Source organism: Ruegeria sp. HKCCD7221, assembly GCF_013031225.1.
In the GTDB taxonomy this organism is placed as follows: domain Bacteria; phylum Pseudomonadota; class Alphaproteobacteria; order Rhodobacterales; family Rhodobacteraceae; genus Ruegeria.
Window position 1 is genome coordinate 284,874 of sequence record NZ_WPZE01000004.1, and the last position, 56,813, is coordinate 341,686.

Genomic DNA, 56,813 nt, shown 5'->3' on the forward strand with positions numbered 1-56,813 from the left:
GGTTAACGAAGGTCTGGCGAAGAACGAAATAGCTGTTCTGGTACGTGATCATTCTTTGTCTGAGCGAGCCGCCGCAGTGACAGCTGACCTTGCCGGCGTCGATTGGTACATCATGCACGAAGCTAAGGGGCGAGAATTTCGTGCAGTAGCAATTATCGGCTGTGAAGCTGATGTTATTCCCTCCGAAAGTAGGCTTGCATTGGCCTCAGACGAAAGAGCCCTTGAGGAAATCTATGATACTGAGCGGCATCTCTTGTATGTGGCTGCTACGCGCGCAAGGGATCATTTATGGATATCTGGCGTCGGCGAAGTTTCAGAGTTTCTGGAAGATCTGATTTCCTGAAATCGAATAAATTAATGCGGTTGCAGACGAAGACTTCTTAAGTGTTGATGTCAAAGTTGCCGCCCAAATTACCCTGATGTTGCCCTTAGCATCAGTCGGGTTGATCAAAAGTGAACAATTTTTGCGAAATTAATCGGGTATATCGTGGAAAAAATCTGCAAGATGCAGGAATAATGTATATTTATCAATACTATAGAGGCATATCCTACAGATTTGTAATCAGTAGGTCCGCGGTTCGAGTCCGTGTGGGGGCACCACTATCCCCTGTATACAAAAGACTTGCCCGGTTTATGCGGCTGGAATTCCGTGTCAGAAGCGTTGTGACTAACGGTTGTGGGCAGAATGTCGCAAGCGGGGCCCTTGAATTCCGTCGATGTGTATACCATTGTATGCCAAATCGAGTCTTCCCTTAATTTAGCTGCCCTCCAGCCCCTTGCCCGATGTGGAAATGATCATGAGCCTATACGACGAATACCTCGCTGAAATCGAAAACCGGAAAGAACAGGGCCTTAACCCTAAACCGATTGACGATGGTGCGCTTCTCAATGAGGTGATCGCCCATATCCAGGATTCGGCCAGCGGGCATCGCGCGGATTGCCTGCAGTTCTTTATCTACAACACACTTCCCGGAACCACCAGCGCGGCAGGTGAGAAAGCCCGTTTTCTGAAGGCGATCATCTTGGGTGAAGCGACCGTGGACGAAATCACGCCCGCCTTTGCCTTTGAGCTTCTGAGCCATATGAAAGGCGGGCCGTCGGTTGAGGTGCTGCTTGATCTGGCGCTGGGCGCTGACGAGGGCATTGCACGCCAAGCGGCTGACGTTCTGAAAACCCAAGTCTTCCTCTACGAGGCCGATACGGACCGTATCAAAGCAGCTTACGAGGCAGGCAACGCAGTCGCTGCGGACTTGTTGGATAGCTATGTCAAGGCTGAGTTTTTCACGACTCTGCCTGACATCGACGAAGAGATCGAGGTTGTTACTTATGTTGCAGCCGAAGGCGATATCTCGACTGACCTTCTGAGCCCCGGCAATCAGGCGCATTCTCGGGCTGACCGCGAATTGCACGGCAAATGCCTAATCTCGGAAGAGGCGCAGAAAGAGATCGAAGCACTCAAACTGAAGCATCCGAATGCACGTGTGATGCTTGTTGCCGAGAAGGGCACGATGGGTGTTGGCTCGTCGCGTATGTCTGGCGTCAACAACGTGGCGCTTTGGACTGGCAAGCAGGCTTCGCCTTATGTTCCGTTCATAAACGTGGCGCCCGTTGTGGCGGGCACAAATGGGATTTCCCCGATCTTCTTGACAACCGTTGGCGTGACCGGCGGTATTGGTGTCGACCTCAAGAACTGGGGCAGGAAAATCGGTGAAGACGGTCAACCGATCCTGAACAACGACGGCAATCCTGTTCTTGAGCAGAAATATTCGGTCGAGACTGGCACCGTACTCAAGATCGACACGAAAAAGAAAAAACTCTTCAGTGTTGAAGGCGAAGAGCTGGTCGATATGGAGGGGTCGTTCACACCGCAGAAGATGGAGTTCATGAAGGCAGGCGGCTCTTACGCTATCGTCTTCGGAAAGAAGCTGCAGACATTTGCCGCAGAAACCCTGGGGATCGAAGCCCCGCGGGTCTTTGCCCCATCGAAGGAAATCAGCAACGACGATCAAGGGCTGACAGCGGTTGAGAAGATCTTTAACGCCAACGCGCTGGGCGTCGCACCGGACAAGGTGCTGCATGCAGGGTCCGACGTGCGCGTGCGGGTCAACATCGTTGGATCGCAGGACACCACCGGCCCGATGACGGCACAGGAGCTAGAGGCAATGGCGGCAACCGTGCTGTCGCCGTCCGTTGACGGTGCGTATCAGTCTGGGTGTCACACAGCGTCTGTCTGGGATGCCAAGGCGCAGGCCAACACACCAAAATTGATGGCGTTCATGAACAAGTTTGGTCTTGTGACCGGTCGCGACCCCAAGGGTGTTTATCACGCAATGACCGATGTGATTCACAAGGTCCTGAATGACATTACCGTCGACGATTGGGCGATCATCATTGGCGGGGACAGCCACACGCGTATGTCCAAGGGCGTGGCGTTTGGTGCAGACTCAGGCACTGTGGCGCTGGCGCTTGCGACCGGTGAAGCCTCGATGCCGATCCCGGAATCGGTGAAGGTAACCTTCAAGGGCAAGATGGCCGATCACATGGATTTCCGCGACGTGGTCCATGCAACGCAGGCACAGATGCTGGCGCAGCATGGTGACAACGTGTTCCAGGGGCGCATCATCGAGGTCCATATCGGAACGCTTTTGGCAGACCAAGCGTTCACATTCACGGACTGGACGGCCGAGATGAAGGCAAAGGCGTCGATCTGCATTTCGAACGATGACACGCTGATCCAATCGCTTGAACTGGCAAAGCACCGTATTCAGATCATGATCGACAAGGGAATGGAGCATGAGAACGGAATGCTTCAGAAATTGATCGACATTGCCGAGGCGCGGATCGCCCAGATCAAGTCGGGCGAGAAGCCTGCGTTGACGCCGGACGATAACGCCAAGTACTTCGCCGAAGTTGTCGTGGATCTGGACGAAATCGTCGAGCCGATGATCGCCGACCCAGATGTCAATAATATCGACGTATCAAAGCGTTATACCCATGATACGATCCGGCCGATCTCTTACTACGGGGCGGAAAAGAAGGTCGATCTGGGTTTTGTCGGATCGTGCATGGTCCACAAGGGCGACATTAAGATCGTCGCGCAGATGCTCCGCAACCTTGAGGCGGCCCATGGTGAGGTTGCGTTCAAGGCACCGTTGGTTGTTGCTGCCCCGACCTACAACATCATTGATGAGTTGAAAGAGGAAGGGGATTGGGAAATCCTGCAGAAATACTGCGGATTTGAGTTTGACGACGCTGCCCCCAAGGTCACGGCAAGAACGGAATACGAGAATATTCTCTATCTCGAACGTCCGGGTTGTAACCTGTGCATGGGGAACCAGGAAAAGGCCGCAAAAGGGGATACGGTTCTGGCGACCTCGACACGCTTGTTCCAAGGCCGGGTTGTCGCCGATTCTGAGACCAAGAAGGGTGAATCGCTTTTGGGTTCAACACCGGTTGTTGTTCTGTCCGCAATTTTGGGACGCACGCCGACGCTTGAAGAATACAAGCTGGCGGTAGAAGGGATTGACCTGACAAAATTTGCGCCGCCGGTTCAGAAACCACTCGGCGGCTTGTCGGTACATTTCTAACGATAACGGCAGCGGCGCGAAGGGCATGGGCAAGCTATCAGCTTGTCTCAGGCCGTCGCGCCGCTGCCGACACTTTGCGGCACCTGGTATCGCCACAGGTCATGCAAGGGCGAAATGTGGACCTAGCGAATAAGGTAGGTCGACAGAATCGGTGCATAACTCAGCAGGACAAGGACAACCGTTATCGCCATTAGAAATGGCCAGAGCGATCTTAGGATCGAACCGGGTGAGGCGCCGCTCATTGAAGAAGCGATATATAGGCCAATTCCGACCGGCGGTGTCAGCAGGCCAAGAACAAGGTTCAGGCAAACGACTACGCCGAACTGGTAGGGGCTGATGTCGTATGAGCCCGTGGCAATTGGCAGCAAGATCGGAGTGATTAGGATAATCGCGGCGATGCCGTCGATGATCATGCCCACCAACAGAAGCGCCGCGTTGACTATCAGCAGGAATAGAAACGGATCAGAGGTTATGGTCGTGATCAAACCAGCCAGCTTTTGTGGAAGCTCTTCGTAAATGATCACCCAGCCGAAAACACTGGCTGCCGCGATCATGAACAGGATCATCGAGGCGTTCTTGGCCGTTCTCAGGAACATTTCGCCAAGATGTCTTGGGTCAAGCTCACCATAGATCAGCCAGCCGACGACAAACGCTACAAATGATGCGACAGCGGCGGACTCTGTCGGCGTGGCAATGCCGAACAGGATGCCGCCAATGATGGCGACAGGGATCAACAGGGCCGGTGCTGCGGCAGCTAGGGCGCGTGCGGATTCCTTGGCGCTCATCCAACTGCCTTTGGGAAATTGCCTCCGCCATCCGATCAACGCGATCACCAACGCAAAGCTGGCCGCCAAGATCAGGCCGGGCAGGATTCCGGCGATGAACATCTCACCAATCGGAATTTGCGCCAGAACCCCAAAAATCACGAACATCATCGACGGCGGGATCACCGGGGCCAACAACCCGCCCGCTGCGGTGGTGGCCGTCGCAAAGCCCTTGTCATATCCCTCCTCCTCCATGGCGGGGACCATGGCGCGCGACATGACGGCGATCTGGGCTGTGGCCGATCCGATAATCGCAGCCATGAACATGTTCGCCAAAAGGTTGATATAGGCCAGACCACCCCGGAAACCGCCCACGAAAATGCGGGCCAGAGCAATCAGGCGGCGAGTCATGCCTCCTTCGTTCATAAGCTCGCCGGTCAGCATGAACAGCGGGATGGCCAACAGGCCATAGTTTTCCAGGCCGCCGAACATCTTCTGGGCAAAGCTGTCATAGAGGATCGTGTTCCCACTTTCCCAGATGTACCAGATCGCGGTCACACTCAGAACGATTGCCACGGGCACCGAGATAAACAGGGCCGCAAGAAAGACAATAGGGCTCATGAAACAGGCCTCGTTCCAAAGAGGTGCATTGCGGAATGCAATGTGGCCCCAAGCGCAAAGAGCCACATGACCAGCCAAAACAGGAATTTCGGCAGGCCCAGCGTCAGTGTGGGTTCGGCGTAAATGAAGTTGAAGGTCTGGCCCTGGAACGCGGTTGTATCGAATCCGGCTTGGACAATGTCCAAGGGCAGAAACCATCGCCAGCAGAACCACAACATCGCCAGCGCGAAAGCAAAGACAATCACGTCAACGCATTTGTCGATAAGATGTTTAACGCGGATCGACACGGCATCCGTGACGATGGTGATGGATACGGCATCCCGGTGGTGCAAAGCGGCGGATGCCCCCAGAAAAGTCATCCAAACCATCGAATAAATCGCAAGTTCGTCGACCCAGAACAGCGCGTTTCCCATGCTGCGCGTGACCACGTTCAGCAGGATCAGCACCGTTACGACAAGCGCCAAAAGCGCCGCCGACCAGAGCTCTACTCGGGCCCAGAATGCCGATAACCGGTACAACATGACCTATCCCCAAGACAAATGGCGCGAGCACAGGCTCGCGCCATGTCTGTCTGCGACCAAACTTTACTTGGTTTCTGCCGCAGTAGCGCGCAGGGCGTCAAGCGACGAGGTCTTTTCTGACCAGATCGTATTCCATTCGTCGATGGCATCGCCAAAGAACGAGGCATCCACCTTTACATAGGACTTTCCGGTGCCTTCGATCTGCTCCAGCCAACCGGCCTCGTTCGAGACATAGCTGTCGATGGTGCTGTCCACATGCTTGGCCATCAACTCACCAATCAGTGCCCGGTCTTCCTCGGACAACCCCGCCCAGACTTTGGCCGAGACAAGCCCCACCATTGGGAACATCATGTGGTCGGACTGAACAATCGTATCTGCATGGTCATAGTATTTCAGAACCCAGATAAGTTCGGCATCCATGTCGATGGCGTCGACCTGACCATTTGCCAACGCGTCGTAAACCGCGGGCAAGGGCATCGGGGTCGGGGCCGCGCCAACGGCGTTGTAGAAATCAAGGATCGGAGTGAACGGAGTGATCCGCAGTTTAAGACCGGCAAGGTCATCCGCTGACGAAACTTCGCCCCGGCTTACGATCTGGCGCAGTCCGGCCATACCGTAGCCGACCCCGACGACGCCGACCTGACCGGGCAGTGGCTCCAGCATTGTCTTTGCGGTGTCTGACCTCAGGATACGACCGGCATGGCCGATGTCGTCAGCAAGGTATGGGGCGTAGAAAGCACCCAGTTCCGGCGCGCGGTTTGACACTTCGGCCACTGTCATAAAGGCCATGTCCAGCGCGCCTGTCTGCAACTGCTGCAACATCTCAGCCTCGTTACCCAGTTGTCGCGCCGGGAAAACGGATACGCTGTGCGCGCCATCGCTGGCTTCGGACAGCTCGGCCCCAAACGCTTCGGCGGCCTTGGTCCAAATGTGGGGCGGTGGCGTGATCAGGCCCAGACGGAATTCCTCGGCCTGTGCCGCAACAGCAGAGACCGTCGCCAAAGCAGTGGCCGCAATGATTTTTCCAAAGTGTTTCATGTTCTTCCCCGTTACTTTTTTGTTTCTACAACTGCACCCAGCCCTCGGGCGGTTCTTTTCCCGGATGTATGGCATTACAATTCGGGCAAGTGCGGTCTTTTTCCGATGCATAGAATTTTTCGTACACCGGAGGCAGGTCGTCAACGATGGACTTTAGCTGCATTTCAGCCCGGTACACGCGTGTCCCGCATTCAAAACAATACCATTCGATTGCGTCCAGTTCGCCTTCCTGCCGCTTGGGTTCGATGACCAAGCCGACCGAGCCTTCTTGCGGACGCTGAGGAGAGTGGCGGACATGCGCCGGAAGAAGAAACACCTCGCCTTCACGGATGGGGACGTCATAGAATTCCTCGCCATCAAACAGCTTGAGAAGCATGTCCCCTTCAAGCTGGTAAAAGAACTCTTCGACCGGGTCGTCGTGGTAATCGGTGCGTTTGTTTGGGCCGCCGACAACGGTGACCATCAGGTCGGCATCTTCGAATACCATTTTGTTGCCGACCGGTGGCTTCAGAAGATGACGATGTTCGTCAATCCAAGCCTTGAAGTTGAACGCTCTTAGCTTTGACATTGTTTTCTCCCGTCTGGCAAAAAACTTCGGCGACATTCCTCATAACCACAAAGAAATTGTCCGCATGTAGGTATCGGATTAAGTTATATCGCTAGTTTCACAGTTTCAGCCCGCATTCGTCAAACCCCTTGCGAATAATATCTTTTTCCGCCTGGCTGAGCTCTAGCATCGGCGGGCGTACATGGCCCCCGGTTTGGCCCAGCAGGTACTGCCAGTACTTGCCGAAGGCAGTTGGTTTATCTGCGGGTTTGGTCCGCTTGATCGCGTCCCGTACCGGGTTCAGGCTGTCGAACACGCGCCGTGCCTGATCCGCTTTCCCTGCGAAGGCCAGTTGCGTGTATTCATTCATCCGTTGGTCATTGGCGGTCTGCAACTGGTAGGGTGGGGATGAGCACAGGTACAGCTTCCAGTCCAGTTCAAGAATGTTGTCCAACCATTCATGTTCGGCAGAGGTCGAGACATGAATTTTGTCTCCGACCATATGGGTCAGCCTGACATACATGTCGCGCGGAACCGAGTATTTGATCGCAACGATATTGGGCAGATCGGCAATACGCGCGCATTCTTCGGGTTGCATCAGATAACCGCTGTCGGGGTGGCTCCACATGGCAATGCCGATATCAAGCTCATCGCAGAAGCGTTTGTAGTATTGATTCAGCAACTCGCCCCGGTCCTGACAGAAACTGAGCATTGGCGCATGTACGACGACATAATCGGCGCCGCAGTCCTGCGCGTGACGGCCAAGTTCAAGCGCGGTTTCCATGTTCTGATCCGAGATCGACATGATTGTTCCGGCCTTCCCTGCGCATTCTTCGACCGCGATCGACATGTTCCGTTTGCGCTCTTCCAACGTCATGGCCCAGAATTCGCCCTGCTTTCCGGCGATGAACAGCCCCTGAATCCCAAGGTCGTCGATCCAATGACGGATATTCGACCGCAGCCCGGCCTCGTCAAGCGACAGATCCTCGTGGAACGGGTTGAGAGCGGCCGCCCAGATGCCCGTCATGTTTTCGCGCGCATAAGCTTTGGCGTCTTGTTTTGTGTATTTCATGGGGCAGGGCCTTTCACTCTGGTTCGGGTTAGAAAACCGTATTGAGTATTGGCATTCCAAGTCGAACTCGGGCAACTGGATATCAGAAAAACGAATATCTGTGGGTTTCCAATTCAGTTTTGCTCTGATCTGTCCTAGCGTTCGAGACATGAAAATCGGAATGATCGGGAATGGCGCCATTGCGCAATACGTATCGTCGGGCCTTGCTGCGCGCGAGCATCACCTTGGCGCGGTTCTGATGCGGCCAGATCGGGTTAGGCAAGGCGCCGGGTTGGAAATCGGCTCGGTCAACGACCTGCCATCCGGCATTGATCTGGTGATTGATTGCGCAGGTCACGAGGCGTTGGCATGTTTAGGGCCTCAAATACTGGCCCGTGGGGTCAACATGATCACGGTCTCTTTGGGTGCGCTTGCCGACCCGAAAGTATCTGAGGCTTTGAGCCTTTCCGCGAAAGAGGGGAACGCGAAGCTGCATCTGGCAAGTGGCGCAATCGGAGCGTTGGATTGTCTTGCCGCAGCGAGGGCGGGAAAATTGTCGACGGTCACTTATGTCGGACGCAAGCCGCCGGGTGGGTGGAAGGGCTCTGCTGCTGAGGCGAAGTTGGATCTGGATGACATCGTCGATTGCGCCGTTACCCATTTCGAAGGGACCGCGCGCGTGGCGGCCTTGTCTTATCCGAAAAATGCCAATGTCGCTGCGGCGGTGGCTCTGGCTGGTCTTGGGTTTGATCACACCCGCGTTCAATTGATTGCCGACCCATCAATCACGCAAAACGTCCACGAGATCAGGGCCGAGGGTGACTTCGGCAATTTCCATTTTCAGATCAACGGCAATGCTTTGCCCGATAATCCGCGTTCGTCGGCGCTGGCGGCGATGAGCATTCTTGCCAAGCTGGATCAGATAACCCAGCGGATCACGCTATGACGGGGCGGCATTCACGCATTGTCGACCGTGCGCTAACGCGCTTGAAACTGCGTCAACTCCGCCTGCTGGTGGCGGTGGGCGCGCATGGGAACATTCAAAATGCAGCCCGCGAGCTTGGAATTTCGCAACCTGCTGCCACGAAAATGATTCAGGATCTCGAGCTGGATTTTGAGGTCAAGCTGTTCAACCGGACCAATCGCGGGGTAGTGCCGACCGTGTTCGGCGAAACCTTGATACGCCATGGCAAGCTGATCTTCACGCAGGTTTCAAATGCCGCTCAGGAATTGGATGACCTGAACGAAGGCAATTCTGGACGTGTTGTCGTGGGTACGCTGCTGGCGGCGTCCACAAGCCTGTTGCCCGCCGCTATTGAAATCCTGCTGACCGACAGGCCAAACGTGGCCGTCAAGATCAGTGAAGGCACCAATGAGGTGCTGATGCCCGGGTTGTTGTCCGGTGAGATTGATATGGTGGTGGGGCGTCTGCCGTCGCATCGGCACCGTGACAAGATCCGTCAGGAAAAGCTGTTGCAGGATCATATTCTGGCAGTGGTCGGCCCTCAGCACCCATTGGCGGGCAAGTCAGATGTTTCCTTCGCGCAAACCAAACCGTTTGGCTGGATTTTGCCGCCGTTGGAGACCACCTTGCGCCGACAGGTTGATCATTTCTTTATCGGTCAACAGCAATATGTCCCGCCTGTTACAGTCGAAAGCGTGTCTTACCTGGCCAATCGCGCACTGTTGCAATCGCGTAATCTGATCGGGCTTATGCCTGCTGCGGTGGTAACGCAGGATTTCTCGAACGGGCATTTGTCACAGTTGGACTGGACCGTACCCTTTGGCCATGGGCCAATTGGAATATCCCTGCGGGCAGATGACGATCTGTCACCTGCCGGTCGTGCGTTCAAGGCAGCGTTGCATCAGGCAGCGCAGGACAATCGGTTCAGGTATTCGTCAAAATGATATCAGTATTCCCCCAATTAACTTGAAGCGATCACCCGGGATGCCTGATCTGAACGGGCAGAACAATCGGAGGCCTCTGCGTCATGTATCCAGATTTGAAGCTCTTTATCGGGGGGAAGTGGCGTAGCACCGAAACCGATATGCCGGTCGTGAACCCCGCGACAGAAGAAGAGATCGCCCGCCTGCCACGCGCCTCTGTCAGCGATCTGGATGATGCACTGGATGCGGCGGTCAAAGGCTTTCGGGTTTGGAGCCACACGTCACCACGAGAGCGCGCAGACACGATCCTGCGGGCAGCGGCGCTCATCCGGGATCGGCAGGAAGACATTGCGCAGTCGATAACACTGGAACATGGCAAACCGTTGGCTCAGGCTCGGCTGGAAGTCATACGCGGGGCGGAATTCTTCGAATGGGATGCGGGGGAGGCCATGCGGTCCTATGGGCGCATCATTCCAGCGGCCCCCGGCCACAAGTTCGCAGTTCATCATCAGCCGGTTGGAGTTGTCGCCGCGTTTTCGCCGTGGAACTTCCCAATGAGCCAGCCCGCCCGAAAGATCGCAGGCGCGTTGGCTTCTGGGTGCTCGGTCATTCTAAAGGCTGCCGAAGAAACTCCGGCGGGGGCTTTGCATATCGTTCGTGCGTTCGAGGATGCGGGCCTTCCTGCCGGTGTGCTGAACCTTGTTTTTGGAACGCCTGCCGAGATTTCAGGGCACCTTATTCCGCAGGACCCGGTGCGTCTGGTGGCTTTTACAGGATCAACAACGGTCGGACGACATCTGACGACTTTGGCGGCACAGAACGACACGCGGGTTCTGATGGAATTGGGCGGGCACGCCCCGGTTATTGTTTGCGAAGATACAGATGTTCACACCGCCGCCGTTTCCAGTGCCGTTCGGAAAATGCGTAACGCAGGGCAGGTCTGTACGTCGCCGACGCGCTTCTTCGCGCATGAAAGTATTTTTGAAGACTACGCCGCTGCATTTGCAACGCGAGCCAAGGCCACAGTTGTGGGTGATGGCCGCCAGGATGGGGTTGAAATGGGACCGACCGCCAATGCCCGGCGTATCCCCGCACTTGCGGAATTGGTCGATGATGCGGTGGTCAAAGGCGGGACTTTGGTTACAGGGGGCGCCAGGCTTGGTAACACCGGGTATTTCTTTGAACCCACTGTTCTTATGAACGTACCCGACACCGCCCGGATCATGCAGGAGGAACCGTTTGGTCCGGTCGCGGTGATAAACCCGGTCGCTTCGCTGGACGAAGCTATCGAGCAAGCGAACGCTGTGCCTTATGGGTTGGCCGGTTATGCATTTACCAATCGCGCTGACTATATTGATCGGCTGGTGGATGAGGTAGAGGTCGGCAACTTGTCCATTAATACGCTGGAAGCATCCATGCCCGAAACACCCTTTGGCGGCGTCAAGTCCAGCGGCTATGGCCGAGAAGGGGGGACAGAAGGATTGGAGAATTACATGACAGTCAAAAACGTCTGGCACTCGGCCCGAATTGTTTGAATGACCGATTAATCACCACTTAGCATCCGATCGCTATGGCGGTTGCGTTGCCATCCGGCCCGGCAACGGAGGTGGAACACTCTCGCCGAGTTTCAGAACGGTTGCTGCGTGCGCTTCAAGAAAAAACGAGCGTCTTGACGGGCAACAGTATCGCCTGTGCACGCAGGACAATGGCATTCGCTATGCCCATCCCGTCCACAATTCTGGCAAAAAAGGCGGACAGCCCCGTGATCTCCCCCGCATCTATTTCCTTCGCGCGACTTGTATAAGCGACGCCAATGCAGGCGCTTCCGGGGGGGATGCCTTCCAAATGCTTGGGAAAAACCGGAGCCAGAAAAGCGGTGACCGTTCCCGGACGAGCGCGATCCTGGGAATCAAGCAGCGCGTCCCCCGGCCGAAACTGGCCTGCGGCTATGGTATCTTGCACCCCGTCCACAATCATGGGGACAATGGTCAGCGGTTTGGATGCGCAGGTGATTTCAACAAGCATACCGGGTTTCAGAACGCTCGCGGATATCTGTCCAAAAGCCGCGACAAAGCGGCCTTGCCCCGATATCTCGGGAACCAAAATGCCAGCGGGACGCAGGATCGGATTCACTATGTCGCCCGGTTTCAGCAAAAACTGGGTCACCGTGCCATCCACTTCGGCGAATACCGTGGACTTTGCGATTTCATTCTCGGCTTCTTGTAGGACTGCGCGCGCACTTTCCTTTTGCGCTGGTAAAACTGCTGTCTGACGCAACTTGGCACCGTCGCGCGCAGAAATAGCGGCTGCGCGTTGGCTAGTTGCGCCGGACACGGCGGTTTGCAGGCGTTCCAGCTCTTGTTCGCTGACAACGGTGTCGTTTCGTTCCGCCAGTGACAGACGCCGCTGTAGGTCGTTTTCAGCCTGACTAAGCTCAACCTCTGCGGCTTTGACGCGGGCTTCGGCTGTGGCGACTTCTGTCGCGATCAATCCCAATGTGGCGTCAATCTCTTCAATCCGACGCTGCGCGGTCTCTGCCGCCGCTTCCTGCCGGGTGGTATCCAGCGTGAAAATCGCGTCGCCTGCCTTCACCCTTGCATTGTTGGTGACATAGACCTCGGCAACGCGGCCCCCGCGGTCAGAAAGGATGGTCACAGTACGAAAAACCGCGGTCACTTTGCGCGTTGAAGGGTGGAAATAGAAAATGATGGTGATCAGCGTCACGGCCAATATTGCGCATGCGGTCAATCCCCAACGCAGTTCATACCAGACGTTGAACAGGGTGATTTCGTGGCCCCACCGTTTGCCCTGCTTGTACCGGCGGTATAGATAGTCGGGAACAATCGTGATCAGCGCCGAGAAAATAAGCTCAAGCATCAGTGTGCTCCGGCAAATCCGTCTTGGTTTCCAGTGGAAGGATTTCGTGCAGGGGCACTGCTGCAATCAGGATGGCTGCAATCCAAAACGCATTGTTCAAGGTGAACAGCGAAATCAGGCCAAGCACGCCGACAAGTTGCATTTGCACCTTATGAGCACCGGCCGCCATTCGATCTGGAATAGCCTGCACCGTGAAATAGAGCGCACCAAAGCCCAGCAAGACGACAATAAGCGAAATGCCCACAACGATCAGAAAGCCATCCGTTTCGCCCGGGGCGGTTACCCAAAACGGTAGCCGGGCCAAAGCCTCATCAGAAATAGAGCTGTTCACGGGAACCTCCGGTTTCATAATGATACTGTGCAAGGATAAACGATTGAATTCAAAAAGATCAAACTGGGGTGGTTTTCGGCTCCGATCTATGGCGCGTTTCAGCGCGGGGTTGCCGCAAGTGGCGTCCTGTCCGGTTTTGGCCGCACCATTTTTGCGATCGTCAACTTAGCGACTTTTCAATCAGTTTGGTTCGCATTAAGAGTTCCGATAGTCGCCGCGCCTGATGGATCGGTGACCTGCGGATGTGGCGAAACTGGTAAACGCAAGGGACTTAAAATCCCTCGCCCTAGGGCTTGCGGGTTCGATCCCCGCCATCCGCACCACTCAAACCTTCAAACTGGAAAGCCCAACTGGCTGATCAGCCGCCAGATATCGCGGTTCAACTCGGAAAGTTGATCAACAATGTCTTCAATCTCTTTCATGGCCGAGGCGTCGACTGTGTCTTCACGCCCCAGTTTGATGTCTGTTTTTCTATCGGAAATCCTCATCAGGATTGTCTTTGGATTGCCGCTGTCCGGGTCAAAGGAATAAATGCAGTGATTGTATTTGTTTCGAATTCCCGACAGTTTGGCTAATCGCTGTGTGTGAACAAGGATTGGGTCGCGAATTTCCGGTGGGCGGCCCTCCATCTTGGCAAGCCGTTCCACAAGATCAAGGCGCGCCCGTGTGGTGTTCAGCGTCAGAAAGATAATCACCGCGACATCTTTCTTGGTTTCGCTCAGGCCTGCGATCAAGTGGATCAACAGGCTTTCGGTGTTGGTCCACATGTAATTCAGCCGACCCACCAACAGGATCAGGCGATCAAATCGGGTTTCAAAGTCGTCAGTCAACGGCCATTTCATGCGCCTCGTTGGGCGCGACCTCAAAGAAGAATTGTGCAGCGGCAGTCCTGTTGCTGACACCAATTTTGCCTACGACATTGTGTATATGCAGCTTAACAGTGTGCTCGGTAATTCCCAGATTGGAAGCAATGATCTTGTTGCTCTGGCCTTTTGATACCAATTGCAGCACCTGTTTCTCTCTCGGTGTCAGCTTGGAATAGATCGGATGAGGATCTGCTGCCGCCGAAATTGCGGGATGGTCATGCTTGGGTTGGCCGTTATTGGCTGCAACGCTGTCAGCAAGAAAACAGGGCATATAAAATTCTTCATGCAACAACAGACGTAGGATAGACCTCCAAACATCTGGCGAGACGTTCATCGGCAGGTATCCAATTTCGCCATATGTATTGCGATCCCAATTTTCGAACAAAAACCGGGCCGCCTCATCTTTGCGATATGCAAATGCAACGCTGCCTGAGCCGACACAATCCTTATAGGCTTTGGGCCGCGCGATCAGATCATCAAGTGACATTTGGTCGACGATGATGACCCGGCCGGAACCGGATGAAGGACAGACCGGAAGTGATTGGATGCTGTCAATCCGGTGTGTGGCGACACCGAATTCGTTTTGAACCTCGCGCAAGGTTTGACGCGAATAAAACAGTTCCTTGCCAACAAAGTTGATCGAGAATTCTTCGGCGGTAAAATTACCTTGGATAGAACTATCCTGAAACGGGATACTCATTATTCCCCCCTACATAACCCAAACCGCGGAAATGCGGCAAAACAGTAAACAGAACTTGAAGCGTATAATTAACGCAATATTAACGCGCATGATCTCAAGACTACAGTGAATAGTGCAAGTTTCTTCAATAAAACGTGATTCCAAGGGCTTAGGTTCTAGTACTTTCGATTAGGTGGAAGCTGGCCTTTCTCGTTTAAGTAGAGGGAATCGCACGGTTTCCCACCTAAAGGGATTCCGCCCCGTCTTTTGCGGTGCCAATTCGGACAAACAGGCCGAATCGGTTTTTTAATTCAATGAAATCATAATTCTAAGCGATCTAGTGCTTACGGTTAGCTATTCAGGCTGTGCTGCTCCTGCAACGATGTGAGTGCCTCAATTGAAGAGGTGCTTGTTCCTAATGTGCCCGCGATTCGCGCATTTTCGCGATTTTTTGCGCAAGGGCTATTTCGGCTAAGCCGAGAAAGGAGGGTGGGAGACCAAGTCACTGACGATACCGCACGAAAGCGCGTTTCGCGTTTCTCTTTGTGCGCAACTCTTGTTTCAACCGCGCCCGTAACCGTTTTGTAGATGAATGACGGTCAGTGCGCTTAATAAGTGGAAATTGATATGTCTAGAAACCGTAATGGTAATCACGGCGCCGACGTCGAAGAAATTAATGTTGGCCCAGTCATTGCTCCGGTAGATGAAATTAACATCGACGACGTCGAAATCAGCGCGGACCAGACTGAGCAGAAAACCAAAGTTGATAATGATCAGGATCAAGATCAACTGCAGGCGCAAGCCCAGAAAACCGATGTGGATACTGATGTAGATAACGAGAACGATCAGGATCAGGATCAACATCAGGGTCAGGGCCAAGCGCAAGCTCAGAAGCAGAAGAACGGCGATAACGACAACGACAACTCGAACTCTGTCCATATCGACTTTGGCGAAGCCGAGCCGTTGGGCAGCGACGATGATCTGGTAGATGTTGATGTCTCTGGCGGTTCAAGCATCGACAAAGTCATTACCGTTGGAAACGACCTGGATTATGATCCCGGCGATGACCTGAACCTGAACATCAGTCTGGATGGCGCGGGCAACGACATGTCCGCCATCAACAAGCAGTACCTAAACCTGAGCGACGACGACACCCTGGGTGCGGCGGAAGTTAAGAATAACGGTAGCTTTGACCAGGACGGCAACGCGCGTGGCGGTACGGCCAATGCTGATGAAGGCATCGGCTCGCAGTCGGACGGAGGAAACTCCGGAAGCGGCGGCACTGCGCACGGCGGTTATGCAGACGGGGACACCGATGGTGGTACTGCATTGGCGTTCGGCGGTCACACCGGTGACGCAGATGGTGCCGGCACTGGCGGAGCAGGCGGTTCCTCGGGAAGCGCAACCAATTTCGGTCTGGGTGTTGGACATTCCAATGCTGACTCGAACGGAAGCAGCACCGCGGGTTCCGGCGGAAATGCCAACAGTGACGCCGATGCCGACAACACCGGCAGCGCCGACTCTGATGGTGACAGCACAGCCGGAGAAGGCGGAAACGCAGGCTCGATCGGTCTGGGTTTGGGCCTGGGCCTGTCCGAAGCCGACAACGATGGCGCGTCGCTTGGCGGCAACAATGCTACTGGTGCCTCGGCACTGGGTGCCGGTCTGGCCGGGAATGACTCGGACGCCAATGGCGCCAATGGTGGTGACGGCGATGCTGACACCGATGGCGTTGCGGTAAACGCTGGCAGCAGCGACACCGAAGCCAACGACGCAGCGGCTGGTAACCTGGGGCTTGGCCTGGCTGGAAGCCTTGCCGATAGCGACGCTGACGCTGATGGCGGCAATGGCACCGGTTCTGGCGGAACGGGTGGAACTGGCACTGGAGCGACGGGCACTGGCGGCAACGGCAATGGTGCGACCGGCACTGGCGGTGCGGGCACCGGCGGCGCTGGCACTGGCGGAACATCCGGCCAGGTCGACGCGGCGCTTGCTGCGCTGAACCAGCAGAACGGGCTGATTGGCCTGAACGCGGGTGAAGCCGAAGCTGACACCGGCAGCGGTGACGTCAATGGCGGCAACCCCGGCACTGGCGGTGAAGGAGACGGCGGATTTGGTTCCGGCGGCAACGGTAGTGGAGCTCAAGGTGTTGGCGGTGCTGGTACCGGCGGTACTGGCGGTGGCGGAGACGGCACCGGTGGTGCAGGTCTTGGCGGTACTGCGGCTGCTATGTCCGGTGCTCAGGGTGTCGGTGATCAGGCCACGACTGGCCCGAATATCACGCAGACCCCGGGTGACGTGAATGGCACAGCCAGCATGCCACAGAACACCAGCGGCGACGGTGGTGCAGGTGGCGGCAACAGCACAAGCGGCTCGGCCACGGGCACTGGTACCGGTACTGCAACTGCCGACGGCTTTGGCGGTGGCGGCGGCGCGATCCAGCAGGACGCAATGTCCAACGGATCCGGCACAGGTTCAGCAGACGCTGTAAACACCGCTGGTGCGGGCGGCGACTCTGGTCTGTGGTCGGTCGCAGACACCGATGGCAGCGCTGACAGCCTGGCGAGTGCGATTGCAGGATATGGCGGCGACGCGATGTCCGACAATGACGCCACTTCGACAGGCGCAGGCAGCGCGACCGGCTCGGCGAATTCGGGCTTTGGCGGCGGCGGCGGTGCCGGTGCCGGCTACGGCGGAACCAGCGGCGACGCGATGGGTTCGGCAACAAATGGTGCGATCACCGGCGCAACGGTTAACGGTGGCGACGCATCGGGTGCCAACTCGGGCGCGGGTGGTAATGGCGGCAACGCCGGGTCCTGGGGTTCCAACAATTCTGGTGACGGAATTGTCCACGGTGAATCCTACGCATCGGCGGCTGCTGTTGTAGATACATCGGCCTTCAACCAGACGATCGTTATGGGTGCCAACGTTCTCGGCAACTCGGTCGACACGACAATGGTTGGTGGCTCGATGAACTCGACCTACACCAGCGACGATACCGACGTATAACCCGTCTCTGGGTTTGGGGCAGAGGGCGACGGTTCGTTCTCCGACCCGGTCAAGCTAACTGCCGAGGCCGCTTCTGCGGCGGCCTCGGCCCAACTTAACCCAGACCGGAAATTTTGCGCCGGGACGGGGAAAGGACAGTGTTATGTCGCTCGACAGTATCAGTGAAACGATTGCCCACTTTATTGGAACCTTTGAGCTTACGACTGAGCAGGCCAGACTGCGCGAACAGTATGAGGAATTTACCGCCCTCAGACGCAAGATTGAATTAGAGGATCTGGCAGAGGCCACAGCCATTAATGTGCGGGCCGACCTGAAACTTGATCCGGGTAAATACGGTCCTCTTCCCTATAAATTCATGGCCCCGGACAATGATGGTCCGTTCCCCCCGGCCTCTGGTGGTCCAATCCCTGAACCGGCTCTTTTCCTTGATCCGGTATCCGGTCCGGACGAGATTATCCCCGAAGGGCAACTATTTACGGCGGAATTTCAGCAGACTATCGTGGTTCCAGAACTGGTGCCTGAACTTATCGGGTCAGCCGTCGCATACACATTCCAGACCCTTAACCTGAGCGACAACGACACAATCGGTCAGGGTGATTTCCGCGACGCCGAAGTTTTGATGCAAGAGGGTTACGAGGCGCTGGACGTCGCGCTGTCGCTGCATGTGATCTCATCCCCGTCTTTTGACATTGCGGACTACCAATCGGTCGAGAAACTGGAACAGTTGGCCGAACAGATGAAGGCGACCGTGACCGTTCAGGTCGATGGTGCCACAGTCCATCAATTCCACGGCGAAGAAGCGGTGGGTATCATCGTCAACGGCGAACGGGTAGAGGAACTGCCCGATTGGATGGAGCTTTTGCCACAGCATCATCAGTCCGAGGACGACGAAGAGAGCGGGCAGCCGAACCCCTATCCGAAAGAATGGGATCAGTCCGAAGATGACGTATTTGGTGAAGGCCACACGGTGATTGCGGGCGGCAATCTGGCAATCAACGAAGTGTCCATCACGGTTGGTTGGGTCGACGCACCGATAATAGCTGTGGGCGGGGCGTCCTACGATCTGACCGTGGTCAGCCAGGTGGCAATTGTCTCAGACATCGACGAAGGAGAGCCGGGCGCGCAGAGCGAAACCAAGGTTATCCAGTCGTCCCAGATTGCAGTCGAAGCCAACGAGGCGTCTTGGATTGAAGATAACGTAGCACCACCCGGACAGGATCCGCTTGTCGTTATCAGTTGGATAAGCGGAGACCTGTACGTCACCAATTTTGTCAAACAAGTGATTGACGCCACCGACATTGATCACATCCAGACCGAAGTTTCGGCTTCGAACAGTATGTATGTTCTGGGTGACAACGACATGTTCAACGCCAACAACATTGTTCAGTTGGGCAGCTTCTATGACGTAGTCATGGTTGGCGGGAATATGGTTTCCGTCGACATCGTTCAGCAAACGATCGTCTTGATTGACGACGATGTCGTAACGGGTCCCGTTCAGAATGAGGTCGAAGAGAACCTTGTCATGAACCAGGTGTCTCTGACCAGTACGGGTGAAGATACGCATGAAGACATCACTCCGAACTTGGCCAGCGTTTTGCCGATAGAGGAAGTGAACACAGACGCCCTTGAAGACGCGCTGTTGAACGATCCAGCCTTTGCCGGGATGGAGCAGCTTCGCGTTCTGAAGATTGAAGGGGACCTGATCCAGGCGAACGTAATCGAACAGGTCACCTTGCTGCAGGATCAGGACGACGTCCATCTGACAGCGGGCCAAGGTGCTGAAGCATCGGCGTTGGGTGCCGGGAACGCGCTGTTGAACGCAGCCAGCGTTTCCAAGATTGGCGTCGACTCTGTCGTTATGGCGGCGGAGGGCGAGTACTCGGATATGTTGCTGCATCAGGCCAGCCTGATCGACTCACCTGATGAAGAGTTGGGCGAAGAGATCGCCAATGAAGCCATCGCGTTTTTGATGGAGGAAACAAACGGACCCGGCAAGTCAGATCTTGCACCGGGCCACAACAAACTAACACCCTCCGAGGCGGCCAGTTTGGATGACGGTATGCAGTCCATGCTAGCCTAATCTCTTTATTAGTTACGAGTGACCCGAAAGTTTTAGTATGTCGATTTTGTTTTCGTCGCGCCGCACACCGTTTGCCAGTCCGCTGGACAGTCGAAACGGTCCGGACCGAGTTAGACCCCTTGTTGACGAACCCGCGCACAGGCCAGCGAAGATGGTCGGTTTGCGCCTAACCGAGGAGATGCGGTTAAAATCTCCTAAGACCAATCCGGCCAAGGCCGTTGAATCGCAGGCGACCCGAACCGCACGGGCATCTGCAGAACCGAATAAGAACACGGAACCTCCAGAGCGCGCTGTACCTTCCCCCCGGCGCGCTCAGCCACAGCCCGATGAAGACAATTACCAAGAGGGCCGTGGTGCTGGGGTGGCCGATGCCAAAGGCCCCGATCCTGAGACCGCTAAGGATTCGACCGCACGAAAACCCCCCTCGTCGCGCTCGCACAGCGGTGAAGCCATAGGTACCACTATCGAGGCCAAGGCAAACGAGCCGCTACCGCTGCGCAAAGAGGGCGGCGGCGACGGTAAAGGGCCACCCCAGACTTTTCACAAGCGCACCCCACCTGAAGATTTCCAGAACACCCTGCGCACGTCCCTGCGTGCGATATGGCGGAATTTGGCTTTTGTTCTGGTGCTGACCTGCGCAACGAATATCCTGATCCTGGCGATTCCGATCTATCTGTTCCAGATCAGTGACCGGGTGTTGACCAGCCGTTCTTTAGATACGTTGATCATGCTGACGGCGATTGTCGCCGGGGCGGTGATCTTTCAATCCGCCTTTGATGCTGTGCGTCGGTTCATGCTGATGCGCACGGCGGTCGAGGTTAACGCGCGCCTTGGGGCACCGATCCTGAGCGCGGCCGCCCATGCGTCACTGCATGGAACCGGGCGCGAGTATCAGACGTTGGGCGACTTGCAGCAGGTCAGAGGGTTTCTTGTGTCAGGAACGCTGATTTCCTTTTTGGATGTGCCGTTCGCCCCGCTTTTCATCCTGATGATTTTCCTCGTGCATCCTCAGCTAGGCACGATTGTCATCGCGACAGCTTTGCTGTTGATGGTGATTGCCCTGATAAACCAACGCATGACCGCCAAACCGTTTGCCGAGGCGAACAAGGCACAGTCGATGGCAAATCAGCATCTGGATTCGATGGCGCGCAACAGTCAGATCATCAATGCGCTGGCCATGATCCCCGAGGCCGTTCGGATTTGGGGCCGCGACACGGCGCAGTCGCTGACGTGGCAGGTGCGTGCACAGGACCGCAATGTTATTTTCGCTGCTATCTCGCGCGCGGTGCGCTTGTTGACGCAGATCGCAATCCTTGGGTGGGGGGCGTTTCTTGCCCTTCAGGGTGAGATCACGGGCGGCATGGTTATCGCAGCGTCGATCATTGCCGGGCGTGCGTTTGCCCCGATTGAAGGCTCGATCGAGGGTTGGAATGCGTTTCTGTTGACCCGCGGCGCGTATGGCCGCATCAGCAATCTGCTGTCCAACTCGGCGCTGCAGTTTGAAAAACTGCGCCTACCGCGCCCCGAAGGCCGGTTGGATGTTGAGCGTTTGCTTTACGTGCCCGGCGGGACCAAGAGGGTTGTTCTGAACGGGATCAGCTTCTCACTCAATCCGGGTGAGACCTTGGCGATCATCGGCAATTCCGGCGCTGGCAAGACGACCTTGGGTAAAACGCTGGTCGGATCCATCCTGCCAACGTCGGGGAGCGTACGGTTGGACCTGATGGACATTCGCAATTGGGACCCGCGGCAATTTGGGGAAAGCATCGGCTACCTGCCGCAGGACGTGCAGTTGTTCCCCGGAACGATCAAGGACAACATCGGACGGATGCGCGAAGACGCGACGGATGAACAAATCCACGACGCAGCGGTTCTTGCGGATGTGCACAACATGATCGCTACCCTTCCGCAAGGGTATGAGACCGTTGTCTCCGCAGATGGCTCGCCATTGTCAGGGGGCCAGAAACAACGCATCGCTTTGGCGCGGGCCTTTTTCGGCAACCCAAGGATGGTTGTTCTGGATGAGCCAAATTCAAATCTGGATGTCGCCGGAGATCAGGCGCTGGCCCGGGCGATTGCCCAAGCTAAAGAAAGCAAAATTACCGTCGTGGTGATCACGCAAAAGCCAACGCTGCTGAACGCGGTCGACAAAATCATGCTGCTGACCGACGGTCGTGTGGCTCTGTTTGGGCAGCGTGAACAGGTTCTGCAGCAACTGAACGGACCACGCAATCAGCAAGGTATCGCTGGCCAGAAGGGGGATGGACAATGAACGATCTGGTCGCAATCAACAACGACCCCAAGGACCCGACCGTCTGGTATGCCGAGGTTCCGCGATCCATCAACCGATTGATTGTGGTTGGGTTCGTCATGCTGATCCTATGCTTTGGTGGGTTTGGCGTCTGGTCTTTCCGCGCTCCTCTGGCCGCCGCGGTAATCGCGCAAGGCAGCTTTGTCGCGACGGGTCGCAACAAGATCGTGCAGCATCTTGAAGGCGGCATCATCGAGGACATCAAAGTGATCGAGGGCCAATCCGTGAAGGCGGGCCAAGTTCTGATGACGCTTGATCAGACCTCAGCCGAAGCCAATGAGCGCGAGTTGTTCATCCGGAAAATCCGCCTTCAGGCCATGACTGAGCGTTTGCAGGCCGAATACAATGAAAGCGACCGCCTGGAATTCTCGCAGGGGTTGCTGGCCGCTACGGATGATGTCGAGGTGATGACGATCCTCGATGGTCAACGCATCAGTTTTGACGTGTCTCGCAAGACTTTGCTGAACGATATCGCCCTTCTGGAGCGTAATATGGAAGCCCTGAAGATTCGATCCAGCGGCTTTGAAGCACAGCTTGCAAGCATGAAGCGACGCTCGGAAATCCTTCAGGAAGAATATGAAACCAAGCAGTCGCTGTTCGAAAAGGGGTTGGTGCGAAAGGGTGATCTGAACACGATCCGCAGGGTTCAAGCCGAGGCCGATGGCCAGCAGGCGCGTTTGGCCGCAGAAACGGCTGAAATCAATCAGATGCTGCTCAAGTATGAAGAACAGATTACACGCACGCGGTCCGCCTATCGCGAAGCCGCGCTGGACGAACTTGGCGTGATCGAAGGTGATCTGGAAAGCGTCCGCGAAAAGGCGCGTCAGGCGCGCAGCGTTCTGGACCGTGCCGTTGTCCGCGCCCCGGTGACGGGAACGGTTGTTCGGTTGCATTATCACACGCCCGGCGGTGTTATCGAAACGGGTGAGCCCATCGCTGAAATCCTGCCCGCAGACGCCCCGCTGATCATCGAGGCGCAAATCCCCCGGACAGAGATTGACAGCGTCATCACCGGTCAGGATGCAACTGTGCGCCTTGTTGCGCTGAACCAGCGCACGACCCCGGTGCTGAGTGGTGAGGTCTTTTATGTTTCAGCAGATGCGCTTGTCGAAGATTCCTCGGGCGCCCCGCAAGAGGTTTATCTTGCGCGGATATCGCTTGAGCCGGATGAGATCGAAAGGGTTCGCGGCTTTATTCCGACGCCGGGAATGCCGGCCGAGATCATGATCCAGACCGAAGAACGCACCTTTGCGGCCTATATAGCAAAGCCTGTGACAGACAGCATGTCGCGCGCTTTCCGGGAACATTGATCGCCGGCCTAGGGCGATCAACCTACACCTTCCAGTTTTTGCATGTTAGCATCCCGTGACAACCAACAGGAGGGTGCGACATGCCCGTGACCGTCAAGGAAATGATGGAGGCTGCAAACGCTGCCGTCGAGCGTATCGATATGGAAAAGGCCAAAGATGTGTTGGGCAAAGGTGGCCTTTTGCTGGACATCCGTGATGCGGCCGAGGTTCACAAAACGGGTCGGGCCAAGGGCGCGCACCACATCCCTCGAGGGATGCTCGAATTTCGCGCCGATGACGCGCTTCAGTCGCACGACCCCGAGCTGAAAAAGGATCGCCCGATCGTGCTGTATTGCGCATCAGGCGGACGCGCCGCCCTTGCCGGGAAGCTGCTAAAGGATATGGGCTATGATCAGGTTTATAATCTTGGCGGGTTGAATGATTGGGTGAACGCCGGCGGCGAAACCTCTGAAAGTTAATCGCAAAGCTGTAATTCGCGCAGCGACTTAAGCGTTGAGAAGAGCCCTGACTGCGGCTTCGAATTCGCGGGGTTTTTCAGCGTGTAGCCAATGCCCCGCACCGGGAATTTTGGCGAAGCGCGCAGCGGGAAACAACGCGCGAATTCTGTCGCGATGCTCCGGAAGCACATAATCCGAACTGCCGCCGGACAGAAACAAGGCTGGTCCTGCCCAATGTGCGTTCAGATCAGGAAAGCTCATGATCTTTGGCATCTCAGACGCCAATACATCCAGATTAAGAAGCCAGCGTTGTCCCTTGATATCCAACGATTGTGTGAAAAAGCTCTGCAGGGCTTTTTCGACGCCATGTAGCGCCAACTGTTGTTCCGCGTCCGAGCGTCGTTCAACCTTGGACAAGTCGACTGCGCGCATTGCTTCGATGAATTGGATTTGGCTGTGCGTGTAGGTGACAGGCGCAATGTCTGCGACCATCAGTTTGCGCACACTTTCACCGTATAAAAGGGCCAAGGCCATGGCCGCCTTGCCCCCCATGGAATGCCCGACAACATCGGCGGTGCCGCCAAAATGCGCGATCACCTCAGCAAGGTCGCGGGCCAAATCTGGATAGTCATGATGGTCTGTCCACATGCTGTTCGCGTGGTTGCGCATGTCTACGGCAACAACCTGCCGTTCATCGGACAAGCGCCGGGCGATGACGCCCCAATTCCGGGCCGAGCCATATAGCCCATGCGCGATAATCAGCGGTGGGTTTTCGGTGGGTTCGCCATGTACAATCGTGTTCAGCATGACCGTGTGATACCCGGCGCGAATTGAAACGACCAGCCCCATTGTCGCAGGGAAGCAGCCCATATAAAGTGCCGCATCAGGAGAAACGCGTATGCAAAAGACCGTCGATATCCAAACCCAGATCGCGCAAACGGTGCAACTGTTGCGCGACAAGTTGGGTGTCCATGGCAAGACGCTGACCGAGTCGGTCAAAAAAGCAAAGCGGCAGCTTCCCCGCCGGATTTACAAGCAGGCCATGTTGCTGGCGCAAGCTGAACAAATGGCGGCTCATCCCAAGCTGAGGCTGGTGTTGGACACGCCAAAGCTGGCCAGGGCATCGGAAGAGGTGCAGAAACATTTGGGGGGCATGAATCTTGCCGACCGGCGCATGGGGTGGTTTCTAGGGATGCTGAGCAGCTTGGCCTTTAACCTGCTTGTCCTGTCTGCCCTGCTCTTGGCGTTCCTGCGGTGGCAAGGGTTTATCTAAAAAACGGCGCCCTGTAGACGCCGTTTAACTGTTTGAAATCGATCAAACTTACAGGTTCGGGTAGATCGGGAAGCGAGCGCAAAGCTCGGCCACTTCAGCCTTGACCTTGGCTTCGACCTCACCGTTGCCGTCTTCGCCGTTGGCGGCCAGACCGTCGACCACTTCGATGATCCAATCCGCGATCTGACGGAACTCGCCCTCGCCAAAGCCACGGGTAGTTCCGGCGGGCGAGCCAAGGCGAATGCCCGACGTAATGGTTGGCTTTTCGGGGTCGAACGGCACGCCGTTCTTGTTGCAGGTAATATGCGCCCGGCCCAGAGCTTTCTCTGTCGCGTTGCCCTTCACACCTTTTGGCCGCAGGTCGACCAGTACCACGTGGGTATCGGTGCCGTGGGTTACGGTATCCAGACCGCCTTTGATCAGTTGATCCGATAGCGCCTGCGCGTTGTTGACCACGTTCTGGATGTAGGTCTTGAACTCGGGGCGCAGGGCCTCTCCGAACGCGACGGCTTTGCCTGCGATGACATGCATCAGCGGTCCGCCCTGAATGCCGGGGAAGATGGCCGAGTTTACTTTCTTGGCGATCGCCTCGTCATTGGTCAGGATCATGCCGCCGCGCGGGCCGCGCAAAGTTTTGTGGGTGGTGGTAGTCGCCACATGCGCGTGCGGGAAGGGGCTGGGATGCTCACCCGCCGCAACCAGACCGGCAAAGTGGGCCATATCCACATGCAGGTAAGCGCCGACCATGTCCGCAATCTCGCGCATACGGGCAAAATCGATCTGACGTGGTATGGCAGAACCGCCCGCGATGATCAGCTTGGGCTGATGCTCTTTCGCCAGCACCTCGACCTGATCGTAGTCCAACATGTTGTCCTGCTGGCGCACACCGTACTGAACGGCGTTGAACCACTTGCCCGACTGGTTCGGGCGCGCGCCGTGGGTCAGGTGACCGCCTGCGTCCAAGCTCATGCCCAGAATGGTGTCGCCGGGCTGGATCAGCGCCTGGAACACACCTTGGTTGGCTTGGCTGCCCGAATTGGGTTGGACGTTTGCGAACTCACAACCAAAAAGCTGCTTTGCGCGGTCAATGGCCAGATTTTCGGCGATGTCGACGAATTGGCAGCCGCCATAGTAACGACGCCCGGGATAGCCCTCGGCGTATTTGTTGGTCATGACCGAGCCCTGCGCTTCCATTACGGCGGCAGAGACAATGTTCTCGGATGCGATCAGTTCGATCTCGTCGCGCTGACGGCCCAGTTCGGACGTGATCGAGCCGAACAACTCGGGGTCACGGTCCGCAAGTGACTGGGTGAAAAATCCGGTATCACGAAGATTGGCGTTCATGGGGGCTCCACATTCTGGGGGTAATTCTTGCGGATTTCCTATCGGAAACCGATCTGGCGCAAAAGGCTTAAAGCGACGAATTGGCCTGCTGCGGCGTCAAGTCTGGCCTATCGGGGAAAGGTATGCTTGTTTCGGAACCAAATGTGCAAGACCGGAAACCACAACAGATGATTCAGAGAATCGCCTTTCTCGCCAGCGACGTTAAGGTGGCGCAATCCGCCCGCGATAAACTGGTCAAGCGGTATGGAAACGCCGCGCCGCGCGATGCCGACGTCGTTGTTGCGCTGGGCGGGGATGGCTTCATGCTGCACACGCTGCACAATATGCAGCATCTTGACACCCCGGTTTACGGCATGAACCGCGGAACAATCGGTTTTTTGATGAACGAGTTTCACGAAACCGATCTGCTGGATCGCCTTGCCGCCGCCGAAGAAGAGGTCATCAACCCGTTGGCCATGCGCGCAATGGACCAATCCGGTAAACTGCACGAGGCATTGGCGATTAACGAGGTCTCGTTGTTGCGGGCCGGTCCTCAGGCCGCGCGGCTGAAGATCAGTGTGGATGGCCGCGTTCGTATGGATGAATTGGTCTGCGACGGGGCGTTGCTGTCAACGCCTGCCGGGTCAACGGCGTATAATTATTCTGCTCACGGTCCGATCTTGCCCATCGGCTCGGATGTTTTGGCTTTGACGGCGATCGCGGCCTTCAGGCCCCGTCGCTGGCGTGGGGCGTTGCTGCCCAAGATAGCCAAGGTGCGATTCGATGTGCTGGATGCCGACAAGCGACCCGTTATGGCGGACGCGGATTCTGTATCTTTCCCCGATATAGACTGGGTCGAAATACGGTCCGAGCCGTCCATACAGCACCGTATTCTGTTCGACCCCGGTCACGGCCTTGAAGAGCGCCTGATCTCAGAGCAATTCACATAATCTTCCTGTTAGTCGTTTTTTTTGACTTGTGTGAACCAGTTCACAGGAGTTGGATTAATGTTGGATTAACCTGAACTTGCCCGAAGAACACACCAAGGTGGGAGTGAGTGGCCGCCAACGGTGTTTTCGAATTGAATGCGCATTTTTCGCGCTGGCGGGGGTAGGTGGTGCTACGCTCGTTATCGGATCTCCGGGCATATTTTAGCAAGCGGACCCCGGGCACAAAAACCCGGGGTCTATTTTGTTCTGAACGCTTGTTTACGCGGATGCGCTCATCTTGTCCCAAAGTGGCAGGCACATTTGACCGACACGCGATTCGATCGCGGCGGCAGCATCCACCGCCATGTCTTCGCGCCAGCGAGGGGCCGCGATCTGTACGTTAATAGGCTGCGGCCCTTGGGGAAGATTTGCCAAAAGCGCGGGAACGCTGGCGGCAGGCAGGCCGAGGAAATTCATTGCATAGGAATAGACGGCGCAGCCCAAAACCTCATGCACGCCTTCCGCGCCTTCCGTGTCGCGATCGGGTTTGAAAAACGGCTGGGGCAAAAACGGAGAAAGCACCAGCGGGTAGTTCTGCATGAAAAGCGACCATTCACGGGCGTAGTGGCTGCGTTTGGCCAGCATCTCGATCAGGTCTGTTCCGGTGATCGGTGGGAACTCCTGAAAATAGACCTCGAAGATATCGCGAATGGTCTGCGACCCGGCCGCCTCAATATCGCTTTTCAACAGGGTCAGAACTTCGCCCATCAGGGCGCGATACCCGCCGCGGCCGCATTTGAATACATCCGGGGGTGCGATTTCTTCGACGTGATAACCTGCGTCAACCAGCGCGTCTCGGGCAATGTCCAGGGCCCGGTCGACTTCGGGGTGCAGTGCGTATCCGAATGTGTCCTTCGTAAACGCGACTTTGATCGGTCCTTCGTCGGCTGAGCCGCGCCATGGCATCGGTACATGGAAGGGGTCATGCGGGTCAGGTGCGATCAGGCTGGGCATCGAAAGATGCAGATCCGCCGCCGAGCGCGTGATCAGCCCCTGCACCGACATCGACTGCGCCAGCAATCCCCGTTCGGTCTTTTGGCTGGGATTCCATGCAGGAACACGCTCGAGCCCCGGTTTAACCGTCACCGCGCCGTTTGCAGCAGCCGGAAATCGCAGGCTGCCGCCGATGTCATTGCCATGAGCCAGCGCGCCGATCCCTGCCATCACTGCAGCCCCGGCGCCACCGGACGACCCTCCGGGCGAGATGTGGCGGCCCCATGGGTTATTCGTTCGCCCGTGGAGTTCGTTATCCGTATCCGCCCGGAATGAGAATTCAGGCGTGTTCGTGCGCCCTATGACGATGGCCCCTGCATTCTGAAGGTTGCGAACAATCGGTGCATCAGCGGGGGCGATCACATCCTTCAGCGCGACAACCCCGTTCGAGGTTGCGTGGCCCTTTTGATCGACGTTGATCTTGATCGTCACCGGGACACCATGCAGCGGCCCGGGTTCAGCGCCATTGGCCACGGCCTTGTCCAGATTACGGGCACGGGTCAGCGCCTCGTCGCTCAGGTCCTCGACCACGGCGTTCAGGTCGGGGTTCACCTGTTGCATCCGGTCCAGGGATGATTTCACGGCGTCTTCCGCGCTGATGTCCTTGTTGCGGGTCAGGGCGGTCAGATCGGTGGCGTTCAGACGCCAGATGTCGCTTGATGTCATAGGGCCTCACTGTCTTGATCAGACAGTAGAGGCCCGGTCATGGGTTGCAAGAAAAAGCCGGGGCTGAGGGCGACGCGCTGACGCCCTCAGTCCGGTTACTGGGCGTAGCCGATTGATTTCAGCGCGTCCGTGATCTCATCCAGAATGGCGGGATCGTCGATCGTTGCGGGCATCTTGTAATCTTTGCTGTCCGCGATCGACACCATCGTCCCGCGCAGGATCTTGCCCGAGCGGGTCTTGGGCAGACGATCTACCACCACGGCTTGTTTGAACGCCGCGACAGGGCCGATCTTTTCGCGGACCAGTTTGACCACGTCTTGCACGACTTCACCGTGATCGCGGTCGCAACCGGCATTCAGGCACAGGAACCCCACGGGCATTTGCCCTTTCAACTGATCAGTCACGCCAATGACTGCACATTCGGCCACATCGGGGTGGGCGGCCAGAACCTCTTCCATCCCGCCGGTGGACAGGCGGTGCCCCGCGACGTTGATCACGTCATCGGTACGGGCCATGATGTAGAGGTATCCTTCCTCATCAATCATTCCCGCATCGCCGGTCTCATAATAACCGGGGAATTGGTTGAGGTATGAGCTTTTGAACCGTTCCTCTGCGTTCCAAAGCGTCGGCAATGTGCCGGGGGGGAGGGGAAGCTTGACCGTGATCGCACCCAGTTCACCAGGTTTCATCGGGTGGCCGCCTTCATCCAGAATCTGAACGTCGTAGCCCGGCATGGGTTTTGCCGGAGATCCCAGCTTGATCGCCAGTTCCTCAATCCCCAGAGGGTTGCCAGCGATGGTCCACCCCGTTTCGGTTTGCCACCAGTGGTCGATGACCGGGACTTTCAAAGCCTCCTGCGCCCATTCGATTGTGTCAGGGTCCGCACGTTCACCTGCAAGGAACAAAGCGCGTAGGCTGGACAGGTCGTATTTCGAAATCAGCTCTCCCTTTGGGTCCTCGCGCTTGACTGCTCGGATGGCGGTCGGGGCGGTGAAGAAGCTTTTGACCTTGTGTTCAGCTATCACGCGCCAGAATGTGCCAGCATCCGGGGTGCCAACCGGCTTGCCTTCGAATACAATGGTAGTGTTCCCGTGGATCAGCGGCGCATAGCAGATATAGGAATGCCCCACGACCCAACCGACGTCAGAGGCTGCCCAGAACACATCGCCGGGATCGACGTCATAAATGTTCTTCATCGTCCAGTTCAGCGCGACCAGATGACCGGCGGTCGGACGCACGACGCCCTTGGGGGATCCGGTGGTGCCTGATGTGTACAGAATATATGCGGGATCATTGCCGTCTACTGGAACGCATTCCGCGGGTTCAACGCCGTATTGAAATCCGTGCCAGTTGAAATCGCGCCCTTCAATCAGTTGCGCGACTTCCTGTTCGCGTTGAAAAATAACGCAAAAGTCAGGTTTGTGGCTGGCCAGATCAATGGCGCCGTCCAGAAGGGGTTTGTAATGCACGACGCGCCCCGGCTCCATCCCGCATGAGGCCGCAATGATGGCCTTGGGCTTGGCGTCGTCGATCCGTACTGCCAGTTCGTTACTTGCAAACCCGCCAAACACCACGGAATGCACGGCACCCAGGCGAGCGCAGGCCAGCATTGCCTCAAGCGCCTCGGGGATCATCGGCATATAGATGATAACCCGGTCGCCCTTTTCGATTCCCTTGGCGCGCAAAGCCCCCGCAAGGTTTGCCACGCGATTGCGGAGTTCGACATAGGAAATCTCACGCTTGGTGTGGGTGATCGGGCTGTCGTAGATGATCGCGGTCTGTTCGCCCCTGCCATTTTCGACATGCCGGTCCACCGCATTCCAGCAGGTATTTACCTTGGCATCGGAAAACCACTCATAAAGAGGCGCCTTGTCGTCAAACAGAGCTTTGGTCGGTGGCTGGACCCAATCTATCCCTTTGGCGGCTTCCATCCAGAAGGCCTCTGGATCGGATTTCCAGCTATCGTAAACGTCCTGATATGCCACAGTGGTTTCCTCCGAAAATTCCCTGTGCCGTTGTTAGGGGCGCAGGGGGCGACACACAAGCAACCGCTGTGACGGGGCGTCACTTTACCGCAAAACATTTGCAGATGAGCGCTTTTTAGGTTGCAAATTTTTGCAAATTCGCCGCATTAAGCGGGTTTATGGGCGGATATAGGCCGCATTTGCAAATCTGCAAACCATTGCGTGCAAATAGCGGCAGAATCAGGCCGGGCATCTTAAAGGATGCCCGGCGCCGTCCTATCCGTAATGCGCGACCGGAGTGCCCGCGATGGCCGCCATGTTCAGCAACCCGCGCGCCGTGATCGAGGGTGTCACGATATGTGCCTTGTTGCCCATCCCCATCAGGATCGGGCCAACCTCAAGCCCATCGGCCTTCATCTTAAGGATATTGCGGACCCCGCTGGCCGCGTCTGCGTGGGCGAATATCAGAACGTTGGCTGCCCCTTGAAGGCGCGAATTCGGAAAAATCCGCGAACGCAATTCTGGGTCCAGTGCCAAGTCCAGGTTCATCTCGCCTTCGTAGGTGAAGTCACGTGGTTTCGAGTCAAGCATCTCAAGCGCGGCGCGCAGGCGTTTTCCGGATCCTTCCGCCTGATTGCCGAACTGTGACTGCGAACAGAACGCGATCTTGGGCTCCAGACCGAACCGTCGCACATGGCGGGCTGCGCCAATGGTCGTTTCGGCCAGCTCTTCGGGCGTTGGCAACTGTCGTACATGCGTATCGGCGATGAACAGGGGGCCGTCCTCGAGGACCATCAGCGAAAGCGCCCCATGAGGCCGCAGGTCGCCGTCATCCAGAACCTGCTGCACATAATTCAGATGCCAGCGATATTCGCCGAACGTGCCGCAGATCATGCTGTCAGCCTCGCCGCGTTGTACCATGATGGCGGCAATCGCGGTGTTGTTCGTCCGCATGATCGCTTTGGCAAGGTCTGGCGTTACGCCCCGACGCTGCATGATATTATGGTACGAGTTCCAGTAGTCATAGTATCGAGGATCGTTTTCCGGGTTCACAATCTGGAAGTCCTCGCCGGGACGCACGGTCAGGCCCAGACGTTCACATCGTGCGTCGATCACATCGGGACGTCCGATCAGGATCGGGGTCTCTGTGGTTTCCTCAAGGATAGCTTGGGCTGCGCGCAGGACACGTTCATCCTCGCCCTCGGCAAACACGATGCGGCGGGACGCAGCGGCAGCGGCCTCGAAGACGGGGCGCATGATGAGGGCGGATTTAAAGACGGTCTGATTCAGCCGCTCTTTATATGCCTCGATGTCTGTGATGGGGCGTTTGGCGACCCCGCTTTCCATTGCTGCCTTGGCCACTGACGAGGACACAACACCCACCAACCGGGGGTCAAACGGCTTGGGAATCAGATAGTCGGGGCCAAAGGTTAGCTGTTCCCCCTTATATGCAGCGGCTGCTTCGGCGCTGGTTGTGGCGCGGGCCATCTCTGCAATCCCGTCTACACAAGCGATCTGCATTTCATCGTTGATCTCGGTCGCCCCTACGTCCAGAGCGCCGCGGAAGATGAACGGAAAGCACAGGACGTTATTGACCTGATTTGGGAAATCGCTGCGACCGGTGGCAATGATTGCGTCGGGAACAACTTCGCGCGCTGCATCGGGCAGAATCTCGGGCGTTGGGTTGGCCAGTGCGAAAATGATCGGACGGCTGGCCATTTTTGCCACCATTTCGGGTTTCAGCACGTTTGGTCCGCTGAGACCCAGAAACAGGTCCGCGTCGCCGATTACGTCATCCAACGTTCGCAGGTCGGATTTCTGCGCGAACTGGTCCTTATGCGGGTTCATATCTTCGGCGCGGCCTTCGTAGACCAGCCCGTGAATGTCGCACAGCCAGATATTCTCGCGCTTGACGCCCAGCTTGACCAACATACTGAGACAGGCAATCCCGGCGGCACCGCCACCGGTTGAAACCACCTTGATATCTTCGAATTTCTTACCAGCCACGTGCAGAGCGTTTTTGGCGGCGGCCCCAACAACGATCGCGGTGCCGTGCTGGTCGTCGTGGAACACTGGGATGTTCATACGTTCCCGGCACAGCTTTTCGACGATGAAACAGTCTGGTGCCTTGATATCTTCCAGGTTGATCGCGCCAAAGGTCGGCTCTAGCGCGCAAACGATATCGGCCAGCTTTTCTGGGTCGGCTTGATCCACCTCGATGTCGAAACAGTCAATCCCGGCAAATTTCTTGAACAGGACGGCCTTACCTTCCATCACGGGCTTCGAGGCAAGCGCACCGATATTCCCCAGCCCCAATACTGCGGTGCCGTTGGATACGACGGCCACCAGGTTACCGCGCGCTGTGTAAAGTTCTGCATTGGCGGCATCCGCTTTGATTTCAAGGCTGGCTTCGGCCACACCGGGTGAGTAGGCGCGGGCTAGGTCGCGGCCGTTCGCCATCGGCTTGGTGGCCTTGATCTCAAGCTTTCCGGGCTTTGGATGGGCGTGATAGTCAAGCGCGGCCTGCCGCAGGCTAGGTGAGTCAGACATCGGCGATTCATCTCCCTTCCGAAATTTAGTTGAGGGTTAAACTATTTTTTTCGGAATGGCTACGCTGCGTCAATCTGCAACAATGATGTAACCATGTTGAGAGCGCTTGGTTGAAATCTGTCATAAAGTGTTTAATTTCCCGCCACTGCGACAACATCGCGAACGTATGGGGCACTGAAGGTCATTCATGAGCTATAAAGACGAATTTCAGGCGGAAAGTGTATTTCCGTCAGAAAAGATGCTCTTCGGTGCCAAGCGAATTGCGTTTTGGGGTGCGATCGCATTGGGCGCAGTGATTTTGCTCGTGGGTATTATATGGCCCGTGCCGACATCGACCCTGAATCAGGAAGGCGGTTTGATCGAGACCGTTTCCGCAATGGGGCTTTTTGCTGCTGGATTGGCTGCGTTCTACCGTTTCCCGGGCCTAAGTCGCATGTATATCGGCCTTGTCTGCCTGCTTTTGGCGGAACGAGAGCTTGAGTCCGACATCTACCCCGTCGGCAGCTTGCCGTTCGAGATTTTGAACGGGCTGGATGCCGTTCTCGATATCACGGCCGTTCGCGTGGTTTTGGGGCTGATTGTTTTGTTCGGTTTGATCCGGCACGGCATTCCGAACGGGTGGCGTGCGCTTCGCGGCCGGGCATCTTTTATGGTGATGTTTGTGGTGGCGGGGCTCTTTGCGGTTTTGGCGCAAGGGCTGGAAGAAGTGTCGTACATGTTTCGGCACGATTTTTCTGGTGTCATGATGGTGCGGTTCTTTGTGTTGGAAGAAACGCTTGAGATGTTCTTTTCGATTGGCATTCTGGCCGCTGTTCTGATCGGATGGCCCAAAGCCGAAATCGAAGAGACCTTAAATGACCGAGAACCCCAACCAGATCCACGCTGAGATTCGCCTGCCGACGCAGGAATTGCGCGACGACATCCCCTTTTTCACCAAGGTTCTAGGGATGCGGATGGACATGATCTATCCTGCTGACGATCCGCGTGTCGCAGTTTTCTCGGGTCATGGGTTGCGACTTCGGATTGAAAAAGATGCACCGGAAAGTCCCGGCACTCTGCGTATTCTGACGGATGATCCTGACGGATTTGCTGATGGTCAGCGCGCTTTGATCGCCCCGAACGGTACGCGGGTTGAGATTGATGAACTCAACCCTCCGATGGTGATGCCGGATACCGTTCATTCATTTGTGGTGCGGCGGCTCAAGGATCAGGCGCCGTGGATTATCGGACGTGCCGGGATGCATTACCGCGATTTGGTACCCGACCGTTTGGGCGGGTCGATCATCGCCAGCCATATCCGGATACCGGATGGTGGGCCGGTGCCGGACATGGTGCATTTCCACAAGGTCGGGTTTCAGTTGATCTTCTGCATCCACGGCTGGGTGGACGTGGTTTATGAGGATCAGGGTGACAAGATGCGCCTGACGGCGGGCGATTGCTTTATCCAGCCGCCTGAAATCCGTCATCGCGTGCTCGAAGCGTCGGACAATGTGCAGGTAATCGAGATCGGTGTGCCAGCCAAGCATGTCACCGAGATTGATCACGACATGACCCTTCCCACTCCGCACCTTCGTCCCGATCGGGAATGGCAGGGCCAAAAGTTCGTCTTTAACCAGGCCGCGGGTGCGGAGTGGGGGGCATTCCGGCTGCCGGGCTATGTTTGCCGGGATACAACGATCGCCGAAAACACCAAGGGTGTGGCCGGGGTGCAGGTGGTACGCAAGGGTCAGGGCGAACCAGCTTGGGCAACGCACGATACTGATATTCACTTTACATTTGTCATGAACGGCCAAGTCACCCTTGAGGGCGAAGGACGCGATCCATACCGGCTGGAGCAGGGGGATGCTTTTGTCATCCCGCCCGGAATGCGTACCCGATTGGCTGACCCGTCAGAGGACGTCGAACTGTTGGAGGTCACGCTGCCGGGTGTCTTCAACACGACACTGGACTAAGCGATTTGGTTCAGGAAATCTGCGCTTGGGGCTTCAATTCCCCGAGTGCTTTCCGGTAGTGTGTTAGTTTCTGACCAGATGATCAAAAATTGGGGAATCGCCATGACGTTGAAAGACACAGCACTTTCGGTTCGGGAAAACGCATACGCGCCCTACTCCAAATTCAAGGTCGGTGCGGCGATCCGGTCGGCCTCGGGTCAGGTATATGCCGGGTGCAATGTCGAAAACGTGGCCTACCCCGAAGGAACCTGTGCCGAAGCCGGAGCGATCGCTGCCATGGTCGCCGCGGGCGAACAGGACTTGACCGAAGTGTATGTTGTGGCCTCGTCCCCTCAGCCTGTACCGCCTTGCGGGGGATGCAGGCAAAAGCTGGCGGAATTCGGCAAGCGCGACGTCAAGGTGACATTGGCCAGCGTGGATGGCACGGAGTTGGTGACAACGATCGGTGACCTGTTGCCCGGCGCATTCGACGCGTCGCACATGGAGGATGTCTGACCGCATGGATGCCCGCTCGATTATCGCAAAATTGCGCCGGTCCGAGGTTCCAATGGCCGCCGAACTGAACTGGTTTGCACAGGGTCTAGCGGATGGCGGGGTTAGTGACGCGCAGGCCGGGGCCTTTGCCATGGCCGTCTGCATGGGCGGTCTGGGTGCGCAGGGGCGGGCTGATCTGACGGTCGCAATGCGCGACAGCGGCGAGGTTCTGACATGGGATGTCGACGGCCCGGTGATCGACAAACACTCGACCGGGGGTGTGGGCGACAGCGTCAGTCTGGTGCTGGCCCCGGCGCTGGCCGAGTTGGGCGCTTATGTTCCCATGATCTCGGGACGGGGGCTGGGCCATACCGGGGGAACGCTGGACAAGCTGGAAGCAATTCCCGGCGTTTCAACGCAAATCGGGCAGGATCGGCTGGCCCAGATTTTGCGCGATGAAGGTGCGGCCATTGTTGGCGCGACGGGCCAGATCGCCCCGGCAGACAAACGGCTTTATGCGATCCGTGATGTTACCGCGACAGTGGAAAGCCTTGATCTGATTACAGCGTCGATCCTGTCCAAGAAACTGGCGGCCAGCCCGGATGCTCTGGTACTGGACGTCAAGGTTGGCAGCGGCGCGTTCATGAAAACGCATGAAGACGCGCGCAATCTGGCCACGGCATTGACCGAGACAGCCAATGCCGCTGGGTGCCGGACGTCGGCCGTGATTACGGATATGAACCAGCCCTTGGCCCCGGCATTGGGCAATGCCTTGGAAATCTGTGAGGTCATGAAGGTTCTGACCAGTGGGCAGAATGCGCCTTTGGCCGAGATTTCGGCCGAGTTGGGCGGTGTCCTGCTGGTTGATGCCGGGATGGTTTCAATACTGGATGAAGGGCGCGACAAGGTCTCTGAGGTTATCCGCAATGGCCGCGCGGCAGAGCGGTTCGGGCGCATTATGGCTGCAGTTGGTGGGCCACTGCACTTTGTTGAAAACTGGTCGCGTTACTTGCCCGAAGCCAGCGTTATTCTCGAGGTTCCAGCACCTTCCAGCGGATATGTGACGGCGATGGATGGCGAGGCACTGGGCCTTGCCGTTGTTGCGCTGGGCGGTGGCCGACAGGTCGAGGATGACGTGATCGATCCGGCTGTCGGTATTTCCGAAATCGTCCGGTTGGGCGACAAGATTGACAAAGGCGCGCCCCTGGCCGTGATCCACGCCGCCCGTGAGGATGCAGCGCGTCAAGCCGCGCAATCCGTCTTGCACGCGATCAGTCTTGGCCCTGAAAGCCCGTCGCTTCCGGGCATCGTGCACGAAAGGATCACAGCATGAGCCGTGCATTTCTGGTCGTCATGGATTCGGTTGGCATTGGCGGGGCACCGGACGCGGATCGGTTCTTTAACGGTGATATGCCGGATACCGGGGCAAACACGCTGGCCCATATCGCGCAGGCCTGCGCCGAGGGGCGGGCCGAGGAGGGGCGGTCTGGTCCGCTGCGCGTGCCAAATTTAGACGCTTTGGGGTTGGGGGCGGCCACCCGGCTGGCCTCTGGCGATGAAACGCCGGGATTGCAGGCCGAACCAATCGGTCTTTGGGGGTGCGCGCGTGAACATTCGCGGGGCAAGGATACACCGTCAGGGCATTGGGAATTGGCAGGTCTGCCTGTGCCGTGGGACTGGCACTATTTTCCTGACACGACTCCCAGCTTTCCCAATGATCTGAGCCGTGCTGCCGCGCAAGCGGCTGGAACAGAAGGGATTTTGGGCGATTGCCATGCCTCTGGCACAGCGATCATCGCGGAATTGGGGGCCGAACATATGCGAACCGGTTGGCCGATTTGCTATACGTCGGCAGACAGCGTCTTTCAGATCGCCGCCCATGAAGAAAGTTTTGGTCTTGAGCGTCTGTTGGACATGTGCCGCGCACTTGCCCCTCGGTTGCACGAAATGAAGGTTGGGCGTGTGATCGCCCGTCCTTTCGTCGGCTCACCGGACACGGGCTTTACGCGGACAACCAATCGCAAGGACTTTGCCATCCTGCCGCCCGCGCCGGTTCTGACGAATTGGGTGCAGGACGCGGGGCGGCGGGTCCATGCGGTTGGCAAGATCGGCGACATCTTCTCGATGCAGGGGATTAATACGCTGCGCAAGGGCTCGGATGCGGAACTGATGGGGCACCTGTCCGATCTGGTGGACGAGGCCAAAGAGGGAAGTCTGACCTTCGCCAATTTCGTCGAGTTCGACAGCCTTTTTGGCCACCGCCGGGACGTCAGCGGCTATGCCCGTGCGTTGGAATGGTTTGATCGTGAGATCGGCGCCCTTCTTTCACGCCTGCGCCCCGGAGATATGATGCTGTTGACCGCGGATCACGGAAATGATCCAAGCTGGATCGGAACGGACCACACACGTGAACAAGTGCCGGTGCTGATCGCCGGACTGGGCGCGGGTGAAATCGGAGCCGTCAATTTCGCTGATATCGCCGCAAGCATTGCGACCCATTTGAACATTCCGGCCCAAGGGCCGGGACGGAGTTTTCTATGACCGTAGCAGACCTGCCAAAGATCGAACTGCATCTGCATCACGAAGGCGCGGCCCCGCCTGCCTTTATTCGCCAGCTAGCGCAAGAAAAGCGCATCGACCTGAGTGGAATTTTTAAGCCGGACGGCAGCTATGATTTCCGCGACTTCGCGCATTTCCTCAGCGTGTATGAGGCCGCCTGCGAAGTGCTGAAATCGCCCGAGGATTTTCGGCGGCTGACGCTTGCGATCTTGGAGGAAAGCGCGGCGAACGGGGTCGTCTATTCGGAAACATTTCTAAGCCCCGATTTCTGTGGCGGCGGTGACCTGCACGCCTGGCGCGACTATCTGAATGCCATTCAGGACGCGGCTGATGAAGCCGAACGAAAATACGATATCACTCTGCGCGGTGTTGTCACCTGTGTGCGCCATTTCGGGGCGGAGCAGGCCAAGGTCAGCGCCCGGTGTGCTGCGGAAACTGCGGGGCACTGGATCACCGGCTTTGGAATGGGCGGCAACGAATCCGTCGGCACGCAGGGGGATTACAAGTGGGCCTTTGATTGCGCACGCGAGGCCGGGCTGCGCTTGACAACACATGCAGGGGAATTCGGCGGCCCTGAAAGCGTCAGGGACGCCATCCGGGAGCTGGGCGTGGAGCGTGTCGGCCATGGGGTTCGCGCGTCCGAAGACCCGGATCTTGTAAATGAACTGGTGGATCGCGAGGTAACGCTTGAGGTCTGTCCCGGCTCGAACGTGGTTCTGGGGCTTTTCCCCGAGTTTGCAGCCCACCCGATAGCAAATCTGCGCGACGCTGGTGTCAAAGTCACGGTTTCAACCGACGATCCCCCGTTTTTCCATACCACAATGCGACGCGAATATGAGATGCTGGCCAAAGCTTTCGGCTGGACAGCCGACGATTTTGCAGCCCTGAATGAAACGGCCCTGACTGCGGCCTTTTGCGATGAAGAGACCCGTGAGCGGGTCAAGAAAAGACTGGAGAGATCATGAGCGAACACCTGACCGTCGTCGACCACCCGCTGGTTCAGCACAAACTGACGCTCATGCGGGACAAGGGCACATCGACCGCCGTTTTTCGGCAGTTGCTACGCGAGATTACGCTGCTGCTGGCCTATGAGATCACGCGCGAAATGCCTCTGACCACCCGGCACATAGAAACCCCGATGGAGGAGATGGACGCCCCGATTCTCGCAGGTAAGAAAATGGCGCTTGTGTCCATCCTGCGGGCTGGCAACGGGATGCTGGATGGTGTGTTGGAACTGGTCCCCTCGGCCCGTGTGGGGTTTGTGGGGCTGTACCGGGATGAAGAAACGCTGAAACCTGTTCAGTACTATTTCAAAGCGCCCGAAGGTTTGAAAGACCGCCTTGTCATCGCTGTCGACCCGATGCTGGCCACGGGCAACAGCTCGGCTGCTGCGATTGACCTGCTGAAAGAGGCTGGTGCCACCGATATCCGGTTCTTGTGCCTGTTGGCTGCCCCTGAGGGCGTCGCGCGTATGAAAGAGGCGCACCCCGATGTGCACATCGTGACTGCCTCGCTGGACCGCGAACTGAACTCCAAAGGCTACATCATGCCGGGCCTTGGCGACGCCGGGGATCGGATGTTCGGAACCAAATAAGCGGTCTACTCTCCGCAGATGTTCTGAAGCCGGACCCAATCGCGGTCCGGCAGCACCTGTTGCAAAGGTCGTCCTGCCATCGGGTCAGCTTCGATCAGGCCCAGAACGGTTTCGCCCGTCACATCCATCGCATAGGCATATGGTGTCGAGGGAAGAGCGACTTGCGCGAAAAGCTCAAGCAGGTCGTCGTCCGGCAAGGTAGGGCGCGGCTCGGACAAGACCTGCTCGGTATACGTATCGACGATATCGGGGGTCAGTTCTCCAGTCGTGAGAAGGCGAAAGGCCGAGCGCACTCCGGTTCGGTCCAGAAGGTCATCCAAAGGATCCTGAGCCGCCGCCCTCGCGCGTTCGGCGATGATGTACCCTGCCGCGACCGAGGGGTCTTCGTGGTCTTCAACCAATGAGCGGTTCAGAAGGATGATCCCTCCGGGTAGGCTAAGGCTACTTTGCACGCCCGCAGGAAGGATCACGACGCTGCGCACCCCCGTCCGCGTCGCTAGATGATCCAGTGCCTCCTGCGCGTCCGCAGAGGCGCACGCGCGGCCTGACACCCTTTCAATCCGGCTCAGGATGGCGTCGCCTATGTCCAGCCTTTTGATCTCCGGCACGACAGACACAACGTGGTTTTGCAGGGCGGCCGGCACCCATAGCAGCAAAAGCGCAAGAACGGCCCCGACAACGCCCGCAACGCTCAGCCATCGCAGCCGCCCCGGATGTGGTCGCGCACGGTCGATTGCGCGTTGCAGGCGGTCGATGGCCTCAATCATGGTGGTTTCGGATTCCGCCAGTTCCAGCGTTTCTTCCGGGTCGCCATCGGGGTTGAAAATGGCCGGATAGCTGCCGGGGTTTTGACGCTCGAGCGCTGCCAGTGACCAATGTGTCAGGGCGCGGTCATTGAAATCCGAAATTGTCAGAGTCGCTTCGCCAATTGAAACCACGACCTCGCGCCGTTGCACATCGGGCGAGGGGCGCCACAGACCGGTGGCTTCGATCCGCTGGTACTGTTTCAGGGCCGTCATCAAGGTGAGGTCTGCTCGTTATTATTTGAACTTAGTTTAGCACGCTAAAATCCAATGGCGCAAACCTGTTGCACGTCAATCGGGAAATGTGCTGGATATCACGACGCGCGGGAAAAATTTCGCGTCCGGGATCAGTGTCAGGGCGGCAGATGCAGTCAGAAACGCAGACATCACCAATACTCGCGTCGGTGCTGATGATCAGCGCCATGGCAATTATCGGAGTGATTGACAATGTGGTGGTGCTGTTGGCTGAAACGATTGGATTGTGGCAGTTCCACCTGAGCCGTTCTTTGCTGATGCTACCGTTGATTGTCGGGCTGTCGCTGCTGGGCCTGGGCAGCCTGCGCCCGAAACGGCTGGGGCCGGTTGTTTTGCGTAGTGTTCTGATCACCCTAGCCATGTTGTTTTACTTTTCTTCCCTTGCGCTGATGCCGATTGCGCAGGCGCTGGCCGGATTGTTCACTTCGCCGATCTTCGTGCTTTTGATTTCCGCCTTGTGGCTGAAGCAGACCATCGGACCGTGGCGCATATTTGCTGTCATCCTTGGGTTTTGCGGTATCTTGTGTGTCTTGCAGCCGAATCCGTATGAGTTTGACACGCTAAGCTTGCTGCCTGTCGCAGGAGGGTTGTTCTACGCCCTGAGCGCAATAATCACACGCAGCCATTGTTCCGAGGAAAGCACCGTCTCGCTTTTGGCGGCCATGGTCATCACTTTGGGTGTGGCCGGGGCAATCGGGCTTGTGGCCCTGTCGGTGTTTCCACTTGAGTCTGTCGCCGGGCCGCAGGGCTTCGCGACCCGAGGCTGGGAGCCTAATATGACGCCCGCCGTGCCTTGGATTCTGTTGCAGGCCGGAGGGTCCACGATTGCCGTCTTTATGTTGATCAAGTCATACCAGATCGGGGAACCCTCGTATGTCGCGGTCTTTGAATACTCGGTTATGGTCTTTGGACCGCTTTTTGCATGGGTCGCCTTCGGTCAAACAATCGGAATGTTGCAGACGGTGGGAATTGGTCTGATCGCCACGGCTGGGGCATTGTTGGGGTGGCGCGCCTCGCGGGAAGTGGCGCGAAAGGTGGCGGCGTGATTATCTCGCGAGGGCGGCGCTATGTCTTTGTCCACATTCCCAAAACGGGGGGGACATCGCTTGCGCTGGCGCTGGAACAGCGTGCGATGAAAGACGACATTCTGTTGGGGGACACTCCCAAAGCCAAAAGGCGTCGCAAACGGGCCAAGTCGCTTAACGCACGCGGGCGGCTGTGGAAACACTCGACACTTGCGGATATTGACGGAGTTCTGACCGCCGACGACCTGAAGGACATGTTTACCTTCACGCTGGTACGTAACCCATGGGACCGAATGGTCAGCTATTTTCACTGGTTACAGGATCAGGATTTTGATCATCCCGCAGTCTCGCTGGCCAAGGCGCTGTCTTTTGAAGACTTCGTTATGCACCCGGCAACACTACGGTCCTTTCAAAACTACCCGGCACGCCAATATATGACCACGGCAGAAGGGCAGGAGTGTTGCAGGGCCTATATTCGGTTGGAACATTTCGAACAGGATGCAGCGCCATTGTTTGCGCATCTTGGGTTTCAGTTCGATTTGCCGCGTGTGAATTCGTCATTTCGTTCCAAGGGCTACAGGCAATACTACTCAGCCCGAACAGCCTCCGCTATTACCAGTGCCTGCGCAGAAGATATCGACAGGTTCGGATATCAATTCGACCCGCCGAACTGATCACGAATTCAAATAAAATTGGGGGCGAAACTTGAAGCCATGCAGGGTGGTCTGCGCGGGCTTCCGAGAAAATGGAAAAGCTGGCGCATAAAGACATGCGCCAGCTTTGTTAATTTAGGCGGCTTTTGCTTCAGGGTCGAAGCGGCCATAGAAGCTCTGACCCTTCTCAGCCATTTCACGCAACAGCGGCGGGCAGGCGAAGCGATCGCCATATTTAGCCGATAGTTGGTCGCAACGCTCGGCGGCGTAGGGGGCACCAATGATATCTACCCAGCTAAGTGGGCCACCGGACCAAGGTGCAAAGCCCCATGCCAGGATCGCACCCACATCGGCCTCGCGGATATCTTCTACCACGCCTTCCTCCAGCGCGCGGACGGCTTCCAGAACCTGGGCGAACATCAGACGTTCTTGAACCTCGATCAGGTCGGGCTGATCCTCGGCCAGCGGGTATTTGTCTTGCATCCCTTTCCAATAACCCAGGCGCTTGCCCTTTTCGTCATAGTCGAAGAAGCCGGATTTAGACTTCCGCCCCAGACGGCCCTGTTCTTCCATCCAGAACATCAGATCGTCCGCCGGGCTTTCGGGGTAGGCATTGCCCATCGCTGCCTTGGTCGCGCGAGCAATCTTGGCCCCCAGATCAATCGAGGTTTCATCAGTGAGCGTGATCGGCCCCACAGGAAAGCCCAATTGGCGTGCGGCGTTGTCGATCAGCACGGGGCTGACGCCCTCTGTCACCATGCGGGCACCTTCGTTCAGGTAGGGGATGATACAGCGGTTGCAGTAGAAGAACCGCGCGTCATTAACCACGATCGGCGTCTTGCGGATTTGGCGCACATAGTCCAACGCCTTGGCGACTGCGCGATCCCCGGTTTCCTTGCCTTTGATGATCTCGACCAGGAACATCTTCTCGACCGGCGAGAAGAAGTGGATGCCGATGAACTGCTCGGGCCGCACGCTTGCCTTGGCCAGATCGGTGATCGGCAGGGTCGAGGTGTTCGACGCAAAGATGCAATCTTCGGGGATAATAGCCTCGACCTTTTTGGTCATGTCGGCCTTGACCGCGGGGTCTTCAAACACGGCCTCGATGATCAGGTCACAGCCTTTCAACTGATCCAGATCCGGGGTCGCGGTGATCTGGCCCAGCATGGCGACTTTCTTGTCCTCGGTGACTTTGCCGCGCTTCATGCCCTTGTCCAGATAGGCTTCGGTATAGGCCTTGCCCTTGTCGGCGGCGGCCTGATCACGGTCGATCAGAACAACCTCCATCCCGGCTTGCGCAGATACCAAGGCGATACCGGCCCCCATCATGCCTGCACCTAGAACGCCGATCTTCTTGACCGACTGATCGGGGATACCGGCGGGGCGCACGGCACCCTTGTCCAGCGCCTCTTTGTTCAGGAACAAAGAGCGGATCATCGCGCCCGACGAGGGGTTCATCAGAACGGTAGTGAACCAGCGGGCCTCGATCTTCAGCGCGGTGTCGAAATCAACCAACGCACCTTCGTAAACCGCGCTCAACAAGGCTTTGGCAGCAGGGAATGCGCCTTGCGTCTTGCCATGCACCATCGCGGCAGCACCGACGAAGTTCGGGAAACCAGCCGGGCTGAACGGAGCGCCACCGGGCATCTTATAACCTTTGGCATCCCACGGCTTGACCAGATCGGCGTCTTGGGCGTTCAGAACCCATTCTTTCGCGGCGGCCATCGGGTCTGCTGCGATCTCGTCGATATAGCCTGCGCTTTTGGCCTTCTTGGCGTCCAACATCTTGCCTTCCAGCAGCAGCGGAGCCGCAGCCATTGCGCCGACCTTGCGGACCATCCGTGTGGTTCCGCCCGCGCCGGGGAAGATGCCGATCATAATTTCCGGCAGGCCGTATTTGGCCTTGGGGCTTTCACCGGCAAAGATGCGATGGGTCGACAGGGGAAGTTCCATGCCAATACCGGCGGCGGTTCCGGGCAGAACGGCCGCAATCGGCTTGCCGCCCTTTTTGGTCTTGGGGTCCATGCCGGCAAGCTCGATCTTACGCAGCAGCTTGTGCATGTTCATCGTGCCTTCGAACAGGCCCTTGGCCGGGTCATCACCCGCCTGTTCCTTCATCACGGCCAGCAGGTTCAGGTCCATGCCACCGGCAAAGGATCCCTCTTTGCCGGAAGTGATGATTATGCCTTTGACCTCATCGTCAGCCAACGCCTGATCAATGCAGGCATCCAGTTGTGTCAGCCCGTCAAAGGACATCACGTTCATTGATTTGCCGGGAACATCCCAGGTGATTGTACCGACGCCATCGGCGTCTTTGGTCAGGGTAAACTCGGTCATCCGTCGTCTCCTATCTGGTCAGCCGTCAGGGGGCTGCCGTCTTTCCGGGTGAAGGATTCGCCATCTGCGTCGTCCTTCACCATCATGTCCAGGTCGCTGTAGTAAGCGGTCTCGGTCGGGGTCCGCGTGCCCACCACCAGAAAGGTCGCAGGCGCGTCGGTTTTGTTCACAAGGTGGTGGCCGTTGGGCTCACCTGCGGGCCAAGCCGCACAGTCACCGGGCTGCATCTCATGTTCACCGTCATCGTCGATCAGGGTGCAGGTGCCGGAAAGCACAATGGCAAACTCGTCCTGCTCCATGTGGTAGTGCCGCAACGAGGACATCCCCGCCGGTTCCAACCGCACGATGTTGACCCCGTATTGGGTCAGACCGCCCGCATCCCCCAGTCGCTGAACGAAACGACCTGCGGTCGCCTCGGCCAGTTTGCCGGGATAGGACGATCCCCCCACAAACGGGATCTGAGAGAGATCCAGCTTGGGCATTACACCCGCTCGATGATGGTGGCTGCACCCATGCCCGAGGCCACGCATAGCGTCGCCAGACCGGTCTCTTTGTCCTGGCGCTCCAGCTCGTCCAGCAGGGTGCCGATGATGATCGCACCGGTGGCGCCAAGCGGGTGACCCATAGCGATCGAGCCGCCGTTGACGTTGACCAGTTCGGGGTCGACATCGAACGCCTGCTGGAAGCGCAGCACGACCGAGGCAAAGGCTTCGTTCACCTCGAACAGGTCGAGGTCCGAGATCGCCATGCCGCTGTCAGCCAGAATTTTCTGTGTCACCGGCACGGGGCCGGTCAGCATGATGGTCGGGTCCAGACCGATCTTCGCGGTGGCCTTGATGCGCGCGCGGGGTTTCAGGCCGTGCTTTTCACCGAATTCCTTGTTGCCGATCAGAACCGCCGCAGCCCCGTCCACAATGCCCGAGCTGTTGCCCGCATGGTGGATGTGGTTGATCTTTTCCAGATGCGGGTATTTCAGCAGCGCCACCTTGTCGAAACCGGGCATCTGCTCACCCATCATCTGAAAGGCGGGGTTCAGGCTGCCCAAGCTCTGCATGTCGGTGCCGGGGCGCATGTATTCGTCGCGGTCCAGAATGGTCAGGCCGTTGCGGTCCTTGACCGAGATCACCGATTTCTCGAACCGATTCTCTTCCCAGGCTTGCGCCGCACGGCGCTGCGATTCCATCGCCAACTGGTCGGCCTGTTCACGGCTGAACCCGTATTCAGTTGCGATGATGTCCGAGGAAATCCCCTGCGGCACGAAATAGGTGTCCATCGCCACGGTCGGGTCAATGGCAATCGCTGCCCCGTCGGAACCCATGGGCACGCGGCCCATCATTTCCACGCCACCGGCGATGTAGCCGTCACCAGCACCGCCTTTGACCTGGTTTGCCGCCAAGTTCACGGCCTCCATGCCCGATGCGCAGAAACGGTTGATCGACAGGCCGGGGATGCTTTCATCCAGGTCCGACGCCAGAACCGCAGTCCGGGCCAGACAGCCGCCTTGTTCCATTGCCTGAGTGGCGTTGCCCCAGATCACGTCCTCAACGGCGTGGCCTTCAAGGTTGTTACGCTCTTTCAGCGCGTTCAGGGTCACGGCGGACAGTCGCACCGAGGTCACCTCGTGCAGACTGCCGTCCTTACGGCCCTTGCCACGCGGGGTGCGCAGGGCGTCATAGATATACGCTTCGGTCATCAGTAGCTCTCCTTAAGCTCGATCCGGTGCTTGGCCGGGCATCAGGTCATAGGGTGGTTGCCAACCGGGCTGTTCAGACAGCCGCGTCAGCCATTTGTCGATATTGGGCCATTCGGCGCGGTCAAAGCCGAAAGGTTCGGGGTAATACAGATATCCGCAGCAACTGAGATCGGCATTTGTCACGCCGTTGCCAACGATCCAGTCGCGGCCATCCAGATGAGCGTCAAGAACTTGATAAGCCGCTTTCAGACGCCCTTGATTGAATGCAATAACGTCCGCGTTGCGGTGTTCAGCGGGCAGGAAGTTCATCAGGAAGCGTGTCAAGCCCGCCATCGAACTGAACTTATGGTTGTCCCAGAGAACCCAACGCAGAACCTCGGATTTCTCTTCATGCGTTGTGCCGCCGAATTTGCCTGTTTTTTCAGTGATATATGCCTGAATCGCGCCGGACTGGCTGGTGCGAAAATCACCATCAACCAACACCGGGGCTTCACCCATCGCATTGACGTTGTCGCGGTATTCAGGGGTCCGTGTCTCGCCCTTGAAGAATTCGACCTCGATCGGCTCCCAATCCAGACCGGACAATTCAAGCGCCAGAGCCGCCTTGTAGGAATTTCCGCTCGCGCCGAAGCAATATAGTTTCATGGTCATGGTCGCGCCCCTCCCGTGGCGTTGATCGACTGTTTTTCACGCGTATCTTTAGCAGCAAGAACCTGTCATTCATGAATGACGTTGCGGTCTATTTCGCAAGTTTCTTCTTGTTGAAAATACGCGGCTTTCCGGGTTCTGTTTGCTTTTGGTTCAACGCTTGCGCGCCTCTAGCTCGGAATTGAAAACCCGGAGTCGGTGGGTCAGGTTGTCCTGATCAATGACGCTGTTGAAGTTTTCAAAAAGGAAAGACAGCGCTTCGCCTTCGTCCAAGCCAGCTTCGCGGGCGAACCCCCTAAGCTTGCGGTATCCGTCTTCGGTCATTGCGACCGGAAACCGGCGGGTTAAACGAAATCGTTTCGGCATGTCTTTCCCTCCCGAGGAACTGGCTCCGGGGTCGCCCCCGGAACCAGGTAAGGATCAGAAGTTTGCCGCCTCCAGTGCCATGACTGTGTCGGCGCCGGTCTGGATACGTGCCAGATGCAGGCCGGTGGCCGGCAGGCGACGCGCCATGTAGAACTGGCCAGTGGCAATCTTAGTCTCGTAGAACTCGGTATCCGAGGCTGCGCCGTCAAGGGCTGCATAAGACGCTTTTGCCATTTGCGCCCACATCAGGCCTAGGCAGACATGGCCGAACATGTGCATGAAGTCGTTCGACCCGGCCAGCGCGTGGTTGGGGTTCTTGGCACCGTTCTGCATGAAATACATGCCAGCGGCCTGCAAGTCCTTCGAAGCCGCCTTGAGCGGTTCAATGAACGCTTTGTCGAAGGCTTCGTTCTGGCCGCCGTTTACCTTGCAGAAATTCTTGACGATCTCGAAGAATGCCATGACGTGCTTGCCGCCATCGGTGGCCAGTTTGCGGCCCACAAGGTCAAGTGCCTGAACGCCGTTTGCACCTTCGTAGATCATGGCGATCCGCGCGTCGCGGGTATATTGCGACATGCCCCATTCTTCGATGTAGCCGTGGCCGCCGTAAATCTGCTGGGCCTGAACGGTCATGTCATAGCCCTGATCGGTCAGGAAGCCCTTGATGACCGGCGTCAGCAGCGAGATCAGGCCGTCCGCGTCCTTGTCTTCCGAGCGGTGCGCCTGGTCGATCAGCGTGGCACCCCACAGGATGAATGCCCGTGCGCCTTCGGTGAAGCTTTTCTGATCCATCAAGTTGCGGCGGACGTCGGGGTGGACGATCAGCGGGTCTGCGGGACCATCTGGGTTTTTCACGCCGGTTACGTCACGGCCCTGCAGGCGGTCCTTGGCGTATTCCAAAGCGTTCTGATACGCGGCCTCGGCCTGCGACAGGCCCTGCATACCCACACCCAGACGCGCTTCGTTCATCATGGTGAACATAGCGCGCATACCTTTGTTCAGGTCGCCCAGCAAAAAGCCCTTGGCTTCGTCATAGTTCATCACACAGGTCGAGTTGCCGTGGATGCCCATTTTCTCTTCGATCTTGCCGACCGAAACGCCGTTGCGTTCGCCTAGCGAGCCATCTTCGTTCACCATGAACTTGGGAACGATGAACAGCGAAACACCCTTGATGCCCTCGGGGCCGCCGGGGACCTTGGCCAGCACCAGATGGATGATGTTGTCGGCCATGTCGTGATCGCCGGACGAGATAAAGATCTTTTGACCCGAAATCTTGTATGAGCCGTCATCTTGGGGCTCGGCCTTGGTGCGCATCAGGCCCAGGTCGGTGCCGCAATGCGGTTCCGTCAGGTTCATGGTGCCGGTCCATTCACAGCTTACCATGTTGGGCAGATAGGTGGCTTTCTGTTCGTCGGTGCCGTGCGCCAGAATGGCCGAAGCCGCACCGTGGGTTAGACCTTGATACATGGTGAACGCCTGGTTCGAGGCCGAGAACATCTCGCCCACGGCAGTACCCATCACATAGGGCATGTTCTGACCGCCGAATTCGTCGGGCATATCTAGGCCGGTCCAACCACCTTCCTTCATCTGCTCGAACGCGTCCTTGAAGCCGGTCGGTGTGTAAACGATGCCGTTTTCAAGGCGGCAGCCTTCGGTGTCGCCAACGGTGTTCAGCGGATGCAGGACGTTCGATGCAATCTTTCCCGCTTCTTCCAACACGGCACCGGTGAATTCGGCGTCCAGTTCGTTGTATCCGGGGATGTCCGACCCCGAAATGTTAAGCACTTCGTGCAGGATGAACTGCATGTCTTTGGTGGGCGCGTTATAGACGGGCATTTGAAGCTCCCTTTAATATTCAGATGTCCGGGTGATTAGGGACCGCCAGGGTTACTCGGCGGCGTTTTTCTCGTTCTTCATCGAGGCGATGACTTTTTCGCCCCAGCGCAACTGCTCTTTCATTTCGCTGATCGCCTGGTCCAGTTCGTCCCGGCGGGATTCCAAGTCCACCAGACGTTCCCGCGCGATCTCAAGCGTGCGGGTCATCTGGGTCATCTGCTGATCGCCGACGTGGTAGAGATCCAGCAGTTGCCGAATTTCCTCCAGGCTGAACCCAAAGCGTTTCCCGCGAAGGATAAGCTTCAGGCGTGCCCGGTCGCGTTTGGTGAACAGGCGTTTTTGCCCTTCACGGATCGGAAACAAAAGTTCTTTTGCCTCGTAAAAGCGCAATGTGCGTGGAGTGACGTCATACGTCTCGCACATTTCACGAATGGTCATCAGATCTTCCGTCATGGGTTCAGCACTCTTGATCACTGGCGTTTTCAATAGTTAGTTGCGCAGTCGATGCGCGTCTTACAACACGGAGGTGTAGTTTACGTAATGCAAACGCTACGTCACTTACAAGTTGACGTAACATCCGTTTACGTCAAGCACCTTGGGCGCCAAGATCAAACGAACGTGACGTCACAATTCCTGACAGATGAGGTTGTGCTGATTTGCGGCGGCAGGACACGGCGATCCGGCGAATTTGAAAATGGCCGGTCCCTTAGGGTGACACCGTGAAGAGGGGAATTGGCGCAGCGCCTGCCGCCCCTTGATTATTCTAGCGAACTGGCGGTTTGATCACGCATGCTCTGCAACGCGTCGACCGCCTCATCCAGTTGCTGTCGTTGCTTTTCCAGCTCGACTAGCTGCTGGTCGGCCAATTCAACGAAGGCCTTCATTTGGGCCTGATTCCCCTGATCTTCGTAGATCAACAACCACTGGCGAATGTCTTCCAAAGGAAAGCCGTATTTCCGCCCCCGCATGATCAGCGTCATCCGGGCACATTCCCGAGGGCCATAGAACCGCGACCTGCCTTCCCGTTCGGGTTGCAGCAACTCGATATACTCATAGTAGCGCAGGGTACGCGGGGTTACATCGAACTCGGCGCACATCTCTTTGAATGACAAACGATCGTCGGACATTCCTGATCTCCTCTGGGACAACCTATGGCCTGCCGCATGCAAGCGCAACAGGCAGGCTTGCTCTTTTGCCTGCCCCTCGCTCATAAAGGGAGAAACCAAGAGGACACAAGTACATGGTCGACAATGCGACGATTGCGCGCCAGTTCATCGAGGCGATTCCGCATGCCAAGGCGCTGGGAATGCACCTGACCAAAATCGACAGCGGCGAGGCTGAAATCACCATGCCGTACAGCGAACAACTGGTTGGCGATCCGCGGACAGGTGTGATCCACGGGGGGGCGGTCTTTGCCGTTTTGGACACCTGTTGCGGGGCCGCTGTCATGAGCCACCCCGCCGCCCCCGGGGGAACGGCCACGATCGACTTGCGGATTGACTACATGCGCGCCGCGACACCGGGGCAGAGCATCACGACCCGCGCGACCTGCTATCATATCACCCGCAACGTCGCCTTTGTCCGAGCAACTGCAATGGACGATGATCAGGATCTGCCTGTGGCGACGGCATCCGGGTCTTTCACCGTGGAGGGGCTGTAATGGCACGTACCCGTCCTGAGCCCATGCAAGTCGTAAAGCAACGACGCGATGCGGCTTTGAACGCTATCGTTGATGGTGTGCCCTATATCCGGTTTCTCAATATCGGATTTGACCGGCGCGGGGATGAACTGACCGGGGTGTTGAACTTCGACGAAAAGCTGATCGGAAACCCTTTTCTGCCAGCTTTGCATGGTGGAGTCACAGCGGCCTTTCTTGAAGTGACGGCAGTAATCACCCTGAGTTGGGAGTTTTTCTTTCCCCGGATCGAAAGCGGTGAACTGGATGCAGAAGATATCTTCAAGGATGACACGGTGCGGTTCCCCAAAACGGTGGATTTCACTGTTGACTATCTGCGGTCCGGCTTGCCACGCGATGCATATGCCCGGGCCTTCGTCAGCCGTTCAGGGCGGCGATATGCTTCGGTGCGGGTTGAGGCGTGGCAGGACAATCACGCGCGTCCCTATGCGCAGGCCACAGGGCATTTCCTGATGCCACAACCACCGACCGCCAAAGAGTGACGGCTGTGCAGGATGCTTCGGCACCCATAACGCATAAGCGGGTGCTGAAGATTGCGGTACCCATTGTGCTGTCGAATGCCACAGTTCCCATTTTGGGGGCCGTGGACACAGGTGTTGTCGGACAAATGGGCCAGGCCGCGCCAATCGGGGCCGTCGGTATGGGCGCCGTCATCCTGTCCGCGATTTATTGGATTTTCGGGTTCCTGCGTATGGGAACCACAGGTTTGGCAGCACAGGCACGCGGGGCAGGGGACACGGCCGAAACTGGCGCTCTTTTGATGCGGGGGCTGCTTTTGGGCGGTGCGGCGGGGCTGTTTTTTGTCCTGACGCAAATCTGGGTGTTCTGGGGCGCGTTTGCCCTGTCGCCAGCCAGCCCCGAAGTTGAGGCATTAACGCGCGACTATCTGGAAATTCGAATCTGGGGGGCTCCCGCGACAATTGCGCTTTATGCGGTGACCGGCTGGCTGATCGCGATCGAACGGACAAAAGGGGTGTTCATCCTGCAGATCTGGATGAACGGCTTGAATATCGTGCTGGACCTTTGGTTTGTGCTGGGACTTGGCTGGGGCGTCGAAGGTGTTGCGATTGCGACATTGATCGCTGAATGGACGGGTCTGGCTTTGGGCCTCTGGCTGTGCCGCAGCGCGTTTGGTGGCAATCAATGGCGCGAATGGCCGCGAATATTCGATCCCGCCCGCCTGCGCCGCATGATGCAGGTGAACAGGGATATCATGATCCGTTCGGTCCTTTTGACCGGCTCGTTCACGACCTTTCTGTTTGTCGGATCAGATCTGGGCGACGTCAACCTGGCCGCCAATCAGGTCTTGTTGCAATTTCTTGAAATCACAGCGTTTGCCCTGGACGGGTTCGCGTTTTCTGCCGAGGCCCTTGTCGGGGGGGCGGTTGGCGCTAGGGATCGGTATCAGGTGCGGCAGGCCTCGGTTATGGCGTCGCTCTGGGGCGTGGGCGGAGCCTTTGTGCTGGGGGCAGTGTTCTTTTTGGCCGGACCTGCGTTGATCGACGTTATGTCCACCTCGGCTGAAGTGCGGGTTGCCGCACGAGAGTATCTGGCCTGGGCAGCATTGGCCCCAGTGATCGGCGTGGCAAGCTGGATGTTCGACGGTATCTACATCGGCGCCACGTGGACTCGTGCAATGCGGCAGGCGATGATCCAATCCGTCGCGATCTATGTCGTGGCGCTGTTTGTTCTTGTCCCGTGGCTGGGCAATCACGGGTTATGGGCGGCCCTGATGGCGCTGAACATTGCCCGGGGCGTCACCTTGGGATGGCGATACCCCAGACTGGAAGCCCAGATCGTCTAGAGTAGGCCCAACAGATTTTCAGGAGGCCGACCAATAACCGCCTTGCCGCCTGATATCGCCACAGGGCGTTCGATCAGGATCGGATTGGCAGCCATCGCTGCAATCAAGTCAACCCCGGGCGTTGTCTTGGACAGGCCCAGTTCCTTGAAACGCTTTTCGCCGATCCGCATCATTTCGATGGCGGGAATACCTAAGCTTTGCAGGGTGGCGCGGATTTCTTCTGCCGAAGGCGCATCATCCAGATACTTGCGGATTTCAACCTTTGCGCCGTTTTCCTCTAGCAGAGCAAGCCCGGCTCGAGACTTGGAGCAGCGCGGGTTGTGCCAATATTCGATCACAGCCATTCCTCTCGTTTGCTGCCAACGGCCTGCGCAACAGCTTCAAACCCATCGCGGGCCAATAGATTGTCCAACCCCTGCGCAATGTCAGAGGCAAGGGAAATGCCCCCGAATACCATGGCTGTATAGAACTGAACGGCCGACGCCCCGGCGCAAATCTTTGCATAGGCCTGCTCGGCCGAGCTGATGCCGCCGACGCCGATCAACGGAACCTGCCCGTCTGTCAGCTTGCTCAACTGTGCCAGAACGCGGGTGGATTTTTCAAACAGCGGCGCGCCGGAAAGACCACCAGCCTCTGACTTATGAGGGCTGCTCAGGCCGTCGCGCGACAGTGTCGTATTGGTGGCGATTACGGCGTCTACACTTGTTTCGCGGGCCACGTCGGCAATATCCAGAAGCTCGTCTTCGGTCAGGTCCGGGGCAATCTTCAGGAAAATCGGCAAAGGACGTGCCAGCGCATCACGGGTTTCAATCACGCCGCTTAACAAGGCAGTCAGCGCAGCTTTACCCTGCAAATCCCTAAGCTTTTCAGTGTTGGGAGAGGACACGTTCACCGTGGCAAAATCCAGATGCGGGGCGCAATGGGCCAGCACCTTGGCAAAATCGCCCGGACGGTCGTCGCTGTCTTTGTTCGCACCAAGGTTCAGGCCGATTACAGCTTCCTTGGGGCGCTGCGCCAGACGGCCTGCCATAACCTCCATGCCTTCGTTGTTAAAGCCGAACCTGTTGATGGCTGCCCTGTCTTCGGTCAGGCGAAACAGGCGCGGCTTCGGGTTGCCGGGCTGGGGGCGCGGCGTGACTGCGCCGACTTCGATAAACCCAAAGCCGGCACGGGACAGCGGGGCAAGAACCTCTCCGTTCTTGTCGAAACCGGCGGCCAATCCGACGGGATTCGGCAGGTCAAGCCCTGCAACTGTTGTGCGCAGCCTTGGCGACGTAATCGGTCCCGGTGCCGGGGCCAGCCCAGCCTTCAGGGCTTTGATCGACAGTCCATGGGCGGCTTCCGGGTCCATCCGGTGAAGGGCGGCAAGGCCAATTTTCTCGGTCAGTTTCATCCAAACGACTCTCCGCCCTGTACCGGGGCGCAGCGGATCAGGCGCGAGGTTTCAACAGCTGCCTGGCGGTGCACAACCGCCTTTTGATAGGTCGGGTTCGTAACCATCTCAAGGAAGGCATGTGCAGAAGGATACCGGGCAATGAATACGGCATCCCAACTTTCGTCGCTGGGGCCGATCAGGGTTGTCTGGAACGCGCCGCGCCACAGTATGGATGCCCCCAAACGTGCGATGATCGGCGCGGTTTCGGTTCCGTAGTTTCGATAGGCTTGCGCGCCGGTCAAGTCAGCCTTCGCCAGATCATGCCCGTCAGGGTATTGCGCCTTGGCCCGGAACTTCACAAGATTCAGCATCTCGATCGGATGGTCGCGGTCGAGGGTCTTGAACGCCTCGAATTGCGCGCGCTCGGGGTCGATATAGGTTGTCATTCCATCTCCTCGGGGAATTGGTGCGCATGTCCATCAAACGGCAGGGGGCGCGACCAGACAACGTCCGTCATGCGGATTTTGCGGTAGAGGTGGGGGAACAAAGCGCCGCCCCGCGACACCTCCCACTTCAGGCTGTCTCCCATCGCGTCCGCATCGCAGGCCAGCAAGGTCAGCCCGGTGACACCTGCAAAGTGCTTGGCCGCGGTTTCAGCAGCCTGCGTCGCGGTCGAGAAATGAACATACCCATCCGAAACGTCAATCGGTGCACCATCGGATTCGCCGTTGGACTGCAACGCGGCCCATTCATCGGCCCGAAAAATCTTGTAAATCAGCATGGGCTCGTGATGCCCCGCGCGACGGCTAGAATCAAGATGGATTTCCCCCTTTGACTCTTTGAACAGCAGAGCGCACCATCACGCCCAATAACAATAGGGAGTTTCAATATGTTGACCCGTTTCCTGGCTTCGGCCGCTGTTTTGGGCCTGACCGCAGGCATGGCGTTGGCCGAATACAAGCTGACGATCCTGCACACCAACGACATCCACAGCCGTATCGAGTCCATCAACAAATATGATTCAACTTGCGATGCCGAGGATGAAGCAGAAGGCAAATGCTTTGGCGGGGTCGCACGGTTGAAAACGATCGTGGACGCCCGTCGCGATGCGCTGAGCGGCGAAAACTATCTTTTGCTGGATGCCGGTGACCCCTTCCAAGGTTCGCTGTTCTATACGACCTATAAGGGCGCAGCGGAAGCTGAGTTCATGGAAGCAATCGGCTATGATGTCATGGCGGTTGGAAACCACGAATTTGACGACGGCCCCGAAGGTCTGGCTGCATTTGTTGACGTTGTCAGTTTTCCCGTAATCTCGGGAAATCTGGACCTGTCGTCTTCAGCGGAGCTGAAAGATCGCGTTGATGGGCATGTTGTCCTCGAGCTGGGCGGCCAGAAGATCGGGATCGTCTCAGCACTGGCGACGGACACGGTGGAAACCTCAAGCCCCGGCAAGGACGTCGTGTTTCAGGACGAAATCGAAAGCCTGACCGCTGATGTCGAAGCGCTGAAGGCCGAGGGTGTGAATATCGTCATCGCCCTGACCCATGTGGGTTTGGCCAAGGATATCGAGATTGCCGAAAAAGTTCCGGGGCTGGATCTAGTCGTGGGCGGGCACTCCCATACGCTTTTGTCCAACACGCAAGAGGGCGCGGCTGGGTCTTATCCCGTGATGGTCGGCGACGTTCCGGTCGTTCAGGCCTATGCTTATTCCAAGTATCTCGGCGAGGTTACGCTGACCTTTGATGATGACGGAAACCTTGTATCTGCAGAAGGTGAGCCAATCCTGCTGGATGCCTCGGTAACTCCGGACCCCGATATCGCCGCGCGTGTTGCCGAGATGGGCGCCCCGATCGAGGAAATGAAACAGCGTGTGGTCGCCAGTTCCGCTGAAGCGATTGAAGGAAACCGCGATGTTTGCCGCGTTCAGGAATGCCAAATGGGCAACCTTGTCGCCGACGCGATGTTGGCGCGGGTCGCGGATCAGGGCGCTCAAATCGCGATTGCCAATTCGGGTGGTCTACGGGCCTCAATCGACTCGGGCGATGTGACCATGGGCGAAGTGTTGACGG

Annotated in this window: 52 protein-coding genes and 1 tRNA gene (2 of these 53 cut by a window edge); 26 read left to right on the forward strand and 27 right to left on the reverse strand. The window is 57.3% G+C overall.

The features are described 5' to 3' along the window. Together GOX73_RS12505 and GOX73_RS12510 are read left to right on the forward strand one after the other, a co-directional pair. On the forward strand, positions 1 to 343 hold the final stretch of the coding sequence (locus tag GOX73_RS12505; RefSeq protein WP_171134928.1) for a UvrD-helicase domain-containing protein. 1,661 nt of this gene lie to the left of the window's left edge; the window shows 343 of its 2,004 coding nt (coding positions 1,662-2,004); its start codon lies beyond the left edge, outside the window; its stop codon occupies positions 341 to 343. A 454-nt stretch (positions 344 to 797) separates the two neighbouring features. Then, positions 798 to 3,587, forward strand: a complete 2,790-nt coding sequence (locus GOX73_RS12510) for a bifunctional aconitate hydratase 2/2-methylisocitrate dehydratase (RefSeq protein ID WP_171125500.1) — start codon at positions 798 to 800, stop codon at positions 3,585 to 3,587. 122 nt (positions 3,588 to 3,709) lie between these two features. Here GOX73_RS12510 and GOX73_RS12515 read toward each other — a convergent pair whose 3' ends face one another. From GOX73_RS12515 to GOX73_RS12535, 5 genes are all read right to left on the reverse strand, one after another. Beyond that, entirely contained in the window at positions 3,710 to 4,972 is a 1,263-nt protein-coding gene (locus GOX73_RS12515; protein WP_171125498.1) for a TRAP transporter large permease, read from the reverse strand. Further along, on the reverse strand, positions 4,969 to 5,493 hold the full coding sequence (locus tag GOX73_RS12520) for a TRAP transporter small permease (RefSeq protein ID WP_171121963.1): 525 nt from the start codon (positions 5,491 to 5,493) through the stop codon (positions 4,969 to 4,971). The genes GOX73_RS12515 and GOX73_RS12520 overlap by 4 nt, the downstream gene beginning before the upstream one ends. Positions 5,494 to 5,556: 63 nt before the next feature. Beyond that, positions 5,557 to 6,531: a TRAP transporter substrate-binding protein gene (locus GOX73_RS12525; RefSeq protein WP_171125496.1), complete on the reverse strand. Its 975-nt coding sequence runs from the start codon at positions 6,529 to 6,531 to the stop codon at positions 5,557 to 5,559. A gap of 25 nt (positions 6,532 to 6,556) precedes the next feature. Next, positions 6,557 to 7,099 carry a 3-hydroxyanthranilate 3,4-dioxygenase gene (locus GOX73_RS12530; protein WP_171125493.1) on the reverse strand — a complete coding sequence of 181 codons (543 nt, stop codon included), beginning with the start codon at positions 7,097 to 7,099 and terminating at the stop codon, positions 6,557 to 6,559. A gap of 97 nt (positions 7,100 to 7,196) precedes the next feature. Continuing rightward, on the reverse strand, positions 7,197 to 8,150 hold the full coding sequence (locus GOX73_RS12535; RefSeq protein ID WP_171125491.1) for a dihydrodipicolinate synthase family protein: 954 nt from the start codon (positions 8,148 to 8,150) through the stop codon (positions 7,197 to 7,199). Positions 8,151 to 8,298: 148 nt separating this feature from the next. On the opposite strand from GOX73_RS12535, the gene GOX73_RS12540 reads away from it, so the two are divergent. The 3 genes from GOX73_RS12540 (at position 8,299) to GOX73_RS12550 (ending at position 11,551) form a co-directional block, all read left to right on the forward strand. Next, on the forward strand, positions 8,299 to 9,075 hold the full coding sequence (locus GOX73_RS12540) for an aspartate dehydrogenase (RefSeq protein WP_171125489.1): 777 nt from the start codon (positions 8,299 to 8,301) through the stop codon (positions 9,073 to 9,075). Further along, on the forward strand, positions 9,072 to 10,037 hold the full coding sequence (locus GOX73_RS12545; protein ID WP_171125487.1) for a LysR substrate-binding domain-containing protein: 966 nt from the start codon (positions 9,072 to 9,074) through the stop codon (positions 10,035 to 10,037). Before GOX73_RS12540 ends, GOX73_RS12545 begins: the two co-directional genes overlap by 4 nt. Before the next feature lie 83 nt (positions 10,038 to 10,120). Beyond that, positions 10,121 to 11,551 carry an NAD-dependent succinate-semialdehyde dehydrogenase gene (locus GOX73_RS12550; RefSeq protein WP_171125485.1) on the forward strand — a complete coding sequence of 477 codons (1,431 nt, stop codon included), beginning with the start codon at positions 10,121 to 10,123 and terminating at the stop codon, positions 11,549 to 11,551. A 115-nt stretch (positions 11,552 to 11,666) separates the two neighbouring features. Here the strand turns inward: GOX73_RS12550 and GOX73_RS12555 are convergent, their stop codons facing one another. Both GOX73_RS12555 and GOX73_RS12560 read right to left on the reverse strand, forming a co-directional pair. Continuing rightward, entirely contained in the window at positions 11,667 to 12,893 is a 1,227-nt protein-coding gene (locus GOX73_RS12555) for an HlyD family secretion protein (protein WP_171125483.1), read from the reverse strand. Next, positions 12,886 to 13,224: a hypothetical protein gene (locus tag GOX73_RS12560; protein ID WP_171121971.1), complete on the reverse strand. Its 339-nt coding sequence runs from the start codon at positions 13,222 to 13,224 to the stop codon at positions 12,886 to 12,888. Before GOX73_RS12560 ends, GOX73_RS12555 begins: the two co-directional genes overlap by 8 nt. Positions 13,225 to 13,462: 238 nt before the next feature. Here GOX73_RS12560 and GOX73_RS12565 point away from each other — a divergent pair. Then, positions 13,463 to 13,547 (forward strand) — tRNA-Leu (locus tag GOX73_RS12565). Positions 13,548 to 13,556: 9 nt separating this feature from the next. Here the strand turns inward: GOX73_RS12565 and GOX73_RS12570 are convergent. Together GOX73_RS12570 and GOX73_RS12575 are read right to left on the reverse strand one after the other, a co-directional pair. Beyond that, complete coding sequence (locus GOX73_RS12570) at positions 13,557 to 14,066, reverse strand: hypothetical protein (RefSeq protein ID WP_171125481.1); 510 nt, start codon at positions 14,064 to 14,066, stop codon at positions 13,557 to 13,559. Further along, a complete protein-coding gene (locus tag GOX73_RS12575) occupies positions 14,047 to 14,790 on the reverse strand; it encodes a response regulator transcription factor (protein WP_254429186.1) in 744 nt (247 codons plus the stop codon). Before GOX73_RS12575 ends, GOX73_RS12570 begins: the two co-directional genes overlap by 20 nt. Positions 14,791 to 15,396: 606 nt before the next feature. Here GOX73_RS12575 and GOX73_RS12580 point away from each other — a divergent pair. The 5 genes from GOX73_RS12580 to GOX73_RS12600 all read left to right on the forward strand — a co-directional run bounded on the left by GOX73_RS12580 (position 15,397) and on the right by GOX73_RS12600 (position 23,937). After that, the gene (locus GOX73_RS12580) at positions 15,397 to 17,778 is read left to right on the forward strand and encodes a hypothetical protein (protein WP_171125478.1); all 2,382 of its coding nucleotides are present in this window, start codon (positions 15,397 to 15,399) and stop codon (positions 17,776 to 17,778) included. Positions 17,779 to 17,920: 142 nt separating this feature from the next. Further along, on the forward strand, positions 17,921 to 19,858 hold the full coding sequence (locus GOX73_RS12585) for a type I secretion protein (protein ID WP_171125476.1): 1,938 nt from the start codon (positions 17,921 to 17,923) through the stop codon (positions 19,856 to 19,858). A 151-nt stretch (positions 19,859 to 20,009) separates the two neighbouring features. After that, positions 20,010 to 22,130: a type I secretion system permease/ATPase gene (locus GOX73_RS12590; RefSeq protein ID WP_371808595.1), complete on the forward strand. Its 2,121-nt coding sequence runs from the start codon at positions 20,010 to 20,012 to the stop codon at positions 22,128 to 22,130. Further along, positions 22,127 to 23,479, forward strand: a complete 1,353-nt coding sequence (locus GOX73_RS12595) for an HlyD family type I secretion periplasmic adaptor subunit (RefSeq protein ID WP_171121976.1) — start codon at positions 22,127 to 22,129, stop codon at positions 23,477 to 23,479. Before GOX73_RS12590 ends, GOX73_RS12595 begins: the two co-directional genes overlap by 4 nt. Before the next feature lie 80 nt (positions 23,480 to 23,559). Then, positions 23,560 to 23,937, forward strand: coding sequence for a rhodanese-like domain-containing protein (locus tag GOX73_RS12600; protein ID WP_171121977.1), 378 nt, complete (start codon positions 23,560 to 23,562; stop codon positions 23,935 to 23,937). Positions 23,938 to 23,964: 27 nt separating this feature from the next. Here GOX73_RS12600 and GOX73_RS12605 read toward each other — a convergent pair whose 3' ends face one another. Further along, positions 23,965 to 24,765 carry an alpha/beta fold hydrolase gene (locus tag GOX73_RS12605; protein ID WP_371808598.1) on the reverse strand — a complete coding sequence of 267 codons (801 nt, stop codon included), beginning with the start codon at positions 24,763 to 24,765 and terminating at the stop codon, positions 23,965 to 23,967. Between the two features lie 49 nt (positions 24,766 to 24,814). Between GOX73_RS12605 and GOX73_RS12610 the strand changes: the two genes are divergently transcribed. Continuing rightward, positions 24,815 to 25,189, forward strand: a complete 375-nt coding sequence (locus GOX73_RS12610; protein ID WP_171125473.1) for a hypothetical protein — start codon at positions 24,815 to 24,817, stop codon at positions 25,187 to 25,189. 48 nt (positions 25,190 to 25,237) lie between these two features. On the opposite strand, the gene glyA is transcribed toward GOX73_RS12610, so the two are convergent. Further along, complete coding sequence (glyA, locus tag GOX73_RS12615) at positions 25,238 to 26,533, reverse strand: serine hydroxymethyltransferase (RefSeq protein ID WP_171121980.1); 1,296 nt, start codon at positions 26,531 to 26,533, stop codon at positions 25,238 to 25,240. 167 nt (positions 26,534 to 26,700) lie between these two features. On the opposite strand from glyA, the gene GOX73_RS12620 reads away from it, so the two are divergent. Continuing rightward, the gene (locus tag GOX73_RS12620; protein ID WP_171121981.1) at positions 26,701 to 27,462 is read left to right on the forward strand and encodes an NAD kinase; all 762 of its coding nucleotides are present in this window, start codon (positions 26,701 to 26,703) and stop codon (positions 27,460 to 27,462) included. 258 nt (positions 27,463 to 27,720) lie between these two features. Here the strand turns inward: GOX73_RS12620 and GOX73_RS12625 are convergent, their stop codons facing one another. The 3 genes from GOX73_RS12625 to GOX73_RS12635 form a co-directional block, all read right to left on the reverse strand. Beyond that, the gene (locus tag GOX73_RS12625) at positions 27,721 to 29,160 is read right to left on the reverse strand and encodes an amidase family protein (protein WP_171125471.1); all 1,440 of its coding nucleotides are present in this window, start codon (positions 29,158 to 29,160) and stop codon (positions 27,721 to 27,723) included. A gap of 95 nt (positions 29,161 to 29,255) precedes the next feature. Beyond that, the gene (gene prpE / locus GOX73_RS12630) at positions 29,256 to 31,145 is read right to left on the reverse strand and encodes a propionate-CoA ligase PrpE (protein WP_171121983.1); all 1,890 of its coding nucleotides are present in this window, start codon (positions 31,143 to 31,145) and stop codon (positions 29,256 to 29,258) included. 255 nt (positions 31,146 to 31,400) lie between these two features. After that, complete coding sequence (locus GOX73_RS12635; protein ID WP_171125469.1) at positions 31,401 to 33,674, reverse strand: NADP-dependent malic enzyme; 2,274 nt, start codon at positions 33,672 to 33,674, stop codon at positions 31,401 to 31,403. Between the two features lie 187 nt (positions 33,675 to 33,861). Here GOX73_RS12635 and GOX73_RS12640 point away from each other — a divergent pair, with 187 nt between their 5' ends. From GOX73_RS12640 to upp, 7 genes are all read left to right on the forward strand, one after another. Continuing rightward, a complete protein-coding gene (locus GOX73_RS12640; RefSeq protein ID WP_171125468.1) occupies positions 33,862 to 34,560 on the forward strand; it encodes a hypothetical protein in 699 nt (232 codons plus the stop codon). Beyond that, positions 34,529 to 35,626 carry a cupin domain-containing protein gene (locus GOX73_RS12645; protein WP_171125466.1) on the forward strand — a complete coding sequence of 366 codons (1,098 nt, stop codon included), beginning with the start codon at positions 34,529 to 34,531 and terminating at the stop codon, positions 35,624 to 35,626. Before GOX73_RS12640 ends, GOX73_RS12645 begins: the two co-directional genes overlap by 32 nt. Positions 35,627 to 35,728: 102 nt before the next feature. Next, positions 35,729 to 36,121 carry a cytidine deaminase gene (locus GOX73_RS12650; RefSeq protein WP_171125465.1) on the forward strand — a complete coding sequence of 131 codons (393 nt, stop codon included), beginning with the start codon at positions 35,729 to 35,731 and terminating at the stop codon, positions 36,119 to 36,121. A gap of 4 nt (positions 36,122 to 36,125) precedes the next feature. Next, positions 36,126 to 37,433, forward strand: a complete 1,308-nt coding sequence (locus tag GOX73_RS12655; RefSeq protein ID WP_171125464.1) for a thymidine phosphorylase — start codon at positions 36,126 to 36,128, stop codon at positions 37,431 to 37,433. After that, entirely contained in the window at positions 37,430 to 38,641 is a 1,212-nt protein-coding gene (locus tag GOX73_RS12660) for a phosphopentomutase (RefSeq protein ID WP_171125463.1), read from the forward strand. The genes GOX73_RS12655 and GOX73_RS12660 overlap by 4 nt, the downstream gene beginning before the upstream one ends. Then, complete coding sequence (locus GOX73_RS12665; RefSeq protein WP_171125462.1) at positions 38,638 to 39,624, forward strand: adenosine deaminase; 987 nt, start codon at positions 38,638 to 38,640, stop codon at positions 39,622 to 39,624. Before GOX73_RS12660 ends, GOX73_RS12665 begins: the two co-directional genes overlap by 4 nt. After that, the gene (upp, locus tag GOX73_RS12670) at positions 39,621 to 40,253 is read left to right on the forward strand and encodes a uracil phosphoribosyltransferase (protein WP_171125460.1); all 633 of its coding nucleotides are present in this window, start codon (positions 39,621 to 39,623) and stop codon (positions 40,251 to 40,253) included. The genes GOX73_RS12665 and upp overlap by 4 nt, the downstream gene beginning before the upstream one ends. 5 nt (positions 40,254 to 40,258) lie before the next feature. Here the strand turns inward: upp and GOX73_RS12675 are convergent, their stop codons facing one another. Next, complete coding sequence (locus GOX73_RS12675) at positions 40,259 to 41,272, reverse strand: hypothetical protein (protein ID WP_171125458.1); 1,014 nt, start codon at positions 41,270 to 41,272, stop codon at positions 40,259 to 40,261. A 149-nt stretch (positions 41,273 to 41,421) separates the two neighbouring features. Between GOX73_RS12675 and GOX73_RS12680 the strand changes: the two genes are divergently transcribed. Both GOX73_RS12680 and GOX73_RS12685 read left to right on the forward strand, forming a co-directional pair. Then, complete coding sequence (locus tag GOX73_RS12680) at positions 41,422 to 42,357, forward strand: DMT family transporter (protein WP_171121992.1); 936 nt, start codon at positions 41,422 to 41,424, stop codon at positions 42,355 to 42,357. Next, a complete protein-coding gene (locus GOX73_RS12685; RefSeq protein ID WP_171125456.1) occupies positions 42,354 to 43,010 on the forward strand; it encodes a sulfotransferase family 2 domain-containing protein in 657 nt (218 codons plus the stop codon). The genes GOX73_RS12680 and GOX73_RS12685 overlap by 4 nt, the downstream gene beginning before the upstream one ends. A gap of 114 nt (positions 43,011 to 43,124) precedes the next feature. Here the strand turns inward: GOX73_RS12685 and GOX73_RS12690 are convergent, their stop codons facing one another. The 8 genes from GOX73_RS12690 to GOX73_RS12725 form a co-directional block, all read right to left on the reverse strand. Continuing rightward, positions 43,125 to 45,326, reverse strand: a complete 2,202-nt coding sequence (locus GOX73_RS12690; protein ID WP_171125454.1) for a 3-hydroxyacyl-CoA dehydrogenase NAD-binding domain-containing protein — start codon at positions 45,324 to 45,326, stop codon at positions 43,125 to 43,127. Next, positions 45,323 to 45,808 (reverse strand): cupin domain-containing protein, encoded by a 486-nt coding sequence (locus tag GOX73_RS12695; RefSeq protein WP_171125452.1) that lies wholly within the window; start codon positions 45,806 to 45,808, stop codon positions 45,323 to 45,325. Before GOX73_RS12695 ends, GOX73_RS12690 begins: the two co-directional genes overlap by 4 nt. Beyond that, positions 45,808 to 47,019, reverse strand: coding sequence for an acetyl-CoA C-acetyltransferase (locus GOX73_RS12700; protein WP_171121996.1), 1,212 nt, complete (start codon positions 47,017 to 47,019; stop codon positions 45,808 to 45,810). Before GOX73_RS12700 ends, GOX73_RS12695 begins: the two co-directional genes overlap by 1 nt. 12 nt (positions 47,020 to 47,031) lie before the next feature. Next, positions 47,032 to 47,670, reverse strand: a complete 639-nt coding sequence (locus tag GOX73_RS12705) for a glutathione S-transferase family protein (RefSeq protein WP_171125450.1) — start codon at positions 47,668 to 47,670, stop codon at positions 47,032 to 47,034. A gap of 150 nt (positions 47,671 to 47,820) precedes the next feature. Further along, positions 47,821 to 48,033: a hypothetical protein gene (locus GOX73_RS12710; protein WP_171121998.1), complete on the reverse strand. Its 213-nt coding sequence runs from the start codon at positions 48,031 to 48,033 to the stop codon at positions 47,821 to 47,823. A gap of 54 nt (positions 48,034 to 48,087) precedes the next feature. Then, complete coding sequence (locus GOX73_RS12715) at positions 48,088 to 49,869, reverse strand: acyl-CoA dehydrogenase C-terminal domain-containing protein (protein ID WP_171125447.1); 1,782 nt, start codon at positions 49,867 to 49,869, stop codon at positions 48,088 to 48,090. A 51-nt stretch (positions 49,870 to 49,920) separates the two neighbouring features. Next, entirely contained in the window at positions 49,921 to 50,322 is a 402-nt protein-coding gene (locus GOX73_RS12720; protein ID WP_171125445.1) for a MerR family DNA-binding transcriptional regulator, read from the reverse strand. Positions 50,323 to 50,627: 305 nt separating this feature from the next. After that, complete coding sequence (locus GOX73_RS12725) at positions 50,628 to 50,996, reverse strand: MerR family DNA-binding transcriptional regulator (RefSeq protein ID WP_171122001.1); 369 nt, start codon at positions 50,994 to 50,996, stop codon at positions 50,628 to 50,630. A gap of 113 nt (positions 50,997 to 51,109) precedes the next feature. Here GOX73_RS12725 and GOX73_RS12730 point away from each other — a divergent pair, with 113 nt between their 5' ends. From GOX73_RS12730 to GOX73_RS12740, 3 genes are read left to right on the forward strand one after another with little or no spacing between them, the layout of a single operon-like run. Then, positions 51,110 to 51,529 (forward strand): PaaI family thioesterase, encoded by a 420-nt coding sequence (locus GOX73_RS12730; RefSeq protein ID WP_171122002.1) that lies wholly within the window; start codon positions 51,110 to 51,112, stop codon positions 51,527 to 51,529. Continuing rightward, entirely contained in the window at positions 51,529 to 52,047 is a 519-nt protein-coding gene (locus GOX73_RS12735; protein ID WP_171125443.1) for a PaaI family thioesterase, read from the forward strand. Before GOX73_RS12730 ends, GOX73_RS12735 begins: the two co-directional genes overlap by 1 nt. A gap of 5 nt (positions 52,048 to 52,052) precedes the next feature. Next, positions 52,053 to 53,369 carry an MATE family efflux transporter gene (locus GOX73_RS12740; protein WP_171125441.1) on the forward strand — a complete coding sequence of 439 codons (1,317 nt, stop codon included), beginning with the start codon at positions 52,053 to 52,055 and terminating at the stop codon, positions 53,367 to 53,369. Here GOX73_RS12740 and arsC read toward each other — a convergent pair. From arsC to GOX73_RS12760, 4 genes are read right to left on the reverse strand one after another with little or no spacing between them, the layout of a single operon-like run. Beyond that, positions 53,366 to 53,707 carry an arsenate reductase (glutaredoxin) gene (gene arsC, locus GOX73_RS12745; protein WP_171125898.1) on the reverse strand — a complete coding sequence of 114 codons (342 nt, stop codon included), beginning with the start codon at positions 53,705 to 53,707 and terminating at the stop codon, positions 53,366 to 53,368. The genes GOX73_RS12740 and arsC overlap by 4 nt on opposite strands. After that, a complete protein-coding gene (locus tag GOX73_RS12750; protein WP_171125439.1) occupies positions 53,704 to 54,762 on the reverse strand; it encodes a quinone-dependent dihydroorotate dehydrogenase in 1,059 nt (352 codons plus the stop codon). The genes arsC and GOX73_RS12750 overlap by 4 nt, the downstream gene beginning before the upstream one ends. Further along, positions 54,759 to 55,190 carry a DUF1330 domain-containing protein gene (locus GOX73_RS12755; protein WP_171125437.1) on the reverse strand — a complete coding sequence of 144 codons (432 nt, stop codon included), beginning with the start codon at positions 55,188 to 55,190 and terminating at the stop codon, positions 54,759 to 54,761. Before GOX73_RS12755 ends, GOX73_RS12750 begins: the two co-directional genes overlap by 4 nt. Then, positions 55,187 to 55,525, reverse strand: coding sequence for a DUF952 domain-containing protein (locus tag GOX73_RS12760; protein ID WP_171125434.1), 339 nt, complete (start codon positions 55,523 to 55,525; stop codon positions 55,187 to 55,189). Before GOX73_RS12760 ends, GOX73_RS12755 begins: the two co-directional genes overlap by 4 nt. Before the next feature lie 108 nt (positions 55,526 to 55,633). Here GOX73_RS12760 and GOX73_RS12765 point away from each other — a divergent pair, with 108 nt between their 5' ends. Next, on the forward strand, positions 55,634 to 56,813 hold the 5' portion of the coding sequence (locus GOX73_RS12765; protein ID WP_171122009.1) for a bifunctional UDP-sugar hydrolase/5'-nucleotidase. Its footprint extends 404 nt past the window's final position; 1,180 of the gene's 1,584 nt are visible here — the first part of the coding sequence; its start codon is at positions 55,634 to 55,636; its stop codon lies beyond the right edge, outside the window.

Bases quoted from the DNA above. Each gene is read 5' to 3' on its own strand.
- GOX73_RS12510 (WP_171125500.1), top strand. From the start codon at position 798: ATGAGCCTATACGACGAATACCTCGCTGAAATCGAAAACCGGAAAGAA.
- GOX73_RS12515 (WP_171125498.1), bottom strand. From the start codon at position 4,972: ATGAGCCCTATTGTCTTTCTTGCGGCCCTGTTTATCTCGGTGCCCGTG.
- GOX73_RS12520 (WP_171121963.1), bottom strand. From the start codon at position 5,493: ATGTTGTACCGGTTATCGGCATTCTGGGCCCGAGTAGAGCTCTGGTCG.
- GOX73_RS12525 (WP_171125496.1), bottom strand. From the start codon at position 6,531: ATGAAACACTTTGGAAAAATCATTGCGGCCACTGCTTTGGCGACGGTC.
- GOX73_RS12530 (WP_171125493.1), bottom strand. From the start codon at position 7,099: ATGTCAAAGCTAAGAGCGTTCAACTTCAAGGCTTGGATTGACGAACAT.
- GOX73_RS12535 (WP_171125491.1), bottom strand. From the start codon at position 8,150: ATGAAATACACAAAACAAGACGCCAAAGCTTATGCGCGCGAAAACATG.
- GOX73_RS12540 (WP_171125489.1), top strand. From the start codon at position 8,299: ATGAAAATCGGAATGATCGGGAATGGCGCCATTGCGCAATACGTATCG.
- GOX73_RS12545 (WP_171125487.1), top strand. From the start codon at position 9,072: ATGACGGGGCGGCATTCACGCATTGTCGACCGTGCGCTAACGCGCTTG.
- GOX73_RS12550 (WP_171125485.1), top strand. From the start codon at position 10,121: ATGTATCCAGATTTGAAGCTCTTTATCGGGGGGAAGTGGCGTAGCACC.
- GOX73_RS12555 (WP_171125483.1), bottom strand. From the start codon at position 12,893: ATGCTTGAGCTTATTTTCTCGGCGCTGATCACGATTGTTCCCGACTAT.
- GOX73_RS12570 (WP_171125481.1), bottom strand. From the start codon at position 14,066: ATGAAATGGCCGTTGACTGACGACTTTGAAACCCGATTTGATCGCCTG.
- GOX73_RS12575 (WP_254429186.1), bottom strand. From the start codon at position 14,790: ATGAGTATCCCGTTTCAGGATAGTTCTATCCAAGGTAATTTTACCGCC.
- GOX73_RS12580 (WP_171125478.1), top strand. From the start codon at position 15,397: ATGTCTAGAAACCGTAATGGTAATCACGGCGCCGACGTCGAAGAAATT.
- GOX73_RS12585 (WP_171125476.1), top strand. From the start codon at position 17,921: ATGTCGCTCGACAGTATCAGTGAAACGATTGCCCACTTTATTGGAACC.
- GOX73_RS12590 (WP_371808595.1), top strand. From the start codon at position 20,010: ATGGTCGGTTTGCGCCTAACCGAGGAGATGCGGTTAAAATCTCCTAAG.
- GOX73_RS12595 (WP_171121976.1), top strand. From the start codon at position 22,127: ATGAACGATCTGGTCGCAATCAACAACGACCCCAAGGACCCGACCGTC.
- GOX73_RS12600 (WP_171121977.1), top strand. From the start codon at position 23,560: ATGCCCGTGACCGTCAAGGAAATGATGGAGGCTGCAAACGCTGCCGTC.
- GOX73_RS12605 (WP_371808598.1), bottom strand. From the start codon at position 24,765: ATGGGGCTGGTCGTTTCAATTCGCGCCGGGTATCACACGGTCATGCTG.
- GOX73_RS12610 (WP_171125473.1), top strand. From the start codon at position 24,815: ATGCAAAAGACCGTCGATATCCAAACCCAGATCGCGCAAACGGTGCAA.
- glyA (WP_171121980.1), bottom strand. From the start codon at position 26,533: ATGAACGCCAATCTTCGTGATACCGGATTTTTCACCCAGTCACTTGCG.
- GOX73_RS12620 (WP_171121981.1), top strand. From the start codon at position 26,701: ATGATTCAGAGAATCGCCTTTCTCGCCAGCGACGTTAAGGTGGCGCAA.
- GOX73_RS12625 (WP_171125471.1), bottom strand. From the start codon at position 29,160: ATGACATCAAGCGACATCTGGCGTCTGAACGCCACCGATCTGACCGCC.
- GOX73_RS12635 (WP_171125469.1), bottom strand. From the start codon at position 33,674: ATGTCTGACTCACCTAGCCTGCGGCAGGCCGCGCTTGACTATCACGCC.
- GOX73_RS12640 (WP_171125468.1), top strand. From the start codon at position 33,862: ATGAGCTATAAAGACGAATTTCAGGCGGAAAGTGTATTTCCGTCAGAA.
- GOX73_RS12645 (WP_171125466.1), top strand. From the start codon at position 34,529: ATGACCGAGAACCCCAACCAGATCCACGCTGAGATTCGCCTGCCGACG.
- GOX73_RS12650 (WP_171125465.1), top strand. From the start codon at position 35,729: ATGACGTTGAAAGACACAGCACTTTCGGTTCGGGAAAACGCATACGCG.
- GOX73_RS12655 (WP_171125464.1), top strand. From the start codon at position 36,126: ATGGATGCCCGCTCGATTATCGCAAAATTGCGCCGGTCCGAGGTTCCA.
- GOX73_RS12660 (WP_171125463.1), top strand. From the start codon at position 37,430: ATGAGCCGTGCATTTCTGGTCGTCATGGATTCGGTTGGCATTGGCGGG.
- GOX73_RS12665 (WP_171125462.1), top strand. From the start codon at position 38,638: ATGACCGTAGCAGACCTGCCAAAGATCGAACTGCATCTGCATCACGAA.
- upp (WP_171125460.1), top strand. From the start codon at position 39,621: ATGAGCGAACACCTGACCGTCGTCGACCACCCGCTGGTTCAGCACAAA.
- GOX73_RS12675 (WP_171125458.1), bottom strand. From the start codon at position 41,272: ATGACGGCCCTGAAACAGTACCAGCGGATCGAAGCCACCGGTCTGTGG.
- GOX73_RS12680 (WP_171121992.1), top strand. From the start codon at position 41,422: ATGCAGTCAGAAACGCAGACATCACCAATACTCGCGTCGGTGCTGATG.
- GOX73_RS12690 (WP_171125454.1), bottom strand. From the start codon at position 45,326: ATGACCGAGTTTACCCTGACCAAAGACGCCGATGGCGTCGGTACAATC.
- GOX73_RS12695 (WP_171125452.1), bottom strand. From the start codon at position 45,808: ATGCCCAAGCTGGATCTCTCTCAGATCCCGTTTGTGGGGGGATCGTCC.
- GOX73_RS12700 (WP_171121996.1), bottom strand. From the start codon at position 47,019: ATGACCGAAGCGTATATCTATGACGCCCTGCGCACCCCGCGTGGCAAG.
- GOX73_RS12705 (WP_171125450.1), bottom strand. From the start codon at position 47,670: ATGACCATGAAACTATATTGCTTCGGCGCGAGCGGAAATTCCTACAAG.
- GOX73_RS12710 (WP_171121998.1), bottom strand. From the start codon at position 48,033: ATGCCGAAACGATTTCGTTTAACCCGCCGGTTTCCGGTCGCAATGACC.
- GOX73_RS12715 (WP_171125447.1), bottom strand. From the start codon at position 49,869: ATGCCCGTCTATAACGCGCCCACCAAAGACATGCAGTTCATCCTGCAC.
- GOX73_RS12720 (WP_171125445.1), bottom strand. From the start codon at position 50,322: ATGACGGAAGATCTGATGACCATTCGTGAAATGTGCGAGACGTATGAC.
- GOX73_RS12725 (WP_171122001.1), bottom strand. From the start codon at position 50,996: ATGTCCGACGATCGTTTGTCATTCAAAGAGATGTGCGCCGAGTTCGAT.
- GOX73_RS12730 (WP_171122002.1), top strand. From the start codon at position 51,110: ATGGTCGACAATGCGACGATTGCGCGCCAGTTCATCGAGGCGATTCCG.
- GOX73_RS12735 (WP_171125443.1), top strand. From the start codon at position 51,529: ATGGCACGTACCCGTCCTGAGCCCATGCAAGTCGTAAAGCAACGACGC.
- GOX73_RS12750 (WP_171125439.1), bottom strand. From the start codon at position 54,762: ATGAAACTGACCGAGAAAATTGGCCTTGCCGCCCTTCACCGGATGGAC.
- GOX73_RS12755 (WP_171125437.1), bottom strand. From the start codon at position 55,190: ATGACAACCTATATCGACCCCGAGCGCGCGCAATTCGAGGCGTTCAAG.
- GOX73_RS12760 (WP_171125434.1), bottom strand. From the start codon at position 55,525: ATGCTGATTTACAAGATTTTTCGGGCCGATGAATGGGCCGCGTTGCAG.